Consider the following 55,488-nt stretch of genomic DNA (forward strand, 5'->3'; position numbering starts at 1 on the left):
GTTCCCCTTTCTTCAGTTCGATATGGTGCAGCCACACCTGCTGGCGCAACTGCAGGCTGCCTTGACTGCCGTCCGGGGAGGCTATCAGCTGCTGCCTGTCGCCCGTCAAATCTAACTTCTGTACCAGCGGGTTTTCCCGCTCAGGGCAGGCATCCAGCCACAGCTGCATACGGGTCAGCGTTTTATCTTTGCTGAGGTTATGCTCGCTGTAACTGATGCCCGGCTGCGTGGAGATTAATAATGCTTCGCCGGCCTTCGCCTGGACATGATTGCCCTCGCTGTCGCGGTATTCTGCTTCGCCTTCCAGGATCAGGTTCAGGATATCGACTTTCGGGTACGTACGCGGCTGGAAGGACGCGCCTGGGGCGAGCACTTCCTGATTCAATACGCGCAATGAAGCGTAACCGAGCAGTTTAGGGTCAAAGTAGTGTCCAAAGGAAAAGGTGTAGCGGGCCTGCAGCCAACCGAAATCGGCTTGTCCGCACTGTTTAGCTGTTCTTGTCGTAATCATAAACTTGACCTCTCTTTACACTAAACAATGGTAAAGGTATGGACGCTTCATTGTTAGCCAGATATTCTGCCCGGTATGTTCAAATTTCCTGAATGAGAACGAGATGGCTAAAGAGAGAGCATTGACGCTTGAGGCGCTTCGCGTCATGGACGCAATTGATCGGCGTGGCAGTTTTGCCGCGGCGGCAGATGAACTGGGGCGCGTTCCGTCTGCGCTCAGCTATACCATGCAGAAGCTGGAGGAAGAGCTGGACGTGGTGCTCTTTGACCGCTCCGGTCATCGAACAAAATTCACTAACGTCGGACGGATGCTGCTGGAGCGTGGTCGCGTCCTGCTGGAAGCGGCGGACAAGCTGACGACGGACGCCGAAGCGCTGGCGCGCGGCTGGGAAACCCATCTGACGCTGGTGACGGAAGCGCTGGTGCCCACCGAGGCGCTGTTCCCGCTGGTGAACCGGCTGGCCGACAAAGCAAACACCCAGTTATCGATCATCACCGAGGTGCTGGCCGGGGCCTGGGAGCGACTGGAGACGGGCAGGGCGGATATCGTCATTGCCCCGGATATGCACTTCCGTTCCTCATCAGAAATCAATTCCCGCAAGCTCTACAGCGTGATGAACGTCTATGTCGCCGCACCCGATCACCCGATTCACCAGGAGCCGGAGCCGCTCTCGGAAGTGACGCGGGTGAAATACCGCGGGGTCGCGGTCGCAGATACCGCACGCGAGCGTCCGGTGTTAACGGTGCAGTTGCTGGATAAACAACCGCGTCTGACCGTCACATCGCTTGAAGACAAACGTCAGGCGTTGCTGGCGGGCCTGGGCGTGGCAACGATGCCGTATCCGTTTGTCGAAAAAGATATTGCAGAAGGGCGGCTACGCGTGGTCAGCCCGGAGTACACCAGCGAAGTGGACATCATTATGGCGTGGCGGCGCGACAGCATGGGTGAGGCCAAATCGTGGTGCCTGCGCGAAATACCCAAGCTCTTTGCCCATCACAACAAATAAAAAATCGAGCCCGGTACGCGAAACGCCACCGGGCTTTGTTTTATGCGTTGAGTTTTGGATCGGGCCCGAAGCGGTTTTCGCCCGGCGTGCCGGCCTGACAGTTGAAGACCAGAATGACCAGCCAGCCCACAATCGGGATCAGCAGCAACAGTAACCACCAGGCTGAACGATCGGTATCGTGTAGCCGTCGGAACAGTACGGCCCATGAGGGAAGCAGGACCAGCAGGCCGTAAATCGTGGTGAGAACACCTTCACCGCCGGCTCGTTCCCAGCCGAGAATTTTATCGATAATGCCCAGCACCATGATGAGGATGAAGTTCACCAGAACGAACATCCAGTACTCTTTACGGCGAGCGCGGCCACCAAATCCAATGTAGTTGCGCAGTACTTTTAAATACCAGTCCATTTTCCTTGCCTCATTAGTCAGTCAATCACTTGTTTTTTAAGCGATCGAGGTAAGGATAGATGGAGATTGTGAATTAAAAAAGGGCATCAATTGATGCCCTTGATATTTATCCGAAACGCACGTCGCGACCATGCGGTTCATTCAGGTCCTGCCACGGACCCACAGAGATAATACCCGTCGGGTTGATGGTCTTATGGCTGCGGAAATAGTGGGTGCGGATATGGTTGAAATCGACCGTTTCAGCAATGCCCGGCATCTGATAAATATCGCGCAGGAAACCGTACAGGTTCAGGTAATCGCTGATGCGGTGTTTATCACACTTGAAGTGGGTGACATACACTGGATCAAAGCGAACCAGCGTTGTCCACAGACGAATGTCTGCTTCCGTCAGGCGGTCGCCCGTCAGGTAGCGATGCTGGCCGAGGATCTGCTCAAGACGCTCCAGAGATTCAAACACTTTTCCCACTGCGTCGTCATACGCTTCCTGGCTGGTGGCAAAGCCGGCCTTGTAGACACCGTTATTCACGTTGTCGTAAATCCAGCTGTTCAGCTCATCAATCTTATCGCGCAGCTCAACCGGATAGTAATCCCCGGCGCGGGCCCCGTGGGCATCAAACGCGGTGTTGAACATGCGGATGATCTCTGCGGACTCATTGCTGACAATGGTCTGGTTTTTCTTGTCCCACAGCACGGGTACGGTCACGCGTCCGGTGTAGTGCGGATCGGCGCGCAGATAGAGCTGGTAGAGAAAATCGTGGTGGTAGAGGTCATCACCGGTGGCGGCCGGGAAATCACTGTCAAACGTCCAGCCGTTTTCCAGCATCAGGGGGTTGACTACCGAAACCGGAATTAAGGATTCGAGTCCTTTCAGCTTGCGCACAATCAGCGTGCGGTGCGCCCACGGGCAGGCCAGAGAAACATAGAGATGATAACGGTCTTTCTCAGCCGCAAAGCCGCCTTCGCCGCTTGGGCCCGGTGCGCCATCGGCGGTTAGCCAGTTACGGAAGGCCGAAACAGAGCGCTTGAAGCGTCCCCCGGTGGATTTGGTGTCATACCAGACATCCTGCCAGACGCCGTCTACGAGTTGTCCCATTTTTTACTCCTCCGTCAATAAGCAAAAGCGAGGAGATATCTCCTCGCTTTGTGTTCATTCAGTATAGCGTGCTTACCACTTCTTATTCAGAACGCGGTCGATGCTGTATGCGCCTGGGCCAGTGATGGCCAGCAGCAGGAAGCCACCCGCGATGGTCAGGTTTTTCATGAACATCAGGGAGTTCACGCCTTCCGCAAAGTTGCTGTGGAAGATGAACGCCGTCAGCAGGGTGAAGCCTGCGGTAAACAGTGCCGTGGTGCGGGTCAGGAAGCCGAACAGTACCGCCAGGCCGCCGCCGAACTCAAGGAGAATAGTCAGTGGCAGCAGGAACCCGGGAACACCCATGGCTTCCATGTATTGCTGCGTGCCCGCATAACCGGTGATTTTGCCCCAGCCTGCGGTGATAAACAGAACCGGCATCAGAATACGCGCTACCAGAACACCAACATCTTCTAATTTTTTCATTTTACTCTCCAGGAGACCACATCAGCGGCTGAACTTTATTTGTGTGCAAATTCGGGTAGATACCGCGTCTTTGCTGTCGATGGAGAGGAGTGTAAACGGGGCAGATGGGAATTGTTAGCAAGGAAAACTGTCAATCTTCTTCAAAGATATTGAGTAACGGGGAAGGGGGAAAGTGTGCCGGGTAAGCGAAACGCTACCCGGCATAAGAACTAACGCAGCTGTTGTTGACGAATCGTCGCTTTCACCAGACGCCAGGCGCTCCAGGCACCAAAGCCGCGGCGGGCCCAGCGGATCAGCATATTTGGATGACGAACCGTCCAGATAGCCATCACGCTGCTTCCGACCAGCGCCCATGAGCGCAGGCTCAGGAAGGTATTCCAGCCCCGGTCAAAACGACGCGTCGCGTCAACCCAGTCGCGACGACTGGCAGACAAATCCAGCCGTTGCTGCTGGATCTGACTGAGCAGGAATGCTTTTCGCTTCTGACGTTCGGCTTTATCGCTCACGGCTTGTCATCCTCCAGCAGGGCGCGATCGTTGGCCAGTTCCTGGCGCGTATGGCGCAGGAAAGTGGATTTGCGTGCTTTACGCATCGTCCATATGCCGCCAATCAATGCCGCAACCAGCAGAACAACGGTGGTGGCAATCATCGCGTTGAGTCGATATTGCGGGTCAATGGCCCAGATGATTAACACCATCAGGCTCATCAGACCAAACGCGGCGAAGAGCATGGTAAGCCCGAGCATCAGCAGCATCTGGAAAAGGTTCGCTTTCTCCTCTTCCAGTTCAACCACTGCCAGTCGGACGCGCGTTTCGGCAATCCCGACCAGCGTCGTCAGAATACGCTGGCCGATGCCGAGGACGTTATTAGCAGGCCCTTGTGCGTGACGAGGATCTTCCATATTAACGACGCGTCAGCAGGACACCCAGTACCACACCTACCGCGGCACCAATCCCTACACCCGTCCACGGATTATCGCGAACATATTCGTCCGCGCGAGCTGCCGCTTCGCGGGTCTGTTTCGCCAGTGCATCACCGGTTTCACCCAGGCGATAACGGCTCTCTTTCAGCGCCTGCTCAGCTTTGCTGCGCAGTTTGCTGACCTCTTCTTTTGACTTATCTGCAGAGGAGTTCAGCACCTCTTCCAGGGTATCGGCCAGGGATTTCAGTTCAGCGCGCAGATTTTCAGACGTCGTATCTTTTGACATGATTCTCTCCTGTTGAGATTTCCGTTAACTCAATAATCGCGAGCTTCCAGCGCTTTCAGGTCGTCCTGCGCTTCTTTCAACTTCTTCTCGCGCTTAGCAATTTTTTCCGCATCCCCTTTCTCTTTCGCTTCCTGCAGGTCGTGACGGCGCTCGGCTATCTCGTCCTTCTGTTCAGCGATTTTTTTCTGGTGATCGGCACGTAGCTTGCTGTCAGAACAGTTCGCTTTCACTTCGCTCAGCGCTTTTTTGAGACCCTCAACACGATGCTGATTGTTATGCTTTTCGGCATAACTGATCTCACGCTGAATATCCTGTTCTTTCTCCTGACAGAGAGAGTTGGCGAAGGACGCTGTGCTTAAAGAAAAAAGGGCCAGAGCCAGAGTAATGCGGAATTTCATTATCGAAACCTTCCATTGTGTTGCGGCGTGAGCCGCTATCCAGAGTCAAGCGGAGTACATTCATGGGGTGCTCCGCGTACTTAAGCATAGTAAGTAAACGGGGGATTCACCAAAGTGAGTGAAAAGATTCGGAATCCTGGTAATTATCCAAATCTATGCGACGAATCGCGAATCAGTGACAGCCAGGCTGCAGGCTGGTTGTCATCTTCCTGCTGGGCAATGATATAACCGTGCGGCAGCGTACGGTCGAGCACCACTTTCGCGGCGGCACTCTGCGCGCGGGAATCAAACTTAATCAGTAAAACATCGTCCTGCGGGGTGATGCTCTTAAAGCGGATGCCGTTGGCATCAAGATGATGCCACACCGAAAAACCGTCAGGCACGCTGACACCCTGACTCACCGGGCGAATGGCCAGCGTCGATTCCTGATGCGAAAGCGTCGTCCAGGCCAGGAACATGAGGCTGAGCAACCCCAGGGCAATCATGGCCACGGCAAAACGGCGCACGGCGAGCGGTGAGATAACCATCGTTAACCTCTGGCCCCGTATTTCTTCTTCCACAGCACCACCAGCGAGCCGACCAGACCAAAGACCAGCAGAACCACCGGTAACAGCATCAGGCAGGACATGAGCTGATCTTCATATTTCATGAAGACCGGCGTTTTGCCCAGCGCATAGCCCAGCGTGGTCAGGATCAGAACCCACAGCAGGCCGCTCATCCAGTTGAAGAACTGGAAGCGGGTGCTGCTTAATCCGGAAAGACCCGCAATGGTAGGCAGCAGGGTGCGTACAAAGGCGATAAAGCGGCCGATCAGGAGCGCGGAAAGCCCGTGCTTATGGAAAAGATGGTGCGCCCGCTGGTGATAATGCGCAGGAAGGTGGGAGAGCCAGTTCTGCACCAGGCGCGTATTGCCCAGCCATCGTCCCTGGATATAGCTCACCCAGCAGCCAAGGCTGGCGGCGATGGTCAGTAATAAAATGGTTTGCGGAAAGGCCATTGCCCCTTTGGCACACAGCACGCCGACGAGCACCAGTAAGCTGTCGCCAGGTAAAAAGGCGGCAGGCAGTAAACCGTTCTCAAGGAACAGAATCATAAATAAGACGAAGTAGAGCATGCCAATCATGGAAGGGTTGGCCAGCGTTTCAAAATCCTGCGCCCAGAGGGCATGCAGTAGTTGGGTCAAAAGTTCCATTCAGTGTTCCTGGAAATCGGTTAACGTCACGCCTGTTATCCGGGACAAACAGCACGGCGACATTGTTGTGATTTCATTATGGTCGCTCGCGGACACATTGAGGTGTGGCCAACACTGTTCCCTGTTAATTGGCTGGTTAGCAAGCACTAACTTACAAAATAACGAATTGAATCCAATTGTAACAAAGCCCAAGGTTCTGCGTCACAGAATTTGCAGGGGTGAGATGATTTTGGCGTAAGCCATGGAGGGGAGCGAGGGGATTTACAAAGGCTGACACTATATATGTTTTGCTTACCCACCTTTGCCAGAAGGCGCAGCGAAGCGCCTGCCAGCGAAAAGGTAAACTATTTTGCCGCACTGGCTGCCGTATCGAGATGAACGACAGGATTATCGGCAAAAAGATAGCGGTCAGCGTTAAATTCGAAGTCATCGCTGGTTTCATTGAACAGCATCTGCTTGGTGTTTTCCAGGTGCTGCCACATCGCCAGTTTTGCCGCATGGGGATCTTTGCGAATCAGCGCTTTAAGGATCTGATCGTGATCGTCGCACCAGTTATCCACGGTGCGGGAATCGATGTGATCGTGCAGTTTTTTCCAGTACGGGTTGTGAACGCGCTGAGTCCACATTTTTTCCACGATTGCCGCCAGCGCCGTGTTTTGCGTTGCCAGCGCGACCTGAACGTGGAACTGCAGATCCCACTCTGAATCACGGAAACATTTTTCCTTGCGCGCGTTTTCCTGGATTTCCATCAGCTTCATGATGTCCTGCTTGGTCACCTGAGTCGCTGCAAATTCCGCAATATTGCTTTCGATAAGCTGGCGCGCCTGGAGCAGTTCAAACGGACCGTAGCTGGCGAATTCGAGACTTTCGTCGGCGACCGGGGAGTGTTTCGGCTGATTAGAAATCACGTGAATGCCGGAGCCTTTGCGAACTTCAACGTAGCCTTCCACTTCCAGCATGATAATCGCTTCACGCACCACGGTGCGGCTTACGCTTTTTTCATCAGCGATAAAGCGCTCAGCGGGGAGTTTATCACCGACAAGGTAGACACCTTGCTCGATGCGATCTTTCAGCTCGGCAGCAAGTTGTTGATATAAACGACGTGGTTCGGTGATTTCCATATGCGCTCCAGGCAGGGTACGGCGGATTATTTGTTATACCACTTTTGCGTGCCAGTCTCCAGATTTTGCCATGAAAAAAGCCGCCCGGAGGCGGCTTCTGTGACATCAGGAGGGGCGCTAACTTTGCGTTGCCGGTCCCCCCAGGGACTCTTTTAGCACCTCTTCTGCCGACTTACTTTTCAGCACCGTCCAGATAACCACTGCACCCATCAGGTCGAAGATAGCCAGTACGGCAAACAGCGGGCTGAAGCCGATGGTGTCCGCCAGTGCACCGACCACCAGAGCAAACAGGGTGCTCGCCGTCCAGGCAGCCATACCGGTCAGGCCGTTAGCGGTAGCCACTTCGTTACGCCCGAAGACGTCAGAAGAGAGCGTAATCAGCGCACCGGACAGTGACTGGTGAGCAAAACCACCGATGCACAGCAGGGCGATTGCCACATACGGGCTGGTGAAGAGGCCGATCATGCCCGGGCCAATCATCAGCACTGCGCCCATCGTCACGACCATTTTACGGGAAACGATCAGGTTCACGCCAAACCAGCGCTGGAATAGCGGAGGCAGGTAACCGCCAACTATACAGCCCAGATCGGCAAACAGCATTGGCATCCACGCGAACATCGCAATCTCTTTCAGGTTAAAGCCGTAGACCTTAAACATGAACAGCGGGATCCAGGCGTTGAAGGTCCCCCAGGCGGGTTCGGCGAGGAAGCGCGGCAGGGCGATACCCCAGAACTGACGGGTACCCAGAATCTGCCAGACCGTCATTTTTTTGCCGTTGTTGGTCTGATGCTGAGCTTCCTGACCCCCAATGATGTATTCGCGTTCGTCTTCAGACAGTTTTTTCTGATCGCGCGGGTGTTTATAGAAAATCAGCCACGCCATGGCCCACGCAAAGCTCAGTACACCAGAGATAATGAACGCCATCTGCCAGCTGTGCATCACGATAGCCCACACCACCAGCGGTGGTGCAATCATCGCACCGATGGAAGAACCGACGTTGAAATAGCCGACGGCAATAGAACGCTCTTTCGCCGGGAACCACTCAGAGCTGGCTTTCAGCCCGGCCGGGATCATTGCCGCTTCCGCTGCACCTACCGCACCACGTGCCAGCGCCAGACCGCCCCAGCTGCCTGCCAGCGCCGTGGCGCCGCAGAAAATAGCCCAGGCGATGGCGAAGAAGGCGTAGCCGATTTTGGTCCCGAGAATATCCAGAACATAGCCTGCGACAGGCTGCATGATGGTGTAAGCCGCGGAATAAGCAGCAATGATGTAGGAATATTGCTGAGTGGAGATATGCAGCTCTTCCATCAACGTCGGGGCTGCGGCTGCCACGGTGTTACGTGTCAGGTAGCCCAGCACGGTGCCTAACGTCACCAGTGCGATCATATACCAACGTAACCCTTTAATTTTACGCATCTAAAACCTCATCGTTATGTTAATTCCGTGCCTTGCACGGCAACCTCTCGACCGTGTCCGGGAGCGGTTGTGTAACGGGAGGGGCTTAACCGGGAGATGTCCCGGAACGGCCCGAACCTTGCCATAAGTAAGCGTGCATAAGTCGGTATCCGTACCGTTAAAACCGATGTTTTCACACCGGGAATGCATTCCGTCGGCTTAGTGTTTGCGACGGCGAAAAGATAACTTGTCATACAACTTTAAAAGGTGAGTGACATCACAAATGCATGATTATTTGTAGGGACATTATGTGTTACGGATAAAGCCAGTTCTGGCGCGGCCTGGCGAAGGGTTTACCTCATTTGAGGTAATTAATTTGTCTGCGTTTATTGATCTAACTCACGAAAAAATGTTCTGTCTCTGGAAATTGGTGTGATAACTTTGCAGCATCTGAGCATAAGCTTTCTGACGCTCTCGTTACGAGGAAGACGATAATGACACCGTTTATGACCGAAGATTTTCTGTTAGATACCGAATTTGCTCGCCGCCTGTACCACGACTACGCCAAAGACCAGCCAATTTTCGACTACCACTGCCATTTACCGCCGCAGCAGGTTGCCGAAAATTACCGTTTCAAAAACCTGTATGACATCTGGCTGAAAGGTGACCACTACAAATGGCGTGCGATGCGTACCAACGGCGTGGCTGAGCGCCTGTGTACCGGTGATGCAAGCGACCGCGAGAAGTTTGACGCCTGGGCGGCGACCGTTCCGCACACCATCGGCAACCCGTTATATCACTGGACGCACCTTGAGCTGCGCCGTCCGTTCGGCATCACCGGAAAGCTGCTCTCCCCGGCTACCGCCGATGAAATCTGGGATCGGTGCAATGAATTACTGGCGCAGGATACCTTCTCCGCCCGCGGCATCATGAAGCAGATGAACGTGAAGATGGTGGGGACCACTGACGATCCCATTGACTCCCTGGAACATCACGCGGTGGTCGCCCGCGATACCTCGTTTGATATTAAAGTGCTGCCAAGCTGGCGTCCGGATAAAGCCTTTAATATCGAACAGGCGACGTTCAATGATTACATGGCGAAGCTCGCGGAAGTGTCTGACACCGACATTCGTCGTTTTGCAGACCTGCAGAGCGCGCTGACCAAACGTCTGGACCACTTCGCGGCACATGGCTGTAAAGTCTCTGACCACGCGCTGGATGTGGTGATGTTTGCGGAATCAAATGAAGCTGAGCTTGATAGCATTCTGGCACGTCGCCTGTCCGGTGAATCCCTGAGCGAGCACGAAGTGGCACAGTTCAAAACGGCGGTGCTGGTCTTCCTCGGTGCGGAATATGCTCGTCGCGGTTGGGTGCAGCAATACCACATTGGTGCCCTGCGCAATAACAACCAGCGTCAGTTTAAACTGCTGGGCGCGGACGTGGGCTTCGACTCCATCAACGATCGCCCGCTTGCGGAAGAACTTTCTAAGCTGCTGAGCAAACAGAACGAGCAAAATCTGCTGCCAAAAACCATCCTCTACTGCCTGAACCCGCGCGATAACGAAGTGCTGGGTACCATGATCGGTAACTTCCAGGGTGAAGGTATGCCAGGCAAGATGCAGTTCGGTTCCGGCTGGTGGTTCAATGACCAGAAAGACGGGATGGAGCGTCAAATGACGCAGCTGGCACAGCTGGGTCTGTTAAGCCGCTTTGTGGGCATGCTGACCGACAGCCGTAGCTTCCTTTCTTACACGCGCCACGAATATTTCCGCCGCATTCTGTGCCAGATGATTGGCCGCTGGGTGACCGCGGGTGAGGCCCCTGCCGATATTCAGCTGCTGGGCGAAATGGTGAGAAACATCTGCTTTAACAATGCGCGCGACTACTTCGCCATTGAACTGAACTAAGGCCGTTTGAGGTTGATATGCAATACATCAAAATCCATTCGCTGGATAACGTTGCCGTCGCGCTGGCGGATCTGGCCGAAGGTGAAGTTGTCACCGTTGATAACCAGACGGTAACCCTGCGTCAGGCGGTGACTCGCGGGCATAAGTTTGCCGTGAAGCCGATCGCCCAAGGAGACAACGTTGTTAAATACGGTCTCCCGATTGGTCATGCGCTGGCGGATATTGCGCCGGGTGAGCATATTCATTCCCACAACACCCGCACCAATCTGAGCGATCTGGACGAGTACAGCTATCAACCTGATTTAGCGGCAGAAGAAGCGCAGGCGGCGGATCGCGAGGTACAGATCTACCGCCGGGCGAACGGTGAGGTGGGGATCCGCAACGAGCTGTGGATCCTTCCCACCGTCGGCTGCGTGAATGGGATCGCGCGTCAAATCCAGACGCGTTTCCTGAAAGAGACCCACGACGCCGAAGGTACGGACGGTGTGCACCTGTTCAGCCACACCTACGGCTGTTCTCAGCTTGGCGACGACCACATCAACACCCGCACCATGCTGCAAAACATGGTCCGCCACCCGAACGCGGGCGCGGTGCTGGTGATTGGCCTGGGCTGCGAGAACAATCAGGTGGATGCGTTTCGCGACACGCTGGGTGAGTTTGACCCCGAGCGCGTGCACTTTATGGTGTGTCAGCACCAGGATGATGAAGTGGAAGCGGGCATTGAGCACCTTCACCAGCTGTATGAGGTGATGCGTCACGACAGGCGTGAGCCGGGCAAGCTGAGCGAGCTGAAGTTTGGCCTGGAGTGCGGCGGGTCTGATGGCCTGTCCGGGATCACCGCGAACCCGATGCTGGGCCGCTTTTCAGACTATGTGATCGCCAACGGCGGTACGACGGTGCTGACAGAAGTGCCGGAAATGTTCGGTGCTGAACGTATTCTGATGAGCCACTGTCGCGACGAAGAGACGTTTGAGAAGACCGTCACCATGGTGAACGACTTCAAACAGTACTTTATCGCCCACAACCAGCCGATTTATGAAAACCCGTCTCCGGGTAACAAAGCGGGCGGGATCACCACGCTTGAAGAGAAGTCTCTCGGCTGCACGCAAAAAGCGGGTGCCAGCCCGGTGGTTGATGTTCTGCGCTACGGTGAACTTCTTAAAACGCACGGTCTGAATTTGCTCAGCGCACCGGGTAACGATGCGGTTGCGACCAGCGCGCTGGCCGGCGCCGGCTGCCACATGGTGCTGTTCAGCACCGGGCGCGGGACACCGTACGGTGGCTTTGTGCCGACGGTCAAAATCGCGACCAACAGCGAGCTGGCAGCGAAGAAAAAACACTGGATCGACTTTGATGCAGGCCAGTTAATCCACGGCAAAGGGATGCCGCAGTTGCTGACGGAATTCGTGGATACCATTGTGGAGTTTGCCAACGGCAGACAGACCTGTAACGAGAAGAATGACTTCCGCGAACTGGCGATCTTCAAGAGTGGCGTGACGCTGTAAGTGTGGTGCGGGTGATGCCCTCACCCCTGTGGAGAGGGTCAAATACTAAAACGGCAACCTTCGGTTGCCGTTTTGCTTTACGTTTTGTCACCGGGTTTTTGTTTACCCGCGTAACGCGTTCTTCGCTAAACGCGCGTCTTCCGCCTGGCATGCCGCTGCGGTGAACAGCACGTCCGTTGAGGAGTTCAGCGCGGTTTCGCAGGAGTCCTGCAATACACCGATGATAAAGCCGACGGCCACTACCTGCATGGCAATCTCATTCGGGATACCGAACATATTGCACGCCAGTGGGATCAGCAGCAGCGAACCACCCGCCACACCCGATGCACCACACGCACACAGCGACGCCACCACGCTCAGCAACAGCGCCGTGGGCAGATCGACCGGAATGCCCAGCGTATGCACAGCCGCCAGCGTCAGCACGGTAATGGTAATTGCCGCACCCGCCATATTCACGGTCGCACCCAGCGGGATGGAAACCGAGTAGGTGTCGCGATCCAGATTCAGCTTCTCCGCCAGCGCCATGTTAACCGGAATGTTTGCCGCAGAGCTGCGGGTGAAGAATGCATACACACCGCTCTCGCGCAGGCAGGTTAACACCAGCGGATACGGGTTACGGCGGATCTGCCAGAACACCAGCAGCGGGTTAATCACCAGCGCAACCAGCAGCATGCAACCAATCAGTACCACCAGCAACTGCGCATAGCCCAACAGTGCGCCAAACCCGGTGGTCGCCAGCGTGGAAGAGACCAGACCGAAGATCCCGATTGGCGCAAAGCGAATCACGATTTTGACCATAAAGGTCACGGCGTTCGACACGTCGTTGACCAGGTTTTTCGTTGTTTCGTTGCCGTGACGCAGGGCAAAGCCAAGACCGATCGCCCAGACCAGGATGCCGATGTAGTTAGCGTTCATCAGTGCCGTAATCGGGTTAGAGACCATGCTCATCAGCAGGCCGCGCAGCACTTCCACAATACCGGATGGCGGGGTGATATCACCCGCAGCGCTGGTCAGGTGCAGCGAGGACGGGAACAGGAAGCTGAAAACTACGGCTGTTAAGGCTGCAGAGAAGGTGCCCAGCAGATACAGGAACAAGATAGGGCGAATGTTGGTTTTTTGTCCGTGTTGATGATTGGCAATTGACGCCATGACCAGCATCAGCACCAGCACCGGTGCCACGGCTTTCAGTGCGCCAACGAAAATGGTGCCAAGCAGCCCCGTCGCTTCCGCAGCCGGTTTTGACGCCATTGCCAGCAGAATCCCCAGTACCAGCCCTACCAGAATTTGTTTAACGAGACTGCCTTGCGCCAGGCGCGCAAAGAGACCAGTTGATTGTGTGCTCATAAAAATTCCTAAGTGAAATTGCGTTCCATCCTTTATGTGCTCTAAGTCACATTTATGTCCGGATGTAAGAAAATGTTTGCCTGGTTGAGTATAGGGAAACCGGATGCGGAGGGAAGCGTAAAATGCTGCATTTTACGTGTTGCGTCATAGTTTTTAACTATTCATTTACAAAAGTGTGCTGGCCCTCTCCCTGGGGGGAAGAGGGCCAACGTAAAGGCAGCAGGAAGGACCGTAATTACTCCACCTGTTGCTTCTTATCGTGCTGACGATTAACCCAGGTATTGATAAGCAACGTCACGATCAGAATGCCAAACACCACACCGAGCGAGATAGCGATAGGGATGTGGTAGAAATCGACAATCAGCATCTTGATACCGATAAACACCAGGATCACCGACAGACCATATTTCAGCATTGAGAAGCGCTCAGCCGCGCCTGCCAGCAGGAAGTACATGGCACGCAGACCGAGGATGGCGAACAGGTTAGATGTCAGCACAATGAACGGGTCAGTGGTGACCGCGAAGATAGCCGGAATGCTGTCTACCGCGAAAATCACATCGCTCAGCTCAACCAGAATCAGCACCAGCAGCAGCGGCGTGGCAAAAAGCAGGCCGTTCTTACGCACGAAGAAGTGCTCGCTCTCGATCTTGTCGGTCATGCGCAGATGACCACGGATCCACTTCACCAGCGGACGGTCGCCAATGGCGGAGCCATCTTCTTTTGCCAGCGCCATTTTGATCCCGGTGAACAGCAGGAATGCGCCGAAGACATACAGCAGCCATTCGAACTGCGTAATCAGCCAGCTTCCGGCGAAGATCATAATCGTACGCAGGATAATCGCACCCAGCACGCCGTACACCAGCACGCGACGCTGCAGGGCCGCAGGCACGGCAAAGTAGCTGAACAGCATCAGCCAGACGAAGACGTTATCGACCGCCAGGGCTTTTTCAATCAGATAGCCGGTGAGGAACGCGAGCGCCTGAGGATCGGCAACCGCGCGGCCTTCCGTTGAGGCCAGGTACCACCAGAAGGCAGCACAGAAGAGCAGGGAGAGGGTGACCCACACCAGTGACCAGGCCGCAGCCTGTTTCATGGTCATGCCATGTGCGCCGCGACGCCCCTGCAAAAAGAGGTCGATCGCCAGCATGATGAGCACGACAACCGCGAATCCGCCCCACAACATGGGAGTGCCGACAGAATGCATACTATTTTCCTTACACATAAAAAACAAAAACGGCCATGGTCAGAAGACGATAGCCGTTAGCTTTTTATGCATAGACCTCGCCTTCCGGCAAGGTCTCACTTACAACCAAAAAGACGGGCTTTTTGATTGCCCGGCGACCGGATGCGGTTTTGCACGCATCGTAATGACGATCCACCGGCAAGGAAGTTACTCCCCTTTGCAGGTAACAAAATATGTCAGACCAGTGATTTCGTCAATGGTCTGCACCGTTTCATTACACAGCTTTACGCGATAGCTTCTGCGCCCACGCCATCTGCAGGGAAGACCACGCCGGTTTGACGGCGGATCTCGGTTTGCAGTTTCGCCGTGGTGCGGCTGACCGCCAGCCCTGGGTGATTCACTTCATTGTCTTCCACCAGACGGGCGAAGACCTCTGCCTCATAGAGCATAGTGTTAATATGCTGAGGCTGCGTCAGCTCCTGCGCTTTGCCGCCGCGTGGGACAATGCTCAGCTTCTGACACTCGGAAATCTTCTCGATAACCAGTGAGCCCGCTTCGCCCTGAATTTCGCTGGGCAGAACGGAATCGCTCACCTTGGAGTGCTGCAGCGTAACGCTGAAATCACCGTAATCCAGCACCACAATACCGTGCGCATCCACACCGCTTTCCAGCAGGCTGGCCGTGGCGGTGACGCCGTGCGGCTCGCCCCACAGCGCCACGGCAGAGGCCAGACAGTAAAAACCGATGTCCATAATCGAGCCGTTAGAGAAGGCCGGGTTAAAGGTGTTCGGGTTTTCACCGTCCAGATAACGCTGATAGCGCGACGAGTACTGGCAGTAATTAATAAACGCTTTACGCACTTTGCCAATCTTCGGCAGAGACTGCTGTAACAGCAGGAAGTTTGGCAGGCTGGCGGTTTTGAACGCTTCGAACAGCACCACCTGATTGTCGCGGGCAAGCTGAATCGCGGCTTCCACTTCCTGAATGTTCGAGGCCAGCGGCTTCTCGCAAATCACATGTTTTTTATGGCTGAGAAACAGCGACGTTTGCGGAAAGTGCAGGGAGTTTGGGCTGGCGATGTAGACCGCGTCAATGGCGTCACTTTGCGCCATCTCATCGAGCGACGTGAACAGATGTTCAACCAGATAGTCGTTCGCAAAACTCTGCGCCTGCTCCAGGCTGCGGGAATAGACTGCGGTGAGCTTAAATTTGCCGGTTTCATGGGCGGCGTCGACGAACTGGCGGGTGATCCAGTTCGTGCCAATAACTGCGAAACGTATCATAAACGTTTACGTACTCCGTAGCAGGGAACCTTTAGCCACTGTAGCACGTGATTATTGCAAAACCAGTGCGCTACTGCGCATTACTCTTTAACGATAAATGCGTAAGCCATAAACGGGTATCGAACTCCAGCTGGTGGTACTGCGGCTCCATATGGCAGCACAGGGAGTAGAAGGCCTTGTCGTGCTCTTTTTCCTTCAGGTGTGCCAGCTCATGCACCACGATCATCCGCAAGAACGCTTCCGGCGCGTGACGAAACACGGTAGCAACGCGGATCTCCGCTTTCGCTTTGAGCTTGCCGCCCTGAACACGGGAAACGGCAGTGTGCAGGCCGAGCGCGTTTTTCAGCACATGGATCTTGTTGTCGTACATCACCTTATTGATGGGTGGCGCGCTCTTCAGATAGGTGTTTTTCAGATCCTGGGTATACTGCCAGAGCGCCTTATCGGTCGCGAAGTCATGCGTCCCCGGATAGCGTTTTTCCAGCACCGCGCCCAGCTTTTGCTCGGCAATTAAGCTGCGAACCTGAGAAAGTAAGTTCTCCGGGTAGCCCTGGAGATAAGTTAGTTGGTTCATCAACGCCCCAATTTGACAATAAAACGGGTATACTCACGCACCCTTTTCAGGGATAACGCCGAAATTTTACCATTCAGGAGGGCCGATGAGCCACTTAGACAACGGTTTCCGTTCACTCAACCTTAAACGTTTCCCGGAAACGGACGACGTTAACCCGCTTCAGGCGTGGGAAGCGGCGGATGAATATCTGCTGCAACAGTTGGATGACACTGAAATCAGCGGCCCGGTTTTGATCCTGAATGACGCGTTTGGCGCGCTGGGCTGTGCTCTGGCAGAACACACGCCTTACAGCATCGGTGATTCCTACTTGAGCGAGCTGGCGACGCGGGAAAACCTGCGCCACAACGACATCGACGAATCCAGCGTTAAGTTCCTCGACAGCACCGCGGACTACCCGCAGGAGCCGGGCGTGGTGCTGATCAAAGTGCCGAAAACAATGGCGCTGCTGGAACAACAATTGCGCGCACTGCGCAACGTCGTAACCCCACAAACGCGTATTATCGCGGGGGCCAAGGCGCGTGATATCCATACCTCAACGCTGGAACTGTTCGAGAAAGTGCTCGGCCCAACCACCACGACGCTGGCCTGGAAAAAAGCGCGTCTCATTAACTGTACTTTCAGTGCCCCCGAACTGGCCGACGCGCCAGAAACCCTGAGCTGGACGCTGGAAGGCACTGACTGGACAATCCACAACCACGCGAACGTATTCTCCCGCACCGGCCTTGATATCGGGGCGCGTTTCTTTATTGAAAATCTGCCGGATAACCTGGAAGGCGAAATCGTCGATCTGGGCTGCGGTAACGGTGTGATTGGCCTGACGCTGCTGGCGAAGAACCCTGACGCGAGCGTTGTATTTAGTGATGAGTCGCCGATGGCGGTGGCCTCCAGTCGTCTGAACGTTGAAACCAACATGCCGGACGCGCTGGATCGCTGCGAGTTTATGATTAATAACGCGCTGTCGGGCGTTGAGCCGTTCCGCTTTAATGCCGTGTTCTGTAATCCCCCGTTCCACCAGAAACACGCCCTGACGGATAACGTCGCCTGGGAGATGTTCCACCATGCACGCCGCTGCCTGAAAATTAACGGCGAGCTGTATATCGTGGCGAACCGTCACCTGGACTACTTCCACAAGCTGAAGAAGATCTTCGGTAACTGCACCACGGTTGCCACCAACAACAAGTTCGTGGTGCTGAAATCCGTCAAGCTGGGTCGCCGCCGCTAACACGGGGCGCTGAGTTTACACCGGCCTGCCTCGCGTGCAGGCCCGGTGAGCGTTGCGTCACTCAGAGACTCAATGCCAGCGTTGTGCCCTGCGCAATGGCGCGTCGCGCATCCAGCTCCATCGCCACGTCGCATCCGCCGATCAGGTGCACCGTTTTTCCCGCCTCACGCAGCGGATCCACCAGATCGCGCTTCGGCTCCTGACCCGCACACAAAATCACATGATCCACCTGCAGCAGCTGCGGCTCACCGCCGATCAGCACGTGCAGCCCCGCGTCATCGATCTTCTGATAGCTCACCGACGGTATCATCTTCACCCCGCGAGAGAGCAGGGTTGCGCGATGGATCCAGCCCGTGGTTTTGCCCAGGCCTTCACCGGGTTTGCTGGCTTTACGCTGCAGCATGACGATCTGACGCGGGCTTTTCGGCAGCTGGGGTCCTTCCGGCCGCAAGCCGCCGGACTGGTTAAGGCTGGTGTCGATACCCCATTCCACGCAGAAGTCGGCAATGTTCTGGCTGGTGGGTTCGCCGGGCTGACTTAAGTACATCGCGGTATCGAACCCGATCCCGCCGCAGCCGATGATCGCCACTTTTGCCCCCACCAGCGCTTTGTCACGCAAAACGTCCAGATAGCTCAGGACTTTCGGATGATCGATGCCCTCGATCGCAGGCCTGCGTGGTGCGATCCCGCTTGCCAGGATCACCTCATCGTACTCCATTACATCCGCCGGGTTTACAAACTGATTGAGGCGCAGATCCACGCCCGTCAGGTCGATCATTCGGCGGTAATAGCGCAGGGTTTCGTAAAATTCTTCTTTGCCCGGGATCTGTTTGGCGATATTGAACTGCCCGCCAATCTCAGCGGCGGCATCGAATAACGTCACGCTGTGGCCGCGCGAGGCGGCATTCACCGCAAACGCCAGACCCGCCGGGCCGGCACCGACCACGGCCAGGCGTTTTTTATGCACCGCCGGGAAAATCGGCATTTTGGTTTCGTGGCAGGCGCGGGGGTTGACCAGACACGAAGTGACCTTGCCAACAAAAATCTGATCCAGACAGGCCTGATTACAGCCGATGCAGGTGTTAATCTCATCTGCACGCCCGCTCTGCGCTTTGGAAAGCAGCTCGGCATCTGCAAGGAACGGACGCGCCATGGAGACCATGTCGGCATCACCGGCGGCGATCACATTTTCCGCCACTTGCGGGTCGTTAATGCGGTTAGTGGTCACCAGCGGGACAGACACTTTCCCTTTCAGCTTGCGCGTGACCCAGCTGAACGCCGCGCGTGGCACCGGCGTGGCGATGGTCGGAATACGCGCCTCGTGCCAGCCGATGCCGGTATTGATGATGGTCGCGCCGGCGGCTTCAATCGCCTGCGCCAGCTGCACGGTTTCGTCGAACGTCCCGCCGCCTTCCACCAGGTCGAGCATCGACAGGCGGTAGATAATAATAAAATCCGCCCCGGCACGTTCACGCACGGCACGCACCACTTCCACTGCAAAGCGCATGCGGCGCGCGTAATCGCCACCCCACTCATCGTCGCGCTGGTTAGTGCGGGCCGCGAGGAATTCGTTGATCAGGTAGCCTTCCGAGCCCATCACCTCAACACCGTCATAGCCCGCTTCACGCGCCAGTGCCGCACAGCGGGCGAAGTCGTCAATCAGCGTCAGGATCTCATCGTGGCTGAGGGCATGGGGCGTAAAGCGGTTAATCGGGGCCTGAATGGCCGACGGTGCGACCAGATTCGGTTGATAGCTGTAACGCCCGGTGTGCAGGATCTGCAGGGCAATTTTCCCGCCTTCCCGGTGAACGGCGTCAGTGACCACGCGATGATGCGGCAACTGGTTGGCGTCGTTCAGCATCGCACCGCCTTCCATCCCCACGCCAGAAGGCGCAGGGGCCACCCCGCCGGTAACAATCAGCGCCACCCCGTGACGTGCACGCTCGGCATAGAAGGCTGCCAGACGTTCGGCCCCGTCCGGATGTTCTTCAAGCCCGGTATGCATTGAGCCCATCAGCACGCGGTTTTTAAGGGTGGTGAACCCCAGATCGAGGGGGGCAAATAACGACGGGTAGTGGCTCATAGTCTCTTCCAGTGTAAAATTATTGTTATGTGGTCGGATGAGTTACTAATTTAGCCAGCGATGAGTAAAAGGGAAAAGGGGAATGCGGCGATTGTGATGGGATTCAAATATTGGTGTGGCCTGACACCCTCTCCCTGAGGGAGAGGGGGCATTATAGCTCTCAGGGAGAGGGGGCGTTATAGCTCTCAGGGAGAGGGGGCACGTACTAAGCCCGGTGCCTGCCACATCGATGTCGTCAGTCCGCTGTCCACCAGCCCAAGCTGGTCGGCATAAACGGCCTGCCACTTCTGCATCATACCGTCATACAGCTCCCGGTGCGCCGGGTTCGGCGTGAACTCGCGGCTCCATTTCACCAGCCGCTCGCCTGTCGCCGCCATATCCGAAAACAGCCCGGCTCCCGTTCCGGCAGCAATCGCACAGCCCAGCGCTGTCGCCTCTTTCACTTGCGGGACGCGCACCGGCAGACCGGTCACGTCGCTTAAAATCTGGCTCCACAACGCGCCTTTCGAGCCACCGCCTGCAAACACCAGACCGTCGAACGTTACCCCTGAGAACCGTGAGATCTGCGTCAGGTTACACGCCGAGACAATCGCCGCGTTCTCTTCCAGCGCACGGAACAGCGTGGCTTTGTTGCATTTTTCCGGGTCGATGGAGAGGTTAATAAACGACGGCGCGGCGTGATACCACTGCTTGAAGTGCATAGCATCTGAGAAGATCGGCATAACACCGTGTGAACCGGCAGGCACGCGGCTGGCCATCTCCTCAAGCAGGGAGTAAGTGTCCATTCCCATCCGCTCCGCGATGAGTTTCTCTTCCGCGCAGAAGGCGTCACGGAACCAGCGCATGGTCAGGCCGGTAAAGAAGCTGATCGACTCCGCCTGCGCCATGCCGGGGATCACATGCGGATTCACGCGGATGTTCATCTCCGGGTCGGTGCGTACCTGCGGCAGGTTGACCACCTGCTGCCAGAAGGTACCACCCAGCACGGCCGTTTGCCCGGCCCGCACGACGCCTAACCCAAGACAGCCAAGCTGCACGTCGCCACCGCCCATCACCACCGGCGTGCCTTCGCGCAGGCCGCTCTGTTGTGCGGCATCTTTGGTGATCGCACCGAGCACGGTGCCGGTCTCCTTCACCGGAGAGAGGATATCGGCACGCAGCCCGGCCATGTCGAGCAGCGCCGGACGCCAGTCGCGGGAGAAGAGATCCAGCATACCGGTAGTCCCGGCATTGGACGGATCAACGGCCAGCTCGCCGGACAGTTTTGCCGCCAGCCAGTCGCTTATCATGGTGATCGTGGCGGCTTTGCGATAGATGTCCGGACGATGGTGCGCCAGCCACAGCAGGCGCGGCATGGCGCTCAGGGCCAGGGTCTGGCCGGAGACGTCATACACTTCGGATTCAAAACGGTAGTCGTGGATCTCTTTGAGTTCGGCTACCTCGCGGCTGGCGCGGGCATCGACGTTGGCGCACGCCCAGATGGCGTCGCCGTTGCGGTCATACAGCACGATCCCCTCGCGCATTGAGCAGCAGGCCACGGACTGGATATCCGCTGCGCTCAGGCGGGCGCGCTCCAGCGCCTGATGAATACACTGGCAGGTGAGTCGCCAGTTAATGTCGAGATCAAACTCCATCGAGCCCGGCACATTCTCCACGCTCAGGTGTTTCCACTCGGCCTGGCCAACGGCAACCTGGTTGCCCTGCAAATCGAAAATTACGGCGCGAACGCTGCCTGTCCCTGCATCTAACGCTAAAAGGTAACTCATGAGCATGCCTCGTGTCAGGCGCAGGACAGGCTCTTAGCTCGCCAGAGCCAGCACCGCGCGGGCTGTCGTCTCCTCCGTCACCAGGCCATTAATACGGCGGCCTTTGAGTGCGGCATAAATCGCATCGGCTTTCTCTTCACCTCCGGCCACGCCAACGATGGTGGGCAACTGTGCCAGTTCATCGAGCGTGACGCCCAGTAATTCCCGGTGGATCTCCAGCTCGTGCACGCATTCCCCTTCGGCGTTCAGGAAATAGCCGAGGATATCGCCCACCGCCCCTTTGCGGGCGTACATCAGCTGTTCACCTTCGCTGATATAGCCGGAGCGCAATATGGTGGCATCCCGGCGCTGGTTCACCGAACCAATGCCTACCACCGCCACATCGGCCGCGGCGGCGGCGAGGATCACGTCCCGCACGCTGGATTCGCGTTTTAGGATCCCGGCCACTTCGGCGGAGGAAACGCGAAGCGGGGCGGGGATCATGCTGACGCTGCAGGCGGCATCAAGCTGACCGATGCCCGTCATATACGGCCCAACGCCGCCGGAGAGCGTCACCAGGCGGATCTGCTGCGAGCTGATAAAACCGCTTAAGTGCTGCAGGCTGCTCATGGTGGTTTCACCAAATCCCACCGCCAGCAGCTGGCCGGGCTCCAGCACGCCCATCAGCGATTGCGCTGCGCCAATGCCCAGCCGGACATTCATGGGCGGGGTATTCAGGGCCGGCAACACGCGAACCAGCTTGAGCCCGAAGCGCTGCTGCAGCTCGGTTTCCAGCGCCAGACACCCCTCATAGCGGGAGTTGATCTGCACGCGGATCACCCCGGACTGGCGTCCTTTCTCCAGCAGACGCGAGATCTTCAGGCGCGGCAGTCCGAGCCGCTCGCCGATGTCGTTCTGGGTTAATCCGTCGTGGTAGTAGCACCAGGCGACGCGGGCAACCAGCTCTTCTTCCGCCAGTGCCAGCCCGGCAAAACGACCTTCTTCCGCAGTGCGTTTATCGCTCATAATTGAACTCTTATAAAAATTTAGATCATATGTTCGTGATCGCGCAGAAAGAAAGTGTGAACCACGCGACAAAACAGATCTTTTAGATTGATTTGTGTCTGTGTGGATCTTAATCGATAAATTTGTGATCCCTGCACGGTTCTAAATATAGTTCACCGTCTACGCTTTTGAACATTATTAAATCTAAAAATCATTTGTTCAATAGCGGAGCGATAATGACGCCACTTATCGAAGCACGTGATATCAGCAAGCAGTTCTCCGGCGTACCGGTCCTGAAAGGTATTCATTTCACGCTGCTTGCGGGTCAGGTGCATGCGCTGATGGGCGGTAACGGCGCGGGAAAATCAACGCTGATGAAAATCATCGCCGGGGTGGAAACGCCGGACAGCGGTGAACTTTCGGTTGACGGCCACGCGTTTGCGCGGCTTTCGCCCGCGCAGGCCCACAGGCTGGGGATTTATCTGGTGCCGCAGGAACCCCTGCTTTTCCCCAACCTGACGGTGCGGGAAAACATCCTTTTCCGCCTGCCGCGTGAGGCCGGTATGGGGGAACGGCTGGCGGAGAAACTCCAGCAGCTGCAGTGTCAGCTCACTCTTGATGCCACCGCCAGCACCCTGGAAGTGGCGGATCAACAGATGGTGGAGATCCTGCGCGGCCTGATGCGTAACGCGAAGATCCTGATCCTTGATGAACCCACGGCGTCGCTCACCCCGGGGGAAACCGAACGGCTGTTCCGCCAGATCCGCGCGTTGCAGGCGCTGGGCGTCGGCATTGTTTTTATCTCACACAAATTACCGGAGATCCGCCAGCTGGCGAGCCACGTTTCGGTAATGCGCGACGGCGCGATCGTGCTCAGCGGTGAAACTGCACAGTTTGACGATAACGCCCTGATTGCCGCCATGACGCCGGTGAGCCGCGAAAAAGGATTAAGTGATGCGCAAAAACTGTGGCTGGCGCTGCCGGGCAATCGCCGCACGCAGCCGCAGGATTTCCCGGTGCTGCGGGTGGAAGAGCTTACCGGTGAGGGGTTTATCGATCTCAGCATGGAAATCTATGCCGGGGAAATAGTTGGCCTCGCCGGGCTGGTCGGCTCCGGGCGCACCGAGTTTGCGGAAACGCTGTATGGGCTGCGCCCGGTGCGCGGTGGGCGAGTCTGGCTGGAAAATCAGGAAATAACCGGCGAACCCGTGGCGGCACGGCTGGAGAAAGGGCTGGTCTACCTGCCAGAGGACCGACAGGTTTCCGGCTTGTTCCTGGATGCGCCGATTCGCTGGAACACCGTGGCACTGAATGAGCCCTCGGTCTGGCAGCAGCGCAAACGGGAGTCGGCGGTGGTGGAGCGCTATCACCGGGCGCTGGGGATCAAGCTTAACCATGCGGATCAAACCGTGCGCACGCTCTCCGGCGGCAACCAGCAGAAGGTGTTGCTGGCGCGCTGTCTGGAGGCGAATCCGCTGCTGTTGATCGTCGATGAACCGACACGCGGAGTGGATGTGTCGGCGCGGGCCGATATCTATCAGCTCATCAAAAGCGTGGCGGCGCAGAACGTGGCGGTGCTGATGATCTCAAGCGATCTGGATGAGTTCCCCGGGCTTGCCGATCGCGTGCTGGTGATGCACCAGGGCGTACTCAGCGGCGAGTTGTCCCGGCACGCGGTCAGTCTCGACAGAATGATGGCGCTGGCATTCGGAGGGCAGTCATGAAGACCTTACTGAAAAATCGCGAACTGAGCGCGTTCATCGCCATTCTGGCGTTGTTCGCGGTGCTGGTGGGGCTCAATCCGGCCTATTTCAGCCTGCAAACGCTGGGGATGATCTTCGCCAGTTCGCAAATCCTGATCCTGCTGGCGCTCGGCGCCGCGCTGGTGATGTTGACCCGCAATATTGATGTTTCCGTCGGCTCTACCGTCGGGCTGTCTGCCATTGCCGTGGGGGTGGCCCTGAACAGCGGCTACACCCTGCCGGTATCGATCCTCTTTGCGCTGTCGATTGGCGCACTGGCGGGAGCATTTAACGGTTTTCTGGTGGTGGGGCTGCGTATTCCGGCAATTGTGGCCACCCTCGGCACGCTGGGCCTCTATCGCGGGGCGATGCTGCTGTGGACGGGAGGAAAGTGGATTGAAGGGCTACCGCCGAGCCTGAAATCGCTCTCTGAACCTGCCGCTATGGGTATTTCACCGCTCGGAATGGGCGTGGTGTTTTTAGCCGCAGTCGGCGCATGGACGTTGTCGCGCACTGCCTTCGGACGCGATTTCTACGCCGTGGGCGACAACCTTGCCGCCGCACGCCAGCTGGGCGTGGCGGTGAACCGGACGCGAATGATCGCTTTTACGCTGAACGGCATGCTGGCCGCGTGTGCGGGGATTGTCTTCGCTTCGCAGATTGGCTTTGTACCAAACCAGACCGGCAGCGGGTTGGAGATGAAAGCCATTGCCGCCTGCGTACTCGGGGGGATCTCTCTGCTGGGCGGTACCGGGACGCTTATTGGCGCCTTCCTGGGGGCTTTTTTCCTGACTCAAATCGACACCGTGCTGGTGCTGTTCAGGCTGCCCGCGTGGTGGAATGACTTTATCGCCGGGCTGGTGTTGCTCGGTGTGCTGGTGCTCGACGGGCGCTTGCGCCAGGCGCTGGCCCGGCATCAGCGCGCACTTAAGTACAGCCGCTTCCAGCCCGGTAACAAAGGGGGGAAGCATGTCACCCCGTTTACGAAACACAAAAAAGAGGTGGCGTAAATGAAGCTTAACTGGGAAAGCGCGCTGCTGATATTACTGGTGCTGGAAATCCTGCTCTTTGGGGCCATCAATCCGCGCATGCTCGATATCAACATGCTGCTGTTCAGCACCAGCGATTTTATCTGCATTGGCATTGTAGCGCTGCCGCTCACCCTGGTGATCATCAGCGGCGGCATTGATATTTCCCTCGGTTCGACCATCGGCCTGTGTGCCATCGCGCTGGGGGTGATGATGCAGGCGGGTTGGCCGATGGCGCTGGCGATACCGTTGACGCTGCTGCTCGGCCTGCTGTGCGGTCTGGTCAACGCTGCGCTGATCCACTACACCGGCATCAGCCCACTGGTTATCACCCTCGGCACGCTCTATCTCTACGGCGGTGGCGCACTGCTGCTCTCCGGCATGGCGGGGGCGACCGGTTACGAAGGCATCGGTGGCTTCCCGGACAGCTTTACCGCGTTCGCTAACCTCACGTTCCTGGGGTTGCCAATCCCGCTGGTGCTGTTCGCCGTGATTACCGTCTTCTTCTGGCTGATTACCCATCGCGGACGCTTTGGCCGCCATCTGTTTTTGATTGGGCAGAACCCGCGCGCGGCGCGCTATGCGGCGCTCTCGGTCAACGGGATGCCCTACGCCCTGTATGGCCTGGTGGGCGTCGCTTCGGCCATTGCTGCGCTGGTGATGGTCTCCTATTTCGGTTCGGCGCGTTCGGATTTGGGACGCGATTTACTGATGCCTGCACTGACCGCAGCGGTCCTCGGCGGCGCCAATATCTATGGCGGTTCGGGGTCGGTAATCGGTACGGCCCTGGCGGCGTTGCTGGTGGGGTATCTGCAGCAGGGTTTACAGATGGTCGGCATCCCCAACCAGGTGTCGAGCGCGCTGTCAGGGGCGCTGTTGGTTGTGGTGGTGATGGGACGTTCACTGAGTTTGCACCGTGAATGGGTGCGCTCTCTCCTCACAAAACATACCCGGAGCGTAAGATGAAAACAAAACTGATAGTCCTGGCGATGGCACTCAGCTTCGCGTCGGCACAGGCCGCGGACCGCATCGCCTTTATCCCCAAGCTGGTGGGCGTTGGCTTCTTTACCAGCGGCGGCAATGGCGCGAAAGAGGCGGGTAAAGATCTCGGCGTGGACGTCACCTACGACGGCCCGACCGAGCCCAGCGTCTCAGGCCAGGTGCAGCTCATCAATAACTTCGTTAACCAGGGCTATAACGCCATTATCGTTTCGGCGGTGTCGCCGGATGGCCTCTGCCCGGCGCTGAAGCGCGCGATGCAGCGTGGCGTCAAAGTACTGACCTGGGACTCCGACACCAAACCGGAATGCCGCAGCATCTACATCAACCAGGGCACCCCGGCGCAGCTCGGCGGCCTGCTGGTCGACATGGCCGGTAAACAGGTCACCAAACCGAATGCCAAAGTGGCGTTCTTTTACTCCAGCCCGACCGTTACCGACCAGAACCAGTGGGTGAAAGAGGCGAAGGCCAAAATCGAGAAAGATCATCCGCAGTGGCAGGTCGTGACCACGCAGTTTGGCTATAACGATGCCACCAAATCGCTACAAACCGCCGAGGGGATCTTAAAAGCGTATCCGGATCTGGATGCGATCATCGCCCCGGATGCCAACGCCCTGCCGGCGGCGGCGCAGGCGGCGGAAAACCTGAAGCGAGAAGGGGTGGCGATTGTCGGCTTCAGCACGCCTAACGTGATGCGTCCGTACGTAGAGCGCGGCACGGTGAAAGCCTTCGGCCTGTGGGATGTGGTGCAACAGGGCAAAATTGCGGTCAATGTCGCCGATCGGTTGTTGAAAAAAGGCGATCTTAACGTTGGCGACAGCGTGGAGGTGAAAGATATCGGTACGCTGAAGGTCGAGCCGAACAGCGTGCAGGGCTACCAGTATGAAGCGAAGGGCAACGGCATTGTGCTGCTGCCGGAGCGGGTGGTGTTTACCAAAGAGAACATCAACAAATACGATTTCTGACGGGGGAGCAAATGGCTGATTTAGACGACATCAAAGACGGCAAAGATTTTGGCATCGGCACACCGCAGCAGAACGTGCCGTTTACCCTGAAGGGATGCGGCTCGCTGGACTGGGGAATGCAGTCCAGGCTGGCGCGCATCTTCAACCCAAAAAGCAACCGCACGGTGATGCTGGCCTTTGATCACGGCTATTTCCAGGGACCGACGACCGGCCTTGAGCGTATCGATCTCTCTATCGCCCCGCTGTTTGGGGAAACCGACGTGCTGATGTGCACCCGCGGTATTTTGCGCAGCCAGGTGCCTGTCGCCACCAATAAACCCGTCGTGTTGCGCGCCTCTGGCGGCAATTCGATTTTAGGAGAACTTTCCAACGAGTGCGTGGCGGTGGCGATGGAAGATGCGCTGCGCCTGAACGTCTGCGCGGTGGCGGCGCAGGTGTACATCGGCAGTGAGTTTGAACATCAGTCGATCAACAACATCATCAAACTGGTGGATGCCGGTGCGCGCTATGGCATGCCGACCCTGGCGGTAACGGGCGTTGGCAAAGAGATGGCGCGCGACGCGCGGTATTTCTCGCTTGCCAGCCGTATCGCGGCCGAGATGGGGGCGCAGTTCGTCAAAACCTATTATGTCGACGAAGGGTTTGAAAAAGTAACCGCCAGCTGCCCGGTGCCGATCGTGATTGCCGGAGGCAAAAAGCTGCCGGAGCACGACGCGCTGGAGATGTGCTGGCGGGCGATTGACCAGGGGGCGTCCGGGGTGGACATGGGCCGCAATATCTTCCAGTCCAGTGCCCCGCTGGCCATGCTGAAAGCGGTGAAAAAAGTGGTACATGAGAACATGAGCGCGCGGGACGCGTTCCAGTTCTGGCAGGAAGAGAAACAGGGAGAAGCAAAATGAACGTGACATTAGTGGAAATCAACATCAAACCCGAGCGTGTCGATGAGTTTCTGGAGGTGTTTCGCGCTAACCACGAAGGGGCGATTCAGGAGCCGGGCAATCTGCGCTTTGATGTTTTACAGGATCCGCGCGTGAAAACCCGGTTCTTTATCTACGAGGCCTACAAGGATGAAGAGGCGGTGCTGGCGCACAAGAAAACCCCGCACTATCTGGCCTGCGTGGATAAGCTTGAGGACCTGATGTCAGAGCCGCGCAAAAAACGCAGTTTTGTCGGGTTGTTGCCGGCGTAACAGACCGCCGGGTAGCGCTTACGCTAGCCCGGCGATGCTCAGGCGAGGGCCAGTTCCGCCAGGATCGCCGCCAGCGTTTCGCGCGGTTTCCCGCTCAGCGACGCAAGCGGGAACGGCAGTGCAGGCGCGGCCACTTTCCCTGACATTTCTGCTGCTGCGGCCATCACCCGCAAACTGCCGTACTGGCGGAACAGCGCCCACAGCGGTGCCAGCCGGTCAGAGGCTGCGGTGTCTTTGGCTCGTGCAATCGCCAGTGCCGTCTGCGGATACAGCCCTGCGATAACCGAATACCAGACATCAAACCCGGCCTGCAGGGCTGACGCCGCCCGCCAGTCGCCGCTGATGCCCAGGGTGACGTTTTCAGGAAGACGGGCGCGCATGTGGGCGATATCGTACGGTATGCGCCCGAGCTTGACGGATTTGACGTTCGGTAGCGCCGCCACGGCATACAGCAAATCGTCGTTAAACTCGAACCCGGTGGTGGCCGGGTTGTCGTAAATGCACAGCGGAACAGAGATCCGGTGGGTCACCGTCTCATACAGGGTAAACACTTCCTCTGCCGTCAGGCGCTGGTACGACACGGGGGCCAGTAACACCCCGCGGGCGCCGGCACTTTGCGCCTCATCCGCCAGACGGAGAATATCGTCGAGGCGAAGCGCGCCAATACTTACGCTCACCGGAATGTTGTCGGCATGCGCCACGGCGCAACGGGTGATATGCGTGCGCTCTTCAGGCATCAGATACGCGTAACTGCCCGTCGAACCGAGGATCCCCAGCGAATCGACACCGGCATCCACCAGCGGGCGCAGCAACTGCACAAACGCCTGCTCATCAAATTTCCCCTCTCGCAATGGCGTCAGAGGGAATGCGCTTAACCCGTGAAACATCCGCTTATCCTTTTAGAGTTCAATCAGTTGAAGGTGAGCAGTGGAGCCCGGCATCAGCCGCTGCAGGTTGCTGACTAACTCATCGCCAGCCTCCTGCAACGCCGATAACGGCATCGACGGCAGACTTTCGAGAATAAACCACATGTGTTGCGCCTGGCTATCGAGACGTGTACGCACGCCCTGGCGCCAGTTCCAGCGACGGCAGGTGACGCCGATATCATCGCGCCAGATAACTTCGCCCGCATCCGGGTATTCGATAACCGGCTGACCTTCTTTCAGGGTATCAAACGGTTCATTACCTTCGGCAAGCGTCAGACGCGGTGCGCCTGCATAAGCGGCAAGGTTCTCACCCCCGACGGGAATGGCGTAACGAATGCTGATGGCATTGTAAATATCGACCACTGGATCGAGCGGGGGCAGTGCGCCCTCTTTCAGCACTCGCTTACGCAGGGCCGATGCCGAGCAGGGCGTGCGTTTCGGTTTCGCACCAAACGCCCTGAACACGTCATCCCAGGCGCTGAGGTGCGCTTCCGCCCAGGCAACATCATCAGTGAGGACCTGCTGGCAGGCCTGTGCCAGCGCGGCAGAGGCCACATCCGGCTGGGTTATCGGGGTGGCTTTAACCAGAATGCTCAGCGCCCGAAAGCCGGGGGCAATCCCGGTAAGACGCGGGTCTATTGACGGCGTAACGAGAGACATAAATAATCCTGTATTGACTGTTTTATACTATGGTAGTGACCAATGACTGATAAAGTCAATATAATGACCGATTCGGGTGCCGATATCGCCCAGGTAAGCCTGGCCGTCGCCACCCGCATTCGCAACTGGCGCAAAGAGAAAAAACTGTCGCTGGATGAGCTTTCACGCCGCGCCAGCGTCAGCAAAGGCATGCTGGTGGAGATTGAAAAAGGGGCGGCGAATCCCAGCATTGCCATTCTCTGCAAGCTGGCTGCCGCGCTGGGCGTTTCGGTGGCGGATATCGTTAACGTCTCCAGCGAGCCGCGGGTGCACGTCATAGAAGAAGCGGCGATCCCGGTTTTGTGGCAGGGCCCACAGGGCGGATATGCCCGGCTGCTCGCGGGCACGTCTGGCCCGGATATGATTGAACTCTGGCAGTGGGTGATGCATCCGGGGGAGCGTTTTACCTCGCCGGGGCATCCGGCGGGAACGTTTGAGCTGCTGCATGTTACTGAGGGAGGATTGACCCTGACGGTGGAAGAGACGGTGACGCAGGTGGCGGCAGGCGCTTCGGCGGTGGCGAAAACGGAAGCGGCACACGGCTACGCGAATGAGGGCGAAAATGTGTTGCGGTTTACCATGACGGTGGCGGAGTTTCACCGCTAAAAACGCCCCCTCCGTCAGGAGGGGGAGGGGATATCACGCTTCTTCCACACTTACCCGCAGGGCTGCCAGCGCTTTACGCGCCGCTTTCAGCACCTGCTCACACTGTTCAACCGTTAGCGTCAGCGGCGGTTCAATGCGAATGGTCTTCGAGTTGTTGAGCGTTCCGGCAACCAGGACACGCTGGCGGAACATCTCGCTCGCGAAGCTGTAGCCGATTTCGTTGTCGACAAACTCAATGGCCATCAGCAACCCTTTACCCCGCGCATCCTGCACCAGATCCGGATATTCCCGGCCCAGCTGGCGGAAACCGTCCAGCAGCATATCGCCTTTCTGTTCCGCCTGTGCAGGCAGGTTTTGATCCAGCAGCACGTTGATGGTCGCCAGCGCGGCCGCGCAGGCCAGCGGGTTACCGCCAAACGTAGTGGTGTGCAGGAACGGGTTGTCGAACAGCACCGAGAAGACCTCTTCGGTCGCCACCGTCGCGCCAATCGGCATCACGCCGCCGCCCAGCGCTTTTGCCAGACAGAGAATGTCCGGCTGGACGTTCTCATGCTCGCAGGCAAACATCTTGCCCGTACGCCCCATCCCGGTTTGGACTTCGTCGAGGATCAGCAGTGCGCCAAACTCATCGCACAACTGACGCACGGCAGGCAGATAGCCCTGCGGGGGCAGGATCACGCCGCCCTCACCCTGAATAGGCTCCAGGATCACCGCTGCCACGTCGTCGCCGGTTTTACGGCATTCGCTCAGCATGGTGCGCATAGCGCTAATGTCACCAAACGGCACGTGGCGGAAGCCCGGCAGCAGCGGCATAAACGGTTTGCGGAAGGTGGATTTGGCGGTAGCCGACAGTGCGCCCAGGGATTTTCCGTGGAACGCGCCGCTGGTGGCGATAAACGTGAATTTGCCGCGCGGCGACTGGTACGCTTTGGCGAGTTTAATCGCCGCTTCGACCGATTCCGTGCCGCTGTTGCTAAAGAAGCTGTACTTCAGTTTGCCGGGCGTTAAGGCCGCGAGCGTTTTCGCGAGCATAGCGCGAAGTGGATCGAGCAGTTCCTGGCTATGGAGAGGTTGTTTCGCAAGTTGATTCTGTACGGCGGAAACCACAACTGGATTACGGTGCCCCACGTTGAAAATTCCAAAACCACCCAGGCAATCTATAAACTCCTGTCCCTGGGTGTCGACAAGCGTATTAAGACTTCCCGCTTGCCACTCTACGGCTCCGTAATCCCCGCCGGCGGTAACAGATTTGCGATACTCCAAAAACCCTGGATTGACATGCTCTTTAAAGTAATCGATGACCTCTCGGTTAAGTTGTTTCATCTCCTCATGATCAAGCGTTCGCTTCTCAATGAGATTCAGTGCGTGCGCGGTACAGGCAAGAGCCGAGGCGCTGGAAGGTAACCTGTTCAAAATGTGCTCCCGGGGATCGCGTATCACATGATACTGGATTAAGTATTGCAGGGATTACGCCACTTCAGATGCCTTAACGAAAATCAGGATAAACACCAGGTTAACATTATGTTGCGCAAAATTTAATCATGCCGATATAACCGATACGGGATTTAGCGGTACGGCGGAAAAGGCCTGGGGAGGTGCGATTAAAAGGCCATTGCACTTATAGGGTGCAGACGCTGCGACTTAAGTGGGCGTTAACGCGTCATACTCTGCAGGTAATTTCTTTACGAAAGTATTTGAAATCAATGAATTATAAAATCTCACAAAAAGTGCGGTTTAAGTGAAATCTGCGATCTCTATCAACTTTAACAACTAAAGATAAATTCTTTACCGCCGAAAAAACATTAATCCACAAAATTAACATTCAAATAACCTGCAAGGGATGCTCACGATGTCCGCTCCAACCTTTGTCACCCAGAATGAATATCCTCTGGACGATGACACCACCTTAATGTCGACCACCGATATCCACAGTTACCTGACCCACGCCAACGACACCTTTGTGCAGGTGAGTGGCTATCAGCTTGATGAGCTGATGGGCCAGCCGCACAATCTGGTGCGCCACCCCGATATGCCAAAAGCGGCGTTTGCCGATATGTGGTACACCCTGCAAAAGGGCGAGCCGTGGAGCGGCATTGTCAAAAACCGACGTAAAAATGGCGACCACTACTGGGTGCGCGCCAACGCGGTGCCGATGGTGCGTCACGGGCAGGTGACGGGCTATATGTCGATTCGCACCAAAGCCACGGCAGAAGAGATTGCTGGCGTGGAGCCGCTCTATCGGGCTCTGAATGACGGGCGCTGCAAGAAACGTATTCATAAAGGACTGGTGGTAAGGAAAGGCTGGCTGGGGAAACTTCCAGAAATGCCGCTGCGCTGGCGCGTGCGAAGCGTGATGGCGGGGCTGTTTGCGGTGCTGGCTGCCACGCTGGTGGCCACCTCAGCGGGTGCGTACCCGCTGGCTGCCGCCGCGGTAGTTATGCTGCTGGGCACGCTGCTGTTTGAGCAGCAGATTGTTCGTCCGATCGAAAACGTGGCGCGTCAGGCGCTGAAAGTCGCCACCGGCGAGCGCAACAGCGTGCAGCACCTGAACCGCAGCGACGAGCTGGGGTTGACCCTGCGTGCGGTAGGGCAGCTGGGGCTGATGTGCCGCTGGTTGATTAACGATGTGTCAAGCCAGGTGGTGAGCGTGCGTGATGGCAGCGACAGGCTGGCAAAGGGGAATGAAGATCTGAACGATCGGACGCGTCAGACCGTGGCCAATGTGCAGCAGACCGTGGCGACAATGAATCAGATGGCCGCCTCCGTGCAGAGTAATTCAGAAACCGCCGCCGAAGTGGACAAGCTGTCAGTGGCCGCCAGCAGCGCGGCGACCAAAGGCGGAAACGCGATGCAGACGGTGGTGAAAACCATGGATGACATCGCGGATAGCACGCAGCGGATTGGCTCGATTACCTCCCTTATTAACGACATCGCGTTTCAGACCAATATTCTGGCGCTGAATGCGGCGGTGGAGGCAGCAAGAGCCGGTGAGCAGGGAAAAGGCTTTGCGGTTGTCGCCGGCGAAGTGCGCCATCTCGCCAGCCGTAGCGCCAGTGCAGCCAACGATATTCGCAAGCTGATTGATGCCAGCGCCAGCAAGGTGCAGTCCGGCTCTGATCAGGTTCATGCCGCCGGTCGTACAATGGATGATATCGTCGAGCAGGTGAAAAACGTGACGCAGCTTATCGCGCAGATCAGCCACTCCACCTCTGAACAGGCTACCGGCTTGTCAGAGCTCACCCGTGCGGTGGCCGAGCTGGACAGCATCACGCAGAAAAATGCCGATCTGGTTGAGGAAAGTGCCCACATATCCGCAATGGTGAAGCATCGCGCCGGGCGTCTTAAGGATGCGGTCACCGTGCTCCATTGAGCCAGTAAGGTTCCAGCAAGCCGTTTATTTCATCAGGAATAAGCGGCTTTATTTTTTCTGAATGTAATTATCAATGTCTTTTATTGTTAATTTTATATTAAGTAACTAAAGAAAGCACATCAGATATTTACCCCAGCCTAAGTCCGTTTTCCCCGATGCTATTTTGAAAATGCCTCATCAGAGGGTGACGTAACGATCGATTTACGGATATTAATAGCCTGCACCTATCCATTGTTGTGGTTATGAAATAAAAAAACGATCAAAGTCATAAAGTTAGCGGTTTCGTTACCGATAACGGTGATCGTCTGAGAAATAATCACATCGATGGAGAAAATATGTTCTTACATGACGTAAAGATCGGCACGAAATTATTTCTGGCGTTTGGATTCTTTATTGTTCTGATGGTGGTCAGTGCGAGTTTATCCTTGCTAAGCCTGAACCGGGCGAACAACGGAATGCAATCCATCATTACCCGTGATTATCCGACCACGGTAAAAGCGAACCAGTTAATCGACAACTTCCAGGAATTTATTGGCACTCAGCAGCTGATGTTACTGGATGAACAGGGAACGTATACAGCGCAGTCACAGCAGCGTCTTAAAGCGATCAGCGAACAGATTACGGTGATCCTCGGCGAGCTGAATACTGCGCTGCAGGATCCAGAATCACAGCGGGTTCTTGCTGAGATACGCGGCGTGCGTCAGCAGTATCTGGACTCGCGTTATCGCATTTTGCAGGCGGTGCAGAATAACGATCGGGCGGGCGCTATTCAGGAGATGATGACCAACACCCTGAAGCTACAGCAGGCCTATAAAGCCAACGTGCAGGCGCTGATCGCGATTCAGAACCAGGAAATGCAAAGCGCAGGAGTGCAGGTCGAGGGCGATTTCAAATCGAACCGCCTGCTGCTGATCCTGATCACGCTCTTTAGCGTCGCGACCGGCAGCCTGATTGGCTGGTTTATCGTGCGCTCAATCACGCGTCCGCTGGGCCAGGCAGTGGATTTTGCAAAAGCCATTGCTGAAGGCGATCTGACCGGCAGCATCACGCCGCATGGTAAAGACGAAACCGGCCTGCTGCTGCATGCGCTGATGGAGATGAAAACGCGTCTGCTGGACATTGTGCAGCAGGTCCAGACCGGTTCGGAGAATATCTCGAGTGCCGCCGCGCAGATTGTCGCGGGGAACCAGGATCTTGCCGCGCGCACCGAAGAGCAGGCCAGCTCTGTTGAACAGACCGCCGCCTCGATGGAGCAGATCACGGCGACGGTAAAAAACACCGCCTCACACACCGGAGAAGCAACTCACCTCTCGGCGGACGCCGCCATGGTGGTCAAAAACAACGGCGAGATGATGAAGCAGGTCACCAGCAAAATGCGCCTGATTAACGAGACCTCTAACCGGATGTCCGACATCATCGACCTGATCGATGCCATCGCTTTCCAGACCAACATTCTGGCGCTAAACGCGGCGGTGGAAGCGGCACGAGCGGGCGAGCACGGTCGTGGTTTTGCGGTGGTGGCGGGCGAAGTGCGTCAGCTTGCGCAGAAGAGTGCGTCATCTGCCAGTGAAATTCGTCAGCTGATCGAAAGTTCTACCAGCCAGACGCAGGACGGGATGAACCTGGTCGAGAAAGCGAGCGAGTTGATTAACGGTATGGTCGGCAACGTGGAAGAGATGGACGTTATTCTGCGTGAGATCCGCCAGGCCAGCCATGAGCAGACGGAAGGGATCTCGCAGATTAACAGCGCGATTGGCCTGATTGATGCCACCACGCAGCAGAACTCCGCCCTGGTGGAGGAGTCTGTCGCGGCGGCAGCGTCCCTGAACGAACAGGCGATGCACCTGAAAGATCTTGTTCGCGTCTTCCGCGTGAGCGATCGCGTACTGGCTTAATCCAGCTGGGAGATCTCCAGCGCTGCGCGGTCGATCACGCCGATGATCTGCTTAAGCTGCGCATCGCTGAGTTCGCCCTGGTTCACCTTCAGGTCTAGTACCGCTTTGAAGTTATCCAGAGCCCGCTTCATTTGCGGGTTTTTTCTCAGCTGGAAGCCGACGGATCGCGCTTTGATACGCGCCTGAATTTGCGCCAGCTGCTCCTGATTTTCATCCAGCCACTGCTGACCGGCCACGGTAATCGCAATTCTCTTGCGGCCATTCTCTTCTTCGGTGATGGTGATATAGGTCTGATCCTGAAGGTAATCGAGGGTCGGGTAGATAACGCCAGGGCTTGGGGTGTAGTTCCCCTGCGTCATGTTCTCGATCGCCTTGATCAACTCGTAGCCATGGCTCGCGTTGCGGGTCAGGATATCCAGTATCACCAGACGCAGATCGCCGTGACCAAAAAAGCGTGGTCGGCGTCCGCCGCCGTCGTGTTCGTTTCGCATACTCATTCCTTCAAATTGATATATCTAAACTATATCTTAGATATATTCAGATGCAATCTAAAAGATCTTGCATTCTTGCTGATTAGCAATCATTATCATTTAAAATTGATTTAGATATATCGTATTCACCTGAGAAGGGGCTCACCATGACATCCACCCGTTACCCACAACGTGTTCGTAATGATCTCCGTTTTCGCAAGCTGGACGTGCTTCGCGTTGAGCGTGTCAGCGCAGGTTTCCAGCGCATTGTTTTAGGCGGCGAGGCGCTGGAGGGCTTTAGCTCTCGCGGTTTCGACGACCATACAAAAGTGTTTTTCCCGACCCCGGGGGCGACCTTTGTACCACCGGTTGTTACCGATGAAGGTATCGACTGGGGCGACGGTGTGCGTCCGCAGGCGCGAGACTATACACCTCTGTACGATGCCGAACGGCATGAGCTGGTGCTCGATTTCTTCATACATGATGGCGGCGTTGCCAGCTACTGGGCGACAGAGGCAAAAGTGGGTGACACGCTCACGATTGGCGGCCCGCGCGGTTCGCTGGTTGTGCCGGAAGATTATGCCTGGCAACTGTACGTGTGTGATGAATCCGGCATGCCCGCGCTGCGCCGTCGCCTGGAAAGCATCGCAACACTGCCGGTTCGCCCGGACATTCATGCGGTGGTGACGGTCGGTGATGCGTCGTATCAGGACTATCTGGCCCATCTGAGCGCGTTCAACATCACCTGGGTTGTCGGCCACAGCGAACAGGCGGTGGCCGAGCGTCTGGCGGCGTTGACGGTGCCTGCGGAAGATTATTTTATCTGGCTGACCGGGGAAGGAAAGGTGGTGAAAAACCTGAGCCGTCAGTTTGAAACCGACGCAATCGACCAGCAGCTGGTGCGTGCCAGTGCATACTGGCACGCTAAATAATCAGGCTGCGGACTCCAGCTGCGCTTCGCTCACCTGATGTTCGAGCGAGGCGCGAACGTCGTGCAGCGCCTTCTCCTGCTGGGCAAAGTAGGCTTCCATATTGCTTAGCGACGAGACCAGCAGCCAGGACTCCTCTTTCTCCAGCTCCGCCAGCTCGTTCACTAACGTGTCAATCTGCTCGCGAACCTGCGCCATTTTTTTGCGGATACGTTCCAGATCGTTCAGCCTGTCGCTGGCCATCAGCGGCTCAAAGCCCTGCTGCAGACGTGCCACCAGCGAACGAATGGCTTTAACGTCACCACGCTGTTTGGCCTGGTTGAGTTGCACCATCATCGCGTTGGCTTCTTCTTTCAGATCGTCAGCGACCAGGTCCGGATGGCAGAGCTTGCTCGCCTGACGCCAGAGACGCTTCAGTTCGTTCTGATCTTCCTCGGAGAGGTTCTTGCCTTTACGCAGACGCATTTCGGCATCGTGATGCTGCTCGCGGTATTTCTCGTACTCTTCATTGGCCTCGTCGCGCGCCTGACGTGCAGGCTCTTCTTCGCGCGTTAAGCCACTCTCCAGCTCCAGCGCTTCGGCCAGCAGGTTAGCAATCAGATTGCTTTGCTGCTGCAGTTGCTTACGCGCCTCGGCGGCCTGTACGGAATCCGCAGGCAGATCGCGCCAGCGCTGGGTCAGCATCGCCAGCACCTCCACCGCCTGCGCCATATAGCGCTGGCAGCGACGGTAGTCTTCCTCACGTCGACGCGCCTCCGCCTGCTGACGTCGCAGGTTCAGCTCCGCCAGCGTTTTACGCAGGGCGAGGATCTGCTGCATCAGCGGTCCGAGGCGGGAGAAATAGAGATCGTTGAATTCATCGAGCTGTTGCACGCGGGCATTGCGACGGTCAATCAAATCCCTGAGGCGCTCTTCCAGCGCTTTTAGCTCCATCTTGCTGGCCGCCACCTGCGGGTCACGCCATTGCGTCATGGCGCGCTGGCCCTGTAGCCAGGCAGCGATCGCCGCCATGGCAACGGTATAGTTTTTCTGCTCAAGCGCCGCGACGATTGCCTGTAGCTCATCGTCAAACGCTTCATTTTTCAGCCGTGTCAGCTGGCTCTGGATGATGTCGTCGTCTTCCAGTTCAATCGCATTTTTTATGATTTCTAGCCGTTTGATCGGTGTGCTCATGATGCCTTTCGCTTTGGCGCTTAAGTATTTGAGTTAAGGTTAATTGTTGTAAACGCTACAGGAAATAATACACACGGATGATGATCGGCGCGATGGGGGATTTCTTTAGTTTTTAGGGTTTGTGAAGAAGAGTGGCACGAACAGGAAGCCGAAAGGCTGGCGGGGGAGCGTTGGCCCCGGTTCTTGTTCTGCCAGTCCTGAAGGAATACCTAAGGCTGAATGCCCTGCATAGCGAAATCGAATGATGCCATACGAACCATACGTACCATACGACCCGCCATCAGTTCACCTCGCTGTAGATGCCCACCACACGGCCCAGTGTTTTTATCTCATCGATACCGCATTCAAAGGGGACTTTGCCGCCCGCGACGTGGAGTTTTTTCCCCGGCAGCAGGGTTAAATCACGAAGACTGATAGTGCCTTCAATCTCAACCAGCCATAGCCCGTCGGTTAATGACGCCCCTTTTTCAACAAAGTGGAGCTTTGCCTCAGACCGGACTGCGATACCGCGAGTGAGCGGTTTGCTAAAGAGATGTGAATCGATACTCAAAGTGGAATTTTCTTCCAGCTGACCATCACTGAGAGTGAATGTAACAACAGCAACGGGATCGCCAGGCGCAGGGTTACCTTCAAACTGGGCACCCTGTCCGGTCATTAACCAGCGCAGGCTGGCCCCTGTGTCCAGTGCACACTGTACCGCGAAGTCGTAGGAGATGGTGCCGCGCGCGTAGCGGTTCTGAAGGGAACTGGCGGCAATATTGAAGTGCCGGGCCAGCTGGATTTTTTGGGTAAAACCATATACCTGACAGATTCTATCGAGTAACTCTTCATTATTCACTTGAGAATCTAAAATCAAAATATATTCCTTTGGGTATTTACTAATACCCAATTGGGTATTAGTATCAATGCGAATTCGGGCAATCAGCGGCAGACGTTGGCAAACAGAGGCTAATGATTGCAGACATTATCAAAATGGGAATCATGCAACATGGCTTCTGAAATCGCAATCATCAAAGTGCCAGCCCTGTCGTTAGGCTGGCGCAGTTCGCTGCGCTGGAAAGCGGCGTAACGCGTAGGCCAATCCCGTTTTCAGCCCGTTACGGGTGAGTAATTCACACAGTGTGAATCAACGCGAGGGACGTTATGGCAATAGAAGCGACACGTGCAACGGTCCCACTCAAGGTGGGGGCACGTCTTTCCGGGCTTAATCACGTGGCCGAACTGCGTGCCAGGTACTGGGGCGATAACGAGAAAGCGCTGGCGCGTTTTTTGGCCGAGATGCGCGATAAGCGCGATCCCTGTTTTGAAGAGAATAACAGGGCGCTGGCGGCCATCTTTTTCCTGGCTAAATTACCCGCCGCCCGTCACGAATGCGGTATCAATGAGCTGACGACTGAGGAGAAAAGAGCGCTTATCGGAGCCATGAATCATTTCCGTGCAGTCGTGAGTTTATTTCCTGAACGGCTGACCATGCCGCTTTAATCCACCCCAAAACGTAATGGCGTAAACCCGCCGGGCATTTTATTGCCTGAATTAAGGAGAATGAGTGATGCGAAATAGCGAAAACCGCACTTTTCTGAACGGGCGCGAGGAACTCCAGCACCTGCTGGTGCAGGCGAAGATGGAGGAGCGCAGGGCACTCGCACTCGCCGTCTCCCTGCGTCTGGAGGCATTAGCCAGTCACATCTATAAAACCGGAATGTGTGGCGAAGACGCAGCGGAACTGCTGTGTCACGAGGTTGCCCGTTACGAACGCGAATCCCAGGAGCTGCACTGATGGCTGATTTTATCGATCTGGCGCAGGAGCGTGAGCTTGAAGATCGCGAACGTCATATTAATAGCGCCCGCCAGCGATGCGCATCGCCCTCGCGTTTTACCTGCGAGGAGTGCGACATCCCCATCCCCGAGGCGCGGCGAAAGGCGTTACCTGGAGTGGCCTTATGCGTCACCTGCCAGGAGATAACGGAGCTGAAAAACAAACATTTCCGGGGAGGATAAGTTGGTGATGTCATTTGCTTATCCGTGGAATGAACCCCGATCGGCTATTGCCAGCCCCTACCTGACTCACCCCCAATTACAGCGTCGCGACCGTCTGTTCGCGGCGCTGCAGCAAGCCAGAAAAGCGCTCGCTCTGCAGCCTGACTGCGTGCGTTTTGACGTCTGGAGCACGGTTGATGCTCTTGATCTCCATCAGGGCAGCCTGCGAGCCAATGCCTTTTTGATTCGGTTCTGCAACAGGGTATTACCACGTCTGCAGCAGGTCTCGGCACGGTATGCCTGTTCAGGTGTTGACCGTAACGTCTCCACCGCCGTTTTTGGTGGGCACTTCGACACGCCGCTTTCGCAATATCTTGCATCGCGGATGGTTACGCTGATTGCCCGCTTCAACCGTCTCCCGGATATGTCCCGCGCCGATATTGATTTGCTGGCCGCTGACATCGCTGGCTTTATTCGTTCCGAGCTGGCGAATATCAATGACGCTGGCCTCGGCGAATTTCAAACCCTTCATGTCTGGTATCAGCGCGCTGGATTAATCACCCGCCAGTTCAATGTACTGCCTCCTCACTGGGAGCGCGTGTCGAAGATACTCTTTAACAAAGAGGACATTGCGCCAGCGGTGATCCGCATGTTTTCCGAAGACTGGTGGCGTGGACGACTGCGTCGCATGGCGGCCGCCTGGCGTGAGCATGTGCAGATTGCACTTGGAAACGTCAGCAAAAAGAAGTCTGCCTATGCGAGTAAACGCTGCATCACTGACTGGCGTGAACAGAAGCGGCGCACGCGTGAATTTCTTAAAGGTCTGGAACTGGAGGATGAAGAGGGCAACCGTATAAGCCTGATTGCCAGGCACGATGGCTCGGTGGCCAATCCCGCGATACGTCGCTGCGAACTGATGACCCGCATCCGCGGGTTTGAAAATATCTGCCATGAGCTTGGCTATGTGGGCGAGTTCTATACCTTAACCGCGCCGTCGAAATATCACGCCACCCTGAACACCGGCTATCGTAACGGTAAATGGAACGGGGCGAGCCCTGCGGATACACAAAGCTACCTGACAAAACTGTGGGCGCGGATCCGGGCAAAACTCCACCGGCAGGCGATTCGTCTGTTTGGCATCCGCGTTGCTGAACCCCACCATGACGGTACGCCTCACTGGCACATGCTGATGTTCATGCTGCCCGAAAACGTTGAGCGCGTTCGCCGCATTATGGAGGAATACACACAGGAGGAAGACGCTTTTGAACTGCAAAGCGATAACGCCAGAAAAGCTCGCTTTCACGCTGAAGCTATAGACCCGCAAAAGGGCAGTGCCACCGGTTATATCGCTAAATACATCTCCAAGAATATCGACGGCTATGCCCTTGATGGCGAGACTGATAACGAAAGCGGCGAGTTGCTTAAAGTGACTGCATCTGCTGTTTCGGCCTGGGCGGCGCGCTGGCATATCCGTCAGTTTCAGTTCATCGGCGGTGCACCGGTGACCGTCTACCGTGAGCTGCGCCGTTTGACTGATACGCAGGCCGCGCACGGTCTGAGCGTAGAATTTGCGGCAGCGCATGACGCCGCGGACGCCGGAGACTGGGCAGGATACGTCAATGCACAGGGAGGACCGTTTGTCCGTCGGGATGCGTTGCAGGTGCGCACGCTGTATGAGCCCCGTGCCGAATACAATCAGTACGGCGAAGAACGAGTCTGTATTCGCGGCGTTTACGACGCCGCACTCGGCCCGGGCTCGCCGATTTTGACCCGGCTCACGCAGTGGAAAATTGTGCCGAAGCGTGCCGTTGATTTGGCCGTTGACCTTAACGTCACCGCTGCGCGTTCTTGGAGTTCTGTCAATAACTGTACGGTGAGCGACGTCTCTCAACCCCTCAGCCGGCGTGCGAGACGCGCGTTAGCCGCACGCATAACCCTCCCCAGACCGGTTGCAAAGACTCCCTTTGTCTATGACAAGGATCCGCAGAACGGAGTGGCAGAGAGAGTGATTGATGAGATACGGCTCGCCACCGGAATATCGATCAGCCGGGGGGAAGCCCTGCATCTTATGGCGGGGGGCATTAGCCGTTTTAACGACAAATGGTGCCGGGGATCTGCAGACGGATCGCTATTTCCTGCGGCACCGTCTTATCAGCAAAAGGCCCGGAAAATCCTTGAACGTATGAGGTATTTAACGCATCTGATAAGCAAAGGGATTCGCTAATCTTCATCGATATCATGTACATACCTCGCATGGTTCTGATTTTTTGCTTCACTCTTTTTATGAATACATGCTACTGTATGTTTATACAGTATCTCGTGGTGGAGGTTGTGTGGACAGAGAGTTGAACGAGCAAGTCATGATTGAACGCGTCGAGATGATTGCGCGGCTGACGACAGAAGGAACGTGTCAGGAAAGAGATCGTGAAATTGCCCTGAATTTGATCGCTGAGATTGCGAGAGGAAATTTAATCAGGAACAACGCGTTTACCGTGGTTTTCTCGGCATCACCCGTTCCGGACAGAATCAAAAAAGAGGCCAGCGTGCGGGTGAACATTACCCTGGATAAGGATCAGCTTATTGGTCCGTCCGTCGTGGAGGCGTTTCAGGACGAATTAACCCGCAGGATAAGATCCGTGTTTCCGTCAACGCTGGTTACCGTCAAAAAAGGATCCATGACCGGAGTGGAGTTGCAGGGGATTGAAAGAGAGGCCGATCGCGAAGCGCTGGACAATATCCTCCGGGAAGTCTGGGAAGACGAGAGCTGGCGCTAGGCCCTCTGCCATCTCGCGGGCAGTCTGTTGTGTCCGCGATTGTCCATCCTGCAGTGATAGCAAAAAGGGCGCCAGCGCTGGAAACTCAACGGTACCTGGAAATCCGGATGTTGGGAGCGTCTGATGAAAATCTATGCAATGCAGGGGGACACGCTTGATGCCATCTGTGCCCGTTACTATGGGCGCACGGCAGGGGTGGTTGAAACCGTTCTGAACGCCAATTCTGGCCTCGCGGAGTTGGGGGTCATCTTACCTCATGGCACGCCGATAGACATGCCAGAGGTTGATAGCGCACCGACTAAAGAATCAGTGAACCTATGGGACTGAGTCTTGAGAAAATCACCACGTTTATCGCCTACTGGCTGGCCGTAGCGCTGGCCTGGTTCGGGGCGATGTCTCCTGAAAAAGTCGCGCTATACGTGGGAAGCCTCTGCGCCATTTTTACCGCGCTGACGAATTACTGGTTTAAGCGGAAAACCTATCGCTATCTGACCTCTCTTGGACTCGATAAGAAGAGTATTCGTGAACTCAATCATTAAGCGTTGCAGCGCCGCGGGCGTACTGGCCCTGGCGGTGCTGATGCCTGACTTCCGGTTACTGAACACCTCACCGGAGGGGTTGGCGCTCATTGCTGATCTCGAAGGGTGTCGCCTGTCGCCTTATCGTTGCAGTGCGGGCGTATGGACATCAGGCATTGGCCATACGTCAGGCGTCGTGCCGGGACGGGAAATTACAGAGCGTGAGGCGGCAGCGAACCTTGTTGCCGACGTGATGAACGTTGAAAGACGGCTGGCGGTATGCGCACCGGTGGAGATGCCGCCCCGTGTCTATGATGCGCTGGTGAGTTTTGCCTTTAACGTTGGAACAGGGGCTGCCTGCCGTTCCACGCTGGTGTCATTCATTAAGCGTAAACAGTGGCCGCAGGCGTGCAATCAGCTTACCCGCTGGGTGTACGTCAATGGGGTCAAAAATGCCGGACTGGAAAACCGTCGAGCTCGTGAGAAGGCCTGGTGCCTGAAGGGGAAGCCATGAAACCTCTTCTGCTGGTACTGGCCGTTCTGCTGGCCATCACGCTGTGGTTTCGTCATGACAACGTGAACCTGTCCCGCTCTCTTGCTAAAGCCAACCAGAGCGCCCGCGATCAAAAAAACACTATCAACACGCTGCTTCAGCAGTTATCCGAAGCACAGCGGATTGCCAGGTCGAACGAAGATGCGCAGGTCAGGCTCCGCGAGGATCTTGTTGCCGTCGGCGAGGAGATGGCACGACGCGAAGCGGCTATCGGGAAATGGGTAAATGAAAATGAAGAGTTACGCCGCTGGTATAACGCTCAGCTGCCTGATGCTGTGCGCAGGTTGCACACCCGCGCCGCCTGCGCCTCCGCAGCACATTGTTTACAACGCCTGCCCGAAGGTGAGCGCCTGTCCGATGCCGGGCAGTGAGCCCATCACCAACGGCGATCTCAGTGCTGATATTCGTCGGCTTGAGCATGCCCTTATCGCCTGCGCGCTGCAGGTCGAAACCATAAAAGACTGTCAGGATAAACTCGATGCACAAACTCAACAGCCTGCGTCAGGCATTAATTGACGCCGTTCCGCAACTGAACGCTCACCCTGATCATTTGCAGATGTCGGTGGGGAGCGGAAATATTGACGCCCGCCTCGCGTCCTCGCTCTCCTTTGAAAAAAAGTATGAACTGAAAGCGAATATCAGTAGCTTCGCCGGCGACAGCGAGGGGGTCTTCGTCCCGGTACTCGCCTGGCTGCGTGATAACCAGCCAGATATTTTTACCCTCGATGACGGGCGAAAAAACGGGTTTCTCTTTGGCGTCACTTTCAACGACGATAGTACGGTGAATATCAGCTTTAGCCTGCAGCTCACCGAGCGCATTCTTGTTTCGCAGGAGCAGGGAACGTTGCATGCTACCTATTCCCCGGAGCCGCCGTTGCCAGAGCCCGTCACACGTCCGCTGGAGCTGTATATCAACGGTGAACTGGTCAGTCAGTGGAAAGCGTAAGTTCACCACGCTGATGGCTGTCCAGCCATCAGCGTGAACGATTGTTGTTTCATCCCGCATAAAACCCCGTCTCGTTGCTGCCGATCCCCCTGAAGGGCATTCTCTTCTCATGAATACACTCACTTCCATGCACGGTATCGCTCGCGCGATCCGTAACCTGATTCGTATCGGTGTTGTCACCGATGTTGACCTCAACAGAGGGCTCTGCCGCGTCCAGTCCGGAGGGATGAAAACCACCTGGCTGAACTGGCTGACCTGTCGCGCCGGCCGTTCGCGCGTGTGGTGGGCGCCGTCCGAGGGAGAACAAGTGCTGCTGTTGGCCATCGGCGGTGAGCTTGATACCGCCTTCGTGCTGCCAGGTATCTTTTCCGATGACCACCCGGCGCCGTCAGGTTCCCCTGATGCACTCCACGTCTCGTTCCCTGATGGGGCGGTTATCGAGTACGAGCCCGGGAGCGGAGCACTCATGGCCGCAGGCATTAAAACGGCTGACATCACAGCCTCTGAATCACTCACCGCCACCGTACCGGTGGTCCTGGTGAAGTCTGAGACGCGCATCACCCTGGATACACCTGAGGTGGTGTGTACCAACAAGCTAATTACCGCCTCTCTTGAAGTGCAGAAGGGCGGGGTAATGGCCGGCAATATTGAGCATTCCGGCGGTAAATTCACCTCCAATGGGGTGCAGGTGGACAACCATGCTCACGGCAGTGTGCAAAGCGGCGGAAGCTGGACTAAGGGGACGCAATGACGGAGCGCTACAGGGGAATGAACAGTCAGACCGGGCTCAGCATTTCAGAGGCTGAACATATCAGACAAAGCGTGCGGGACATTCTGGTCACGCCGATTGGCTCGCGGGTGATGCGCCGCGAGTACGGTTCACTGCTGGCGGCAATGATCGACAGGCCGCAGAGTCCGGCGCTGCGCCTGCAAATCATGGCCGCATGTTACTCCGCTATCCAGAAATGGGAGCCGCGGATCAGCCTGACGGCCATCACTTTCGAACGTTCGGAGAATGACGGGACGCTGTATGTCGATCTCACCGGCACCCGCCAGACCTCCGGACATTCCTTTTCTATCACTATTTCATTGAGTTAAACGCTATGGCTATTGTTGATCTGAGCCAGCTCGCCGCGCCGGATGTCGTGGAGGAGGTGGATTACGAAACGCTGCTGGCAGAACGAAAGGCCACTTTTGTCTCGCTCTATCCCGAAGAAGAGCAGGAGGCAATTGCACGAACGCTGACGCTTGAGTCAGAGCCGATTGTGAAACTGCTGCAGGAGAATGCGTATCGGGAAGTTATCTGGCGCCAGCGCGTTAACGAGGCCGCGCGTGCGGTCATGCTGGCCTACGCCACCGGTAGCGATCTCGACCAGCTTGGAGCTAATGCTAACCTTGCGCGTCTGGTGATAACACCTGCTGACGACACGACGTTTCCGCCCACACCGGCTGTGATGGAGTCTGACACCGACTTTCGTTTGCGCATCCAGCAAGCCCCGGAAGGGCTGAGCGTGGCGGGATCGACGGGGGCTTATCAGTTCCATGGCCGCAGCGCGGATGGCCGGGTGGCGGACATCTCTGTCATCAGTCCTCAGCCTGCGAACGTTACCGTCTCCGTGCTGTCTCGGGAGAATAACGGCGTGGCGTCTGAAGAGCTGCTGGCCATTGTGCGCAACGCGCTGAACGATGAGGACGTCAGGCCCGTTGCCGATCGTGTGACCGTTCAGTCCGCCAGCATTGTCGACTACCGCATTGCGGCTTCTCTTTTCCTCTTCCCAGGTCCCGAAAGCGAGCCAGTGCTCAACGCGGCAAGGGCCCGGCTGCAGGCCTATATAACGGCACAGCACCGGCTCGGGCGGGATATTCGTAAGTCCGCCATTTACGCTGCACTGCATGTTGAGGGTGTACAACGCGTCGAACTGACCGCGCCTGCGGCCGATATTGTGCTTGATGAAACCCAGGCCTCATGGTGCAGCCAGTACAGCGTAACCGTTGGGGGAAACGATGAGTAATGCCCGATTGTTACCGGTGGGGGCGTCGCCGCTTGAGGTCGCGGCGGCGCGCGCCTGTGCCGACATTGAGAATACCCCCGTCCCGCTTCGTCACCTCTGGAATGCCGACACCTGTCCGGCAAATCTGTTGCCCTGGCTGGCGTGGGCGTTTTCGGTTGACCGCTGGGATGAAAACTGGCCGGAGGCCACCAAGCGCGATGTTATCCGCAATGCATGGTTTATCCATGCACACAAAGGAACGATCGGCGCAGTACGCCGCGTGGTGGAGCCACTTGGCTATCTGATCAACGTGACGGAGTGGTGGCAAACCAACGACCCGGCAGGCACGTTTCGCCTGGACATTGGCGTGCTGGAAACCGGCATCACCGAAGAAATGTATTACGAAATGGAGCGGCTTATTGCTGATGCAAAGCCTGCCAGCCGACATCTTATCGGCCTCAATATCATTCAGGACGTTCCGGGCTATCTCTATACCGGTGCCCTGAGCTATGACGGCGACATCATCACGGTTTACCCCGGATAAGTGAGAGCACAATGACAGTGAAGTATAAAACGGTTATCACCAAAGCCGGCGCCGAAAAACTGGCTGCCGCAACCGTCCCGAACGGGAAGAAAGTGAATTTTACGGCGATGGCGGTGGGTGATGGCGGCGGGCAACTCCCGACGCCAAATGCCAGCCAGACGAAACTCATCAATGAGGTCTGGCGTCATGCGCTGAACAAAATCAGCCAGGACAAAAAGAATCAAAATTATGTCGTGGCGGAGCTGCTGATCCCTCCGGAAATCGGCGGATTCTGGATGCGTGAAATGGGGCTCTATGATGATGCCGGGACGCTGATTGCTGTCGGCAATATGGCTGAAAGTTACAAACCTGCACTCGCTGAAGGATCGGGACGTGCGCAGACTGTGCGTATGGTCATCATGGTGAGTGATATCGCCTCCGTCGAGTTGACGATTGACACCTCAACGGTGATGGCGACGCAGGATTACGTCGACGACAAACTTGCCGAGCACGAGCAGTCCCGACGCCATCCTGATGCTTCTCTGACGGCAAAAGGTTTTACTCAGCTCAGTAGTGCGATCGACAGTGTCTCTGAAGTCGTTGCCGCGACGCCAAAAGCGGTGAAGGTCGCGTATGACCTGGCTAAAGGGAAATATACTGCTCAGGATGCCAGCACGGCACAAAAGGGTATCGTCCAGCTCAGTAGTGCGATCGACAGCGTGTCTGAGGTGCTGGCCGCAACGCCTAAAGCGGTAAAGGCCACCTATGACCTGGCCAAAGGGAAATATACGGCTCAGGATGCCAGCACGGCACAAAAAGGTATCGTCCAGCTCAGCAGCGCCATTGACAATGTATCTGAGACACTGGCCGCGACGCCGAAAGCGGTGAAGACAGCTTATGATCTTGCTAAAGGAAAATACACCGCTCTGGATGCTACTACGACACAAAAGGGTATCGTTCAGCTTAGTAACGCAGCCGACAGCGCATCTGAGGCGCTCGCCGCCACTCCGAAAGCCGTCAAAACAGCTAATGATAACGCTGTAGCCGCAAATCGTAATGCCAGCGAACGCGTAAGTAAATTTGGTGACAGCATGAGCGGTACGCTCAATCTTGATGGCGTAAAGCAAGGAGTTTATCTGCAATCTGGACTGAGTAATGGCATGCGCGGTGAAAAAAACTACCTACGAAAAATGCGTGGTGGGGAAGGTGATACTATCTGGCATGAGACGGTACAACAGGGAAATTGGCGTCTTGCAACTGGTTCGACAGACGGTCAGGAGGAAATCAATCTCAGTACTGCAAACGGGTTACGTGCACGACTCGAAATCACCTCCTTGAATGCAAATGGTATGCGTATTGCTTACGGTGACTATGGCACCTTTTGGCGCAATGATGGCGCAAACCTATATCTCATGCTAACGAACAAAGGTGATAAATTTGGTGGCTATAATTCGCTGCGCCCTTTGTGGGTGAGCCTTGAAACCGGTGCGCTAAATTCCGCTTCGCCGCTATCTGTTAATAATACGATTTATGCTGGAAAAGAAATTACGGCGGGTTATAGCGGAAATTATGCATGGGTCGAGCAATATAATACTAAAGCGCCATTTTTCAATTTATACAGTACAGCCGGGACAAGCGAATATCACCCAGTTTTAAAACAACAGGCAACCATTCAGGGGGTAAACTCTTGGGCATTTTCAATGGGCTCCCTGGTAAGCAGTAGCGTTCTTTCATGGCATTTACATATGAAAGGGAGTGGAGGTCAGGACGTTAATTATAAATGGGATACTAGCGGTAATTTTATTGCACCAGGACAGATTATTCCAGGGAGTTTTACTAATTTCGACTCCCGTTATTACACCAAGGGACAAAGTGATGCCGGTTATATGGCAAAAACTTCTGCCTATACAAAAGCCGAAAGCGATGCGCGGTACAATCTTAAAAATACAGCCAGCAAGGCGGCGAGTGGTTGGGAGAAAGATAACTCGACAGGAATTATGAAGCAATGGGGTGTGGCAACACGGAGTGCGGATTCAACACGTATCGCTTTCCCTACGGCATTTCCTAATGCTTGTTTGAGTGTGCAGTTAACACTGCTTTATACCAATGGATTCCACGATCAGAATATTTATGTTCAAAACCCTGATAAATCAGGTTTTACCTACGTTGCTGGCAGTGGTGAGGTTAAAGTTTATTTCGAGGCGAGAGGCTATTAATATGAGTTATGTTTATTGTCCCATTACCCGGGCTTTTTATAACGATACTCTTGAGGCAGACTATCGTTCCGCCGGCACCTGGCCAGATGATTATGTAAAAGTGGTCGATGAAGATTATGATTCGCTTATGGCCGGGCAAACCGAGGGAAAAGTGATTGTCTCAGATAAGAACGGCTATCCCGTGCTTGCGGAACCGCCAGCACCCACGCATGAAGATCGTGTTGCTCTGGCGAATTCTCAAAAAACATCCTTAATGCAAGCGGCAAATGACATTATCACTCCGCTTGAGGATGCCTCCGAGCTAGGCATTGCTACCGAGGAAGAAGCTGCCGCGTTGTTACGCTGGAAGCGGTACCGGGTAATGCTAAATCGGGTTGATGTTACCACCGCCCCGGATATTGAATGGCCAGAACGCCCTGCCTGACCCAAACCCTCCATCCGGAGGGTTTTTCGTTTGTTGTGTAATCCTTTCTCCAACCCCAATGCGTCGCATCAATCGTGCGCTCCACAGACAATAGCCTCACCACTAAACGAAGGAGTTAAACGGATGGGCGACTATCATCACGGCGTGGAAGTCATCGAAATCAACGATGGCACCCGCACCATTTCCACCGTCTCGACGGCAATCATCGGCATGGTCTGTACGGCCAGCGATGCGGACGACAAGACATTTCCTTTAAACGAGCCTGTGCTCATTACCAACGTGCAAACTGCGATTGCGAAAGCCGGGAAAATGGGGACGTTGTCCGCTTCCCTGCAGGCGATTGCCGATCAGTGTAAACCGGTTGTTGTTGTCGTGCGTGTCGCTGAAGGCACCGCTGATACCGCTGAGGAAGCACAGAAAGAGACTATCTCTAATATCATCGGTACAACCGATGAAAACGGTAAATATACCGGTCTGAAAGCGCTCCTTACCGCGAAAACGGTCACTGGCGTTAAGCCACGTATTCTCGGTGTTCCGGGGCTGGATTCTCAGGAAGTGGCGACCGCGCTGGCCGCCATGTGCCAGAGCCTGCGCGCGTTTGGCTATGTCAGTGCATGGGGTTGTAAAACCATTTCAGCCGCTATCGATTACCGCAAAAACTTCAGTCAGCGCGAGTTGATGGTGATTCACCCTGATTTTCTGGCGTGGGATACCACCACCAACACGACGACCCACGCCTGGGCCACCGCACGTGCTCTCGGCCTGCGCGCCAAAATCGACCAGACGATTGGCTGGCACAAAACCCTGTCCAACATCGGCGTTAACGGTGTCACAGGTGTAAGCGCCTCCGTGTCCTGGGATCTGCAGGAACAAGCGACCGATGCGAACCTGCTTAACCAGGCCGGCGTCACCACGCTTATTCGTAACGACGGCTTCAAATTCTGGGGCAACCGTACCTGTTCAGACGATCCGCTCTTCGTCTTTGAAAACTACACCCGTACCGCGCAGGTGTTGGCCGATACCATGGCCGAAGCACACGCATGGGCAATGGATAAACCCATTACGCCAACGCTCATCCGCGACATCGTTTCCGGTATCAATGCCAAATTCCGTGAGCTGAAAACCAACGGCTATATCGTTGATGGCACTTGCTGGTATGACCCGGAATCCAATGATGCATCGACCCTGAAAGCAGGGAAATTGTACATCGATTACGACTACACCCCTGTCCCGCCGCTGGAGAACCTGACCCTGCGCCAGCGCATCACCGATACCTATCTGGCAGACCTGTCCGATTCGGTTAACAGCTAAGGAGCTGAAGCATGGCGTTACCACGCAAACTTAAATATCTGAACATGTTCAACGATGGCCTGAGTTATATGGGCGTTGTTGAGTCTGTCACCTTACCGAAGCTCACCCGCAAACTGGAGAAGTATCGCGGCGGCGGTATGCCGGGCTCGGTCTCTGTCGACCTCGGCCTGGACGATGATGCCCTGGCGCTTGAGTGGACCATTGGCGGTCTGCCGGACGTCGCGCTGTGGGCACAGTATGCCTCTCCGGGCGCGGACAGCGTGCCTCTGCGCTTTACCGGCTCCTTCCAGCGTGACGACACGGGCGAAATCTCCGCCGTCGAAATCGTCATGCGAGGCCGTCATAAAGAGTTTGATGGTGGTGAAAACAAGCAGGGCGAGAGCGGCACCACCAAGATGTCCACCGAGTGCGCTTACTACCAGCTGACCATCGATGGCAAAGAGATCATCGAAATTGACATCATCAACATGGTGCTGAAAGTCGACGGCGTCGATCGTCTGGCGGAACACCGTAAGGCGATTGGCCTGTAAACCTTTAACCGGCCGGGACTGCCGGCCGGTAAGTTAACTTTCTGAAGAGTAACCAAATGGAAAATATCAACGAGACCGTCATTAACGAAAGCGAAAACCCGAACACCATTACGCTCGACACCCCCGTTCTGCGCGGCGAGCAAAAAATCGAAAAGGTGACCGTCGCAAAACCCAACGCGGGGACCCTGCGTGGGGTATCGCTGGCGTCGCTGGCACAATCTGACGTCGATGCGCTGATTAAAGTGCTGCCGCGAATGACCTCGCCGGCCCTGACCGAGCATGAGATTGCGCGTCTGGATGCTTCCGACCTGCTCTCTTTTGCGGGCAAGGTGATCGGTTTTTTGTCACCGGCTTCGGCTCGCTAAAATTTCCCGAAAACCTGTCGGTCGATGATCTGATGGCGGATATCGCGGTGATCTTTCACTGGCCGCCGTCAGAGCTGTACTCGCTGAGCATGACCGAACTCCTTATATGGCGCGAAAAGGCGCTGCAGCGAAGCGGAAACTACCATGAGTAATAATGTCAGACTTCAGGAGTTGCTTAAGGCAGTCGACCGGGCAAGCCGACCGCTTAACGCTATCCAGAACGCCAGTCTCTCTCTCGCGGCCAGTATCCGCGATTCTGAGGCGGCGTTGCGCGCGCTTGATGAACAGGCGGGCCGCATTAACGGCTTCAGAAAAGCCAACGAACAGCTCGCCGTGACGGGGCAGTCTCTTGCCCGGGCGAAACAGCAGACCGCGGAGCTGGCGCTCCAGCTCAAAAACACCCAGAACCCAACCCGTGACCAGGCGGATGCGCTGGCGGCAGCCCGCCAATCTGCCGCTGCGCTTAAGCTTGAGTACAACAATTTACGCCAGTCAGTGCAGCGCCAGCGCGGTGAGCTGGCGCAGGCAGGGATTAATACGCGCACGCTGTCGTCAGATGAGCGTCGTTTAAGACAGGGTATCAGCGAAAAAACGCTACAACTAAATCGACATAAAGAGGCGCTTGCCAGGGTCAATCAGCAACAGGAGCGGCTTAATACCGTCCAGAACCGCTACGAGTCTGGCAAACGTGTTGCCGCGGGTGTGCAGCAGTTTGCTAATGCGAGCGCAGGAATGGCAAAGGTGGGCTTTAATCAGACGTCCCGCTTTATTGCCCCAGGCATCCGTTTTGAAAAGCAGATGTCTGCCATACAGGCAAGCCTGGGTCTGCAGAAGGGGGATACCAGGCTGGAGGCCATTCGCCAGCAGGCACGGGATGTCAGCGTCAGTACAGGAACCTCTACAGATGTGGTCACCCGGGCGCAGGGCGAGCTGGCCCGGTCAGGCTATGACGCCGACGGGGTGGTGGCCGCCACTGTGCCGACGGTCAACCTCAGCCTCGCTGGGAATATTGATGCCGCCAAAGCGGTCGACATCATCCGCAGCACGCAGGCCGCGTTCAACCTGGCGAATATGGATGTTGAACGCGTTGCAGATGTCCTTACCCGCGGTTTCACTGCGTCAAATACCAGTCTCACCGAACTGAGTACCGCCGTTGCATCCGCCGCACCTGCCGCCGGAGAAGCCGGCGCCAGCCTTGAGGAGACCACCGCGCTGCTTGGTATTCTGATGGAAAAGGGAATGAAAGGGGCAGATGCCGGCGCAGAGGTTAGCGCCATGTTGAGCCGCCTGCAGACGCCGGATGGGCAGCGTTCTGCAGCGCTGAATGAACTGAAGGTGCAAACACGGGATGGCGAGGGTAATCCACTACCGACAGAGAATATCCTCAAGGCGATCTCTACCTCATTCGAAAACAGCAAAATCGGTGCGGCTCAACAAACGGAATACCTGAAGGCCATTTTCGGTGCGGATGCGATGCAAGGCGCAGGCGTACTGGTTTCAGCGGCTGGGAATGGAACACTGGATAACAAGCGCCAGACGCTCCAGGGCGCGAGGGGGAGCACCGCGCTGACAGCCTCGGTTCAGGGCGATAACCTCGAGGGTGATATCAGCAAGTTCCAGGCTGCATTAAACGGCCTGAAGATTGATGTCTTTGATAAGGCCGATGGTGCCCTGCGCACGCTGATCTCAACCGCGACCGGATGGCTTAGTACGCTCTCTCTCTGGATCAACGCTAACCCTGCACTGACGCAAGCCCTGGTCAGCGTGGTTATGGGCGCACAAGCCTTTGCCGGTGTCCTGGGCACGCTAGGTATGGTGGTCGCCCCCATTGTGTCAGGCCTGAATCTGGTGATAACCGCTGCCGGGATGCTGGGCACGGTATTCAGCGTAGTGGGGGGGAGCATCATGACGGTGCTGGGCGCCCTGAGCTGGCCCGTTATTGCTCTCGGAGCGGCAATTGCCGCCGGCGCTTTACTGATTCTTAAATACTGGGAGCCCATTAGCGCCTTCTTTGGCGGGGTGATTGAGGGGCTTTCTGCGGCCTTCGCGCCGCTGGGCGAGCTGTTCTCTCCGCTGTTACAGGCCTTTGGTTTCATTTCAGAAAAACTGGGCGGGATCTGGCAGTGGTTCATCGATCTGATTGCGCCGATTAAGGCGACGCAGGAAACGCTCGACAGCTGCAAAAATGTCGGCGTGGCGTTCGGTCAGGCGCTGGGAGATGCGCTAATGGCGCCGCTAAATCTCTTTAACAGCCTGCGCGGCAAGGCCAGCTGGCTGCTGGAGAAACTCGGCGTCATAAAAAAAGAGTCGGGCAATATCGACTCGGCTGTACCGAAAGAAGGCACCTCCTCTGCTGACGCCGGCAGTGCCTGGGACCCGGCGTCACCTGTTTACAGCGGCTTCATGGGATACCAGCCGATGGCAGCAGCGGGAGGACGTTCTTACATCGATCAGAGTAAAAGTGAATACAACTTCACGCTGCAGGGGAGCGCAGCCTCCGGAACGGATCTGACTCGTCAAATCCGGGAGGCTATAGAGAGCAGTGAGCAGGAAAAAGCGAGACGGCAGCAATCCAGCTTTATGTATGGTTAAGGAGAGAGAAAATGTTAATGGTGCTGGGTCTGTTTGTCTTTGAACGACGAACCTTACCGTATCAGTCAATGGTATTTACAAAAGACTACCGCTGGGCATCCAACGAACGCATCGGGAAACCCAAAGCCTGG

At 56.2% G+C, this 55,488-nt stretch carries 62 protein-coding genes (2 of these 62 running past the window's edge); 37 read left to right on the forward strand and 25 right to left on the reverse strand.

Features of this window, described 5'->3' with window-relative positions; translation table 11 throughout:
• Nucleotides 1–511, reverse strand: the 5' portion of a protein-coding gene (locus HV157_RS17585) for a pirin family protein (protein WP_014171735.1). 191 nt of this gene lie to the left of the window's left edge; the window shows 511 of its 702 coding nt (coding positions 1–511); its start codon is at nucleotides 509–511; its stop codon lies beyond the left edge, outside the window.
• Between the two features lie 103 nt (nucleotides 512–614).
• Here HV157_RS17585 and HV157_RS17590 point away from each other — a divergent pair, with 103 nt between their 5' ends.
• Nucleotides 615–1,517, forward strand: a complete 903-nt coding sequence (locus HV157_RS17590; RefSeq protein WP_014171734.1) for a LysR family transcriptional regulator — start codon at nucleotides 615–617, stop codon at nucleotides 1,515–1,517.
• A 40-nt stretch (nucleotides 1,518–1,557) separates the two neighbouring features.
• Here HV157_RS17590 and HV157_RS17595 read toward each other — a convergent pair whose 3' ends face one another.
• The 11 genes from HV157_RS17595 to HV157_RS17645 form a co-directional block, all read right to left on the reverse strand.
• On the reverse strand, nucleotides 1,558–1,923 hold the full coding sequence (locus HV157_RS17595; RefSeq protein ID WP_014171733.1) for a DUF805 domain-containing protein: 366 nt from the start codon (nucleotides 1,921–1,923) through the stop codon (nucleotides 1,558–1,560).
• Between the two features lie 106 nt (nucleotides 1,924–2,029).
• The gene (locus tag HV157_RS17600) at nucleotides 2,030–3,016 is read right to left on the reverse strand and encodes a glutathione S-transferase family protein (RefSeq protein WP_182268769.1); all 987 of its coding nucleotides are present in this window, start codon (nucleotides 3,014–3,016) and stop codon (nucleotides 2,030–2,032) included.
• A 72-nt stretch (nucleotides 3,017–3,088) separates the two neighbouring features.
• A complete protein-coding gene (locus HV157_RS17605; RefSeq protein ID WP_006178691.1) occupies nucleotides 3,089–3,481 on the reverse strand; it encodes a DoxX family protein in 393 nt (130 codons plus the stop codon).
• A gap of 209 nt (nucleotides 3,482–3,690) precedes the next feature.
• Nucleotides 3,691–3,987, reverse strand: coding sequence for a YqjK-like family protein (locus HV157_RS17610; RefSeq protein ID WP_020883574.1), 297 nt, complete (start codon nucleotides 3,985–3,987; stop codon nucleotides 3,691–3,693).
• Nucleotides 3,984–4,382 (reverse strand): phage holin family protein, encoded by a 399-nt coding sequence (locus HV157_RS17615; RefSeq protein ID WP_013098867.1) that lies wholly within the window; start codon nucleotides 4,380–4,382, stop codon nucleotides 3,984–3,986. Before HV157_RS17615 ends, HV157_RS17610 begins: the two co-directional genes overlap by 4 nt.
• Nucleotide 4,383: 1 nt before the next feature.
• Nucleotides 4,384–4,689: a YqjD family protein gene (locus tag HV157_RS17620; RefSeq protein WP_003862645.1), complete on the reverse strand. Its 306-nt coding sequence runs from the start codon at nucleotides 4,687–4,689 to the stop codon at nucleotides 4,384–4,386.
• Nucleotides 4,690–4,718: 29 nt separating this feature from the next.
• Nucleotides 4,719–5,087, reverse strand: coding sequence for a DUF1090 domain-containing protein (locus HV157_RS17625; protein ID WP_014171729.1), 369 nt, complete (start codon nucleotides 5,085–5,087; stop codon nucleotides 4,719–4,721).
• 143 nt (nucleotides 5,088–5,230) lie between these two features.
• A complete protein-coding gene (gene mzrA, locus HV157_RS17630; RefSeq protein WP_020883575.1) occupies nucleotides 5,231–5,614 on the reverse strand; it encodes an EnvZ/OmpR regulon moderator MzrA in 384 nt (127 codons plus the stop codon).
• A 2-nt stretch (nucleotides 5,615–5,616) separates the two neighbouring features.
• Complete coding sequence (gene yqjA / locus HV157_RS17635; RefSeq protein WP_014171727.1) at nucleotides 5,617–6,279, reverse strand: DedA family general envelope maintenance protein YqjA; 663 nt, start codon at nucleotides 6,277–6,279, stop codon at nucleotides 5,617–5,619.
• Between the two features lie 344 nt (nucleotides 6,280–6,623).
• The gene (gene exuR, locus HV157_RS17640; RefSeq protein WP_014171726.1) at nucleotides 6,624–7,400 is read right to left on the reverse strand and encodes a transcriptional regulator ExuR; all 777 of its coding nucleotides are present in this window, start codon (nucleotides 7,398–7,400) and stop codon (nucleotides 6,624–6,626) included.
• 117 nt (nucleotides 7,401–7,517) lie between these two features.
• The gene (locus HV157_RS17645) at nucleotides 7,518–8,816 is read right to left on the reverse strand and encodes an MFS transporter (RefSeq protein WP_138278318.1); all 1,299 of its coding nucleotides are present in this window, start codon (nucleotides 8,814–8,816) and stop codon (nucleotides 7,518–7,520) included.
• Between the two features lie 473 nt (nucleotides 8,817–9,289).
• Between HV157_RS17645 and uxaC the strand changes: the two genes are divergently transcribed.
• Together uxaC and HV157_RS17655 are read left to right on the forward strand one after the other, a co-directional pair.
• Nucleotides 9,290–10,702, forward strand: coding sequence for a glucuronate isomerase (gene uxaC, locus HV157_RS17650; RefSeq protein WP_040018780.1), 1,413 nt, complete (start codon nucleotides 9,290–9,292; stop codon nucleotides 10,700–10,702).
• A gap of 17 nt (nucleotides 10,703–10,719) precedes the next feature.
• Nucleotides 10,720–12,207, forward strand: a complete 1,488-nt coding sequence (locus HV157_RS17655) for an altronate dehydratase family protein (RefSeq protein ID WP_182268770.1) — start codon at nucleotides 10,720–10,722, stop codon at nucleotides 12,205–12,207.
• 102 nt (nucleotides 12,208–12,309) lie between these two features.
• On the opposite strand, the gene sstT is transcribed toward HV157_RS17655, so the two are convergent.
• The 4 genes from sstT to HV157_RS17675 form a co-directional block, all read right to left on the reverse strand.
• Nucleotides 12,310–13,551, reverse strand: a complete 1,242-nt coding sequence (sstT, locus tag HV157_RS17660) for a serine/threonine transporter SstT (RefSeq protein ID WP_182268771.1) — start codon at nucleotides 13,549–13,551, stop codon at nucleotides 12,310–12,312.
• A 235-nt stretch (nucleotides 13,552–13,786) separates the two neighbouring features.
• Entirely contained in the window at nucleotides 13,787–14,755 is a 969-nt protein-coding gene (locus tag HV157_RS17665; protein WP_025202952.1) for a TerC family protein, read from the reverse strand.
• Between the two features lie 263 nt (nucleotides 14,756–15,018).
• Nucleotides 15,019–16,017, reverse strand: coding sequence for a Gfo/Idh/MocA family oxidoreductase (locus tag HV157_RS17670; protein WP_014171720.1), 999 nt, complete (start codon nucleotides 16,015–16,017; stop codon nucleotides 15,019–15,021).
• Nucleotides 16,018–16,087: 70 nt separating this feature from the next.
• Nucleotides 16,088–16,591: a M48 family metallopeptidase gene (locus tag HV157_RS17675; protein WP_025202954.1), complete on the reverse strand. Its 504-nt coding sequence runs from the start codon at nucleotides 16,589–16,591 to the stop codon at nucleotides 16,088–16,090.
• An 85-nt stretch (nucleotides 16,592–16,676) separates the two neighbouring features.
• On the opposite strand from HV157_RS17675, the gene rlmG reads away from it, so the two are divergent.
• Nucleotides 16,677–17,813 carry a 23S rRNA (guanine(1835)-N(2))-methyltransferase RlmG gene (rlmG, locus tag HV157_RS17680; RefSeq protein WP_182268772.1) on the forward strand — a complete coding sequence of 379 codons (1,137 nt, stop codon included), beginning with the start codon at nucleotides 16,677–16,679 and terminating at the stop codon, nucleotides 17,811–17,813.
• A gap of 61 nt (nucleotides 17,814–17,874) precedes the next feature.
• Here the strand turns inward: rlmG and HV157_RS17685 are convergent, their stop codons facing one another.
• From HV157_RS17685 to lsrR, 3 genes are all read right to left on the reverse strand, one after another.
• Entirely contained in the window at nucleotides 17,875–19,896 is a 2,022-nt protein-coding gene (locus HV157_RS17685) for an NADPH-dependent 2,4-dienoyl-CoA reductase (protein ID WP_182268773.1), read from the reverse strand.
• A gap of 185 nt (nucleotides 19,897–20,081) precedes the next feature.
• On the reverse strand, nucleotides 20,082–21,662 hold the full coding sequence (gene lsrK, locus HV157_RS17690; RefSeq protein ID WP_020883580.1) for an autoinducer-2 kinase: 1,581 nt from the start codon (nucleotides 21,660–21,662) through the stop codon (nucleotides 20,082–20,084).
• Nucleotides 21,663–21,695: 33 nt separating this feature from the next.
• Nucleotides 21,696–22,667 carry a transcriptional regulator LsrR gene (lsrR, locus tag HV157_RS17695; protein ID WP_020883581.1) on the reverse strand — a complete coding sequence of 324 codons (972 nt, stop codon included), beginning with the start codon at nucleotides 22,665–22,667 and terminating at the stop codon, nucleotides 21,696–21,698.
• A 215-nt stretch (nucleotides 22,668–22,882) separates the two neighbouring features.
• On the opposite strand from lsrR, the gene lsrA reads away from it, so the two are divergent.
• Genes lsrA through lsrG form a run of 6 tightly spaced genes read left to right on the forward strand, consistent with a single transcriptional unit; the run spans nucleotide 22,883 to nucleotide 28,569 of the window.
• Nucleotides 22,883–24,370, forward strand: coding sequence for an autoinducer 2 ABC transporter ATP-binding protein LsrA (gene lsrA, locus HV157_RS17700; protein ID WP_138614670.1), 1,488 nt, complete (start codon nucleotides 22,883–22,885; stop codon nucleotides 24,368–24,370).
• Nucleotides 24,367–25,398 (forward strand): autoinducer 2 ABC transporter permease LsrC, encoded by a 1,032-nt coding sequence (lsrC, locus tag HV157_RS17705; protein WP_121339854.1) that lies wholly within the window; start codon nucleotides 24,367–24,369, stop codon nucleotides 25,396–25,398. The genes lsrA and lsrC overlap by 4 nt, the downstream gene beginning before the upstream one ends.
• Complete coding sequence (lsrD, locus tag HV157_RS17710) at nucleotides 25,399–26,382, forward strand: autoinducer 2 ABC transporter permease LsrD (RefSeq protein WP_014171712.1); 984 nt, start codon at nucleotides 25,399–25,401, stop codon at nucleotides 26,380–26,382.
• Nucleotides 26,379–27,380 carry an autoinducer 2 ABC transporter substrate-binding protein LsrB gene (gene lsrB / locus HV157_RS17715; protein ID WP_032679011.1) on the forward strand — a complete coding sequence of 334 codons (1,002 nt, stop codon included), beginning with the start codon at nucleotides 26,379–26,381 and terminating at the stop codon, nucleotides 27,378–27,380. The genes lsrD and lsrB overlap by 4 nt, the downstream gene beginning before the upstream one ends.
• A gap of 11 nt (nucleotides 27,381–27,391) precedes the next feature.
• A complete protein-coding gene (gene lsrF / locus HV157_RS17720) occupies nucleotides 27,392–28,279 on the forward strand; it encodes a 3-hydroxy-5-phosphonooxypentane-2,4-dione thiolase (RefSeq protein WP_014171710.1) in 888 nt (295 codons plus the stop codon).
• On the forward strand, nucleotides 28,276–28,569 hold the full coding sequence (gene lsrG, locus HV157_RS17725; protein ID WP_020883586.1) for a (4S)-4-hydroxy-5-phosphonooxypentane-2,3-dione isomerase: 294 nt from the start codon (nucleotides 28,276–28,278) through the stop codon (nucleotides 28,567–28,569). The genes lsrF and lsrG overlap by 4 nt, the downstream gene beginning before the upstream one ends.
• A gap of 38 nt (nucleotides 28,570–28,607) precedes the next feature.
• On the opposite strand, the gene HV157_RS17730 is transcribed toward lsrG, so the two are convergent.
• Nucleotides 28,608–29,456: a dihydrodipicolinate synthase family protein gene (locus HV157_RS17730; protein WP_182268775.1), complete on the reverse strand. Its 849-nt coding sequence runs from the start codon at nucleotides 29,454–29,456 to the stop codon at nucleotides 28,608–28,610.
• A gap of 12 nt (nucleotides 29,457–29,468) precedes the next feature.
• Entirely contained in the window at nucleotides 29,469–30,155 is a 687-nt protein-coding gene (locus HV157_RS17735) for a B3/4 domain-containing protein (RefSeq protein WP_182268776.1), read from the reverse strand.
• Nucleotides 30,156–30,197: 42 nt separating this feature from the next.
• On the opposite strand from HV157_RS17735, the gene HV157_RS17740 reads away from it, so the two are divergent.
• Entirely contained in the window at nucleotides 30,198–30,800 is a 603-nt protein-coding gene (locus tag HV157_RS17740; protein ID WP_020883589.1) for a helix-turn-helix domain-containing protein, read from the forward strand.
• Nucleotides 30,801–30,833: 33 nt separating this feature from the next.
• Here HV157_RS17740 and ygjG read toward each other — a convergent pair whose 3' ends face one another.
• A complete protein-coding gene (gene ygjG, locus HV157_RS17745) occupies nucleotides 30,834–32,213 on the reverse strand; it encodes a putrescine aminotransferase (RefSeq protein WP_020883590.1) in 1,380 nt (459 codons plus the stop codon).
• A 436-nt stretch (nucleotides 32,214–32,649) separates the two neighbouring features.
• Between ygjG and HV157_RS17750 the strand changes: the two genes are divergently transcribed.
• Entirely contained in the window at nucleotides 32,650–34,170 is a 1,521-nt protein-coding gene (locus HV157_RS17750) for a PAS domain-containing methyl-accepting chemotaxis protein (RefSeq protein WP_047743708.1), read from the forward strand.
• A gap of 335 nt (nucleotides 34,171–34,505) precedes the next feature.
• On the forward strand, nucleotides 34,506–36,065 hold the full coding sequence (locus tag HV157_RS17755) for a methyl-accepting chemotaxis protein (RefSeq protein WP_032679007.1): 1,560 nt from the start codon (nucleotides 34,506–34,508) through the stop codon (nucleotides 36,063–36,065).
• On the opposite strand, the gene HV157_RS17760 is transcribed toward HV157_RS17755, so the two are convergent.
• Nucleotides 36,062–36,556 carry a PadR family transcriptional regulator gene (locus HV157_RS17760; RefSeq protein WP_176587037.1) on the reverse strand — a complete coding sequence of 165 codons (495 nt, stop codon included), beginning with the start codon at nucleotides 36,554–36,556 and terminating at the stop codon, nucleotides 36,062–36,064. The two genes, HV157_RS17755 and HV157_RS17760, sit on opposite strands and share 4 nt — an antisense overlap.
• 146 nt (nucleotides 36,557–36,702) lie before the next feature.
• Here HV157_RS17760 and HV157_RS17765 point away from each other — a divergent pair, with 146 nt between their 5' ends.
• On the forward strand, nucleotides 36,703–37,467 hold the full coding sequence (locus HV157_RS17765; protein WP_182268777.1) for a siderophore-interacting protein: 765 nt from the start codon (nucleotides 36,703–36,705) through the stop codon (nucleotides 37,465–37,467).
• Here HV157_RS17765 and HV157_RS17770 read toward each other — a convergent pair whose 3' ends face one another.
• Nucleotides 37,468–38,637: a DNA repair protein gene (locus HV157_RS17770; RefSeq protein WP_047956131.1), complete on the reverse strand. Its 1,170-nt coding sequence runs from the start codon at nucleotides 38,635–38,637 to the stop codon at nucleotides 37,468–37,470.
• 280 nt (nucleotides 38,638–38,917) lie between these two features.
• A complete protein-coding gene (locus HV157_RS17775; RefSeq protein WP_025202968.1) occupies nucleotides 38,918–39,493 on the reverse strand; it encodes a phage repressor protein CI in 576 nt (191 codons plus the stop codon).
• Between the two features lie 287 nt (nucleotides 39,494–39,780).
• On the opposite strand from HV157_RS17775, the gene HV157_RS17780 reads away from it, so the two are divergent.
• The 23 genes from HV157_RS17780 to HV157_RS17890 form a co-directional block, all read left to right on the forward strand.
• Entirely contained in the window at nucleotides 39,781–40,119 is a 339-nt protein-coding gene (locus tag HV157_RS17780) for a DUF5347 domain-containing protein (protein WP_014171697.1), read from the forward strand.
• Nucleotides 40,120–40,186: 67 nt separating this feature from the next.
• Nucleotides 40,187–40,414, forward strand: a complete 228-nt coding sequence (locus HV157_RS17785) for a DUF2732 family protein (RefSeq protein WP_182269133.1) — start codon at nucleotides 40,187–40,189, stop codon at nucleotides 40,412–40,414.
• Nucleotides 40,414–40,635 carry a TraR/DksA family transcriptional regulator gene (locus tag HV157_RS17790; protein ID WP_020883597.1) on the forward strand — a complete coding sequence of 74 codons (222 nt, stop codon included), beginning with the start codon at nucleotides 40,414–40,416 and terminating at the stop codon, nucleotides 40,633–40,635. Before HV157_RS17785 ends, HV157_RS17790 begins: the two co-directional genes overlap by 1 nt.
• 7 nt (nucleotides 40,636–40,642) lie before the next feature.
• Nucleotides 40,643–42,838 carry a replication endonuclease gene (locus tag HV157_RS17795; RefSeq protein WP_182269134.1) on the forward strand — a complete coding sequence of 732 codons (2,196 nt, stop codon included), beginning with the start codon at nucleotides 40,643–40,645 and terminating at the stop codon, nucleotides 42,836–42,838.
• Between the two features lie 109 nt (nucleotides 42,839–42,947).
• On the forward strand, nucleotides 42,948–43,388 hold the full coding sequence (locus tag HV157_RS17800; protein WP_020883599.1) for a DinI-like family protein: 441 nt from the start codon (nucleotides 42,948–42,950) through the stop codon (nucleotides 43,386–43,388).
• A 123-nt stretch (nucleotides 43,389–43,511) separates the two neighbouring features.
• The gene (locus tag HV157_RS17805; RefSeq protein WP_020883600.1) at nucleotides 43,512–43,715 is read left to right on the forward strand and encodes a tail protein X; all 204 of its coding nucleotides are present in this window, start codon (nucleotides 43,512–43,514) and stop codon (nucleotides 43,713–43,715) included.
• Nucleotides 43,706–43,927, forward strand: coding sequence for an HP1 family phage holin (locus tag HV157_RS17810; RefSeq protein WP_014171693.1), 222 nt, complete (start codon nucleotides 43,706–43,708; stop codon nucleotides 43,925–43,927). Before HV157_RS17805 ends, HV157_RS17810 begins: the two co-directional genes overlap by 10 nt.
• A complete protein-coding gene (locus HV157_RS17815; protein WP_014171692.1) occupies nucleotides 43,911–44,420 on the forward strand; it encodes a lysozyme in 510 nt (169 codons plus the stop codon). The genes HV157_RS17810 and HV157_RS17815 overlap by 17 nt, the downstream gene beginning before the upstream one ends.
• The gene (lysB, locus tag HV157_RS26285; protein ID WP_182268778.1) at nucleotides 44,417–44,830 is read left to right on the forward strand and encodes an Rz-like lysis system protein LysB; all 414 of its coding nucleotides are present in this window, start codon (nucleotides 44,417–44,419) and stop codon (nucleotides 44,828–44,830) included. The genes HV157_RS17815 and lysB overlap by 4 nt, the downstream gene beginning before the upstream one ends.
• The gene (gene lysC / locus HV157_RS17825; protein ID WP_072126476.1) at nucleotides 44,730–44,975 is read left to right on the forward strand and encodes an Rz1-like lysis system protein LysC; all 246 of its coding nucleotides are present in this window, start codon (nucleotides 44,730–44,732) and stop codon (nucleotides 44,973–44,975) included. The genes lysB and lysC overlap by 101 nt, the downstream gene beginning before the upstream one ends.
• A complete protein-coding gene (locus HV157_RS17830; protein ID WP_042866232.1) occupies nucleotides 44,938–45,405 on the forward strand; it encodes a phage tail protein in 468 nt (155 codons plus the stop codon). The genes lysC and HV157_RS17830 overlap by 38 nt, the downstream gene beginning before the upstream one ends.
• 109 nt (nucleotides 45,406–45,514) lie before the next feature.
• A complete protein-coding gene (locus HV157_RS17835) occupies nucleotides 45,515–46,156 on the forward strand; it encodes a phage baseplate assembly protein V (RefSeq protein WP_032678996.1) in 642 nt (213 codons plus the stop codon).
• Nucleotides 46,153–46,503 carry a GPW/gp25 family protein gene (locus HV157_RS17840; protein WP_047956125.1) on the forward strand — a complete coding sequence of 117 codons (351 nt, stop codon included), beginning with the start codon at nucleotides 46,153–46,155 and terminating at the stop codon, nucleotides 46,501–46,503. The genes HV157_RS17835 and HV157_RS17840 overlap by 4 nt, the downstream gene beginning before the upstream one ends.
• A 5-nt stretch (nucleotides 46,504–46,508) precedes the next feature.
• Nucleotides 46,509–47,417: a baseplate assembly protein gene (locus HV157_RS17845; protein ID WP_044866165.1), complete on the forward strand. Its 909-nt coding sequence runs from the start codon at nucleotides 46,509–46,511 to the stop codon at nucleotides 47,415–47,417.
• Entirely contained in the window at nucleotides 47,410–47,940 is a 531-nt protein-coding gene (locus HV157_RS17850) for a phage tail protein I (protein WP_041162862.1), read from the forward strand. The genes HV157_RS17845 and HV157_RS17850 overlap by 8 nt, the downstream gene beginning before the upstream one ends.
• 11 nt (nucleotides 47,941–47,951) lie before the next feature.
• Complete coding sequence (locus HV157_RS17855; protein ID WP_182268779.1) at nucleotides 47,952–50,135, forward strand: tail fiber protein; 2,184 nt, start codon at nucleotides 47,952–47,954, stop codon at nucleotides 50,133–50,135.
• Between the two features lies 1 nt (nucleotide 50,136).
• Nucleotides 50,137–50,559: a tail fiber assembly protein gene (locus tag HV157_RS17860; RefSeq protein ID WP_182268780.1), complete on the forward strand. Its 423-nt coding sequence runs from the start codon at nucleotides 50,137–50,139 to the stop codon at nucleotides 50,557–50,559.
• A 123-nt stretch (nucleotides 50,560–50,682) separates the two neighbouring features.
• Nucleotides 50,683–51,870: a phage tail sheath protein gene (locus tag HV157_RS17865; RefSeq protein WP_025202978.1), complete on the forward strand. Its 1,188-nt coding sequence runs from the start codon at nucleotides 50,683–50,685 to the stop codon at nucleotides 51,868–51,870.
• Nucleotides 51,871–51,881: 11 nt separating this feature from the next.
• On the forward strand, nucleotides 51,882–52,400 hold the full coding sequence (locus HV157_RS17870) for a phage major tail tube protein (protein WP_014171681.1): 519 nt from the start codon (nucleotides 51,882–51,884) through the stop codon (nucleotides 52,398–52,400).
• A gap of 56 nt (nucleotides 52,401–52,456) precedes the next feature.
• Nucleotides 52,457–52,765 carry a phage tail assembly protein gene (locus HV157_RS17875; RefSeq protein WP_014171680.1) on the forward strand — a complete coding sequence of 103 codons (309 nt, stop codon included), beginning with the start codon at nucleotides 52,457–52,459 and terminating at the stop codon, nucleotides 52,763–52,765.
• A 32-nt stretch (nucleotides 52,766–52,797) separates the two neighbouring features.
• Nucleotides 52,798–52,917 (forward strand): GpE family phage tail protein, encoded by a 120-nt coding sequence (locus tag HV157_RS17880; RefSeq protein WP_014171679.1) that lies wholly within the window; start codon nucleotides 52,798–52,800, stop codon nucleotides 52,915–52,917.
• The gene (locus HV157_RS17885; RefSeq protein WP_182268781.1) at nucleotides 52,910–55,357 is read left to right on the forward strand and encodes a phage tail tape measure protein; all 2,448 of its coding nucleotides are present in this window, start codon (nucleotides 52,910–52,912) and stop codon (nucleotides 55,355–55,357) included. The genes HV157_RS17880 and HV157_RS17885 overlap by 8 nt, the downstream gene beginning before the upstream one ends.
• Nucleotides 55,358–55,368: 11 nt before the next feature.
• Nucleotides 55,369–55,488, forward strand: the start of a protein-coding gene (locus HV157_RS17890) for a phage tail protein (RefSeq protein ID WP_014171677.1). The gene runs 345 nt beyond the window's last position; the window shows 120 of its 465 coding nt (coding positions 1–120); the start codon lies at nucleotides 55,369–55,371; its stop codon lies beyond the right edge, outside the window.

Origin of the sequence: Enterobacter sp. RHBSTW-00318 (genome assembly GCF_014101375.1) — a bacterium.
GTDB lineage: Bacteria > Pseudomonadota > Gammaproteobacteria > Enterobacterales > Enterobacteriaceae > Enterobacter > Enterobacter ludwigii.

Bases quoted from the DNA above. Each gene is read 5' to 3' on its own strand.
- HV157_RS17590 (WP_014171734.1), top strand. From the start codon at position 615: ATGGCTAAAGAGAGAGCATTGACGCTTGAGGCGCTTCGCGTCATGGAC.
- HV157_RS17595 (WP_014171733.1), bottom strand. From the start codon at position 1,923: ATGGACTGGTATTTAAAAGTACTGCGCAACTACATTGGATTTGGTGGC.
- HV157_RS17600 (WP_182268769.1), bottom strand. From the start codon at position 3,016: ATGGGACAACTCGTAGACGGCGTCTGGCAGGATGTCTGGTATGACACC.
- HV157_RS17605 (WP_006178691.1), bottom strand. From the start codon at position 3,481: ATGAAAAAATTAGAAGATGTTGGTGTTCTGGTAGCGCGTATTCTGATG.
- HV157_RS17615 (WP_013098867.1), bottom strand. From the start codon at position 4,382: ATGGAAGATCCTCGTCACGCACAAGGGCCTGCTAATAACGTCCTCGGC.
- HV157_RS17620 (WP_003862645.1), bottom strand. From the start codon at position 4,689: ATGTCAAAAGATACGACGTCTGAAAATCTGCGCGCTGAACTGAAATCC.
- HV157_RS17625 (WP_014171729.1), bottom strand. From the start codon at position 5,087: ATGAAATTCCGCATTACTCTGGCTCTGGCCCTTTTTTCTTTAAGCACA.
- mzrA (WP_020883575.1), bottom strand. From the start codon at position 5,614: ATGGTTATCTCACCGCTCGCCGTGCGCCGTTTTGCCGTGGCCATGATT.
- yqjA (WP_014171727.1), bottom strand. From the start codon at position 6,279: ATGGAACTTTTGACCCAACTACTGCATGCCCTCTGGGCGCAGGATTTT.
- exuR (WP_014171726.1), bottom strand. From the start codon at position 7,400: ATGGAAATCACCGAACCACGTCGTTTATATCAACAACTTGCTGCCGAG.
- HV157_RS17645 (WP_138278318.1), bottom strand. From the start codon at position 8,816: ATGCGTAAAATTAAAGGGTTACGTTGGTATATGATCGCACTGGTGACG.
- uxaC (WP_040018780.1), top strand. From the start codon at position 9,290: ATGACACCGTTTATGACCGAAGATTTTCTGTTAGATACCGAATTTGCT.
- HV157_RS17655 (WP_182268770.1), top strand. From the start codon at position 10,720: ATGCAATACATCAAAATCCATTCGCTGGATAACGTTGCCGTCGCGCTG.
- sstT (WP_182268771.1), bottom strand. From the start codon at position 13,551: ATGAGCACACAATCAACTGGTCTCTTTGCGCGCCTGGCGCAAGGCAGT.
- HV157_RS17665 (WP_025202952.1), bottom strand. From the start codon at position 14,755: ATGCATTCTGTCGGCACTCCCATGTTGTGGGGCGGATTCGCGGTTGTC.
- HV157_RS17670 (WP_014171720.1), bottom strand. From the start codon at position 16,017: ATGATACGTTTCGCAGTTATTGGCACGAACTGGATCACCCGCCAGTTC.
- HV157_RS17675 (WP_025202954.1), bottom strand. From the start codon at position 16,591: ATGAACCAACTAACTTATCTCCAGGGCTACCCGGAGAACTTACTTTCT.
- rlmG (WP_182268772.1), top strand. From the start codon at position 16,677: ATGAGCCACTTAGACAACGGTTTCCGTTCACTCAACCTTAAACGTTTC.
- HV157_RS17685 (WP_182268773.1), bottom strand. From the start codon at position 19,896: ATGAGCCACTACCCGTCGTTATTTGCCCCCCTCGATCTGGGGTTCACC.
- lsrK (WP_020883580.1), bottom strand. From the start codon at position 21,662: ATGAGTTACCTTTTAGCGTTAGATGCAGGGACAGGCAGCGTTCGCGCC.
- lsrR (WP_020883581.1), bottom strand. From the start codon at position 22,667: ATGAGCGATAAACGCACTGCGGAAGAAGGTCGTTTTGCCGGGCTGGCA.
- lsrA (WP_138614670.1), top strand. From the start codon at position 22,883: ATGACGCCACTTATCGAAGCACGTGATATCAGCAAGCAGTTCTCCGGC.
- lsrC (WP_121339854.1), top strand. From the start codon at position 24,367: ATGAAGACCTTACTGAAAAATCGCGAACTGAGCGCGTTCATCGCCATT.
- lsrD (WP_014171712.1), top strand. From the start codon at position 25,399: ATGAAGCTTAACTGGGAAAGCGCGCTGCTGATATTACTGGTGCTGGAA.
- lsrB (WP_032679011.1), top strand. From the start codon at position 26,379: ATGAAAACAAAACTGATAGTCCTGGCGATGGCACTCAGCTTCGCGTCG.
- lsrF (WP_014171710.1), top strand. From the start codon at position 27,392: ATGGCTGATTTAGACGACATCAAAGACGGCAAAGATTTTGGCATCGGC.
- lsrG (WP_020883586.1), top strand. From the start codon at position 28,276: ATGAACGTGACATTAGTGGAAATCAACATCAAACCCGAGCGTGTCGAT.
- HV157_RS17730 (WP_182268775.1), bottom strand. From the start codon at position 29,456: ATGTTTCACGGGTTAAGCGCATTCCCTCTGACGCCATTGCGAGAGGGG.
- HV157_RS17735 (WP_182268776.1), bottom strand. From the start codon at position 30,155: ATGTCTCTCGTTACGCCGTCAATAGACCCGCGTCTTACCGGGATTGCC.
- HV157_RS17740 (WP_020883589.1), top strand. From the start codon at position 30,198: ATGACTGATAAAGTCAATATAATGACCGATTCGGGTGCCGATATCGCC.
- HV157_RS17750 (WP_047743708.1), top strand. From the start codon at position 32,650: ATGTCCGCTCCAACCTTTGTCACCCAGAATGAATATCCTCTGGACGAT.
- HV157_RS17755 (WP_032679007.1), top strand. From the start codon at position 34,506: ATGTTCTTACATGACGTAAAGATCGGCACGAAATTATTTCTGGCGTTT.
- HV157_RS17760 (WP_176587037.1), bottom strand. From the start codon at position 36,556: ATGCGAAACGAACACGACGGCGGCGGACGCCGACCACGCTTTTTTGGT.
- HV157_RS17765 (WP_182268777.1), top strand. From the start codon at position 36,703: ATGACATCCACCCGTTACCCACAACGTGTTCGTAATGATCTCCGTTTT.
- HV157_RS17770 (WP_047956131.1), bottom strand. From the start codon at position 38,637: ATGAGCACACCGATCAAACGGCTAGAAATCATAAAAAATGCGATTGAA.
- HV157_RS17780 (WP_014171697.1), top strand. From the start codon at position 39,781: ATGGCAATAGAAGCGACACGTGCAACGGTCCCACTCAAGGTGGGGGCA.
- HV157_RS17785 (WP_182269133.1), top strand. From the start codon at position 40,187: ATGCGAAATAGCGAAAACCGCACTTTTCTGAACGGGCGCGAGGAACTC.
- HV157_RS17790 (WP_020883597.1), top strand. From the start codon at position 40,414: ATGGCTGATTTTATCGATCTGGCGCAGGAGCGTGAGCTTGAAGATCGC.
- HV157_RS17795 (WP_182269134.1), top strand. From the start codon at position 40,643: ATGTCATTTGCTTATCCGTGGAATGAACCCCGATCGGCTATTGCCAGC.
- HV157_RS17805 (WP_020883600.1), top strand. From the start codon at position 43,512: ATGAAAATCTATGCAATGCAGGGGGACACGCTTGATGCCATCTGTGCC.
- HV157_RS17810 (WP_014171693.1), top strand. From the start codon at position 43,706: ATGGGACTGAGTCTTGAGAAAATCACCACGTTTATCGCCTACTGGCTG.
- lysB (WP_182268778.1), top strand. From the start codon at position 44,417: ATGAAACCTCTTCTGCTGGTACTGGCCGTTCTGCTGGCCATCACGCTG.
- lysC (WP_072126476.1), top strand. From the start codon at position 44,730: ATGCTGTGCGCAGGTTGCACACCCGCGCCGCCTGCGCCTCCGCAGCAC.
- HV157_RS17830 (WP_042866232.1), top strand. From the start codon at position 44,938: ATGCACAAACTCAACAGCCTGCGTCAGGCATTAATTGACGCCGTTCCG.
- HV157_RS17835 (WP_032678996.1), top strand. From the start codon at position 45,515: ATGAATACACTCACTTCCATGCACGGTATCGCTCGCGCGATCCGTAAC.
- HV157_RS17840 (WP_047956125.1), top strand. From the start codon at position 46,153: ATGACGGAGCGCTACAGGGGAATGAACAGTCAGACCGGGCTCAGCATT.
- HV157_RS17845 (WP_044866165.1), top strand. From the start codon at position 46,509: ATGGCTATTGTTGATCTGAGCCAGCTCGCCGCGCCGGATGTCGTGGAG.
- HV157_RS17850 (WP_041162862.1), top strand. From the start codon at position 47,410: ATGAGTAATGCCCGATTGTTACCGGTGGGGGCGTCGCCGCTTGAGGTC.
- HV157_RS17855 (WP_182268779.1), top strand. From the start codon at position 47,952: ATGACAGTGAAGTATAAAACGGTTATCACCAAAGCCGGCGCCGAAAAA.
- HV157_RS17860 (WP_182268780.1), top strand. From the start codon at position 50,137: ATGAGTTATGTTTATTGTCCCATTACCCGGGCTTTTTATAACGATACT.
- HV157_RS17865 (WP_025202978.1), top strand. From the start codon at position 50,683: ATGGGCGACTATCATCACGGCGTGGAAGTCATCGAAATCAACGATGGC.
- HV157_RS17870 (WP_014171681.1), top strand. From the start codon at position 51,882: ATGGCGTTACCACGCAAACTTAAATATCTGAACATGTTCAACGATGGC.
- HV157_RS17875 (WP_014171680.1), top strand. From the start codon at position 52,457: ATGGAAAATATCAACGAGACCGTCATTAACGAAAGCGAAAACCCGAAC.
- HV157_RS17880 (WP_014171679.1), top strand. From the start codon at position 52,798: ATGGCGGATATCGCGGTGATCTTTCACTGGCCGCCGTCAGAGCTGTAC.
- HV157_RS17885 (WP_182268781.1), top strand. From the start codon at position 52,910: ATGAGTAATAATGTCAGACTTCAGGAGTTGCTTAAGGCAGTCGACCGG.